Source organism: Streptomyces palmae (assembly GCF_004684805.1).
Classification (GTDB): domain Bacteria; phylum Actinomycetota; class Actinomycetes; order Streptomycetales; family Streptomycetaceae; genus Streptomyces; species Streptomyces palmae.
Window position 1 is genome coordinate 1 of the sequence record NZ_SRID01000003.1, and the last position, 57,671, is coordinate 57,671.

General features: G+C 72.1%; 34 protein-coding genes and 1 pseudogene (1 of these 35 running past the window's edge). 19 read left to right on the forward strand and 16 right to left on the reverse strand.

Features of this window, described 5'->3' with window-relative positions:
• Positions 1–59: 59 nt before the first annotated feature.
• Positions 60–2,081 (reverse strand): FAD/NAD(P)-binding protein, encoded by a 2,022-nt coding sequence (locus E4099_RS00810; RefSeq protein ID WP_135336917.1) that lies wholly within the window; start codon positions 2,079–2,081, stop codon positions 60–62.
• A gap of 271 nt (positions 2,082–2,352) precedes the next feature.
• On the opposite strand from E4099_RS00810, the gene E4099_RS00815 reads away from it, so the two are divergent.
• Together E4099_RS00815 and E4099_RS00820 are read left to right on the forward strand one after the other, a co-directional pair.
• Positions 2,353–3,981 carry a class I adenylate-forming enzyme family protein gene (locus E4099_RS00815; RefSeq protein WP_135336918.1) on the forward strand — a complete coding sequence of 543 codons (1,629 nt, stop codon included), beginning with the start codon at positions 2,353–2,355 and terminating at the stop codon, positions 3,979–3,981.
• 189 nt (positions 3,982–4,170) lie between these two features.
• Positions 4,171–5,505, forward strand: a complete 1,335-nt coding sequence (locus tag E4099_RS00820; protein WP_135336919.1) for a protoporphyrinogen/coproporphyrinogen oxidase — start codon at positions 4,171–4,173, stop codon at positions 5,503–5,505.
• A 167-nt stretch (positions 5,506–5,672) separates the two neighbouring features.
• Here the strand turns inward: E4099_RS00820 and E4099_RS00825 are convergent.
• From E4099_RS00825 to E4099_RS00840, 4 genes and pseudogenes are all read right to left on the reverse strand, one after another.
• A pseudogene (locus E4099_RS00825) lies at positions 5,673–6,236 on the reverse strand (Rossmann-fold NAD(P)-binding domain-containing protein); the annotation flags it as partial.
• A gap of 75 nt (positions 6,237–6,311) precedes the next feature.
• Positions 6,312–8,579 carry an MMPL family transporter gene (locus E4099_RS00830; RefSeq protein ID WP_167828246.1) on the reverse strand — a complete coding sequence of 756 codons (2,268 nt, stop codon included), beginning with the start codon at positions 8,577–8,579 and terminating at the stop codon, positions 6,312–6,314.
• 213 nt (positions 8,580–8,792) lie between these two features.
• The gene (locus E4099_RS00835; protein WP_135336921.1) at positions 8,793–9,743 is read right to left on the reverse strand and encodes a UbiA family prenyltransferase; all 951 of its coding nucleotides are present in this window, start codon (positions 9,741–9,743) and stop codon (positions 8,793–8,795) included.
• Between the two features lie 75 nt (positions 9,744–9,818).
• Entirely contained in the window at positions 9,819–10,658 is an 840-nt protein-coding gene (locus E4099_RS00840; protein WP_167828247.1) for a methyltransferase domain-containing protein, read from the reverse strand.
• Between the two features lie 186 nt (positions 10,659–10,844).
• Here E4099_RS00840 and E4099_RS00845 point away from each other — a divergent pair, with 186 nt between their 5' ends.
• From E4099_RS00845 to E4099_RS00895, 11 genes are all read left to right on the forward strand, one after another.
• On the forward strand, positions 10,845–11,942 hold the full coding sequence (locus E4099_RS00845) for a Gfo/Idh/MocA family oxidoreductase (RefSeq protein WP_167828248.1): 1,098 nt from the start codon (positions 10,845–10,847) through the stop codon (positions 11,940–11,942).
• Positions 11,932–12,855, forward strand: coding sequence for a sugar phosphate isomerase/epimerase family protein (locus E4099_RS00850; protein WP_135336924.1), 924 nt, complete (start codon positions 11,932–11,934; stop codon positions 12,853–12,855). The genes E4099_RS00845 and E4099_RS00850 overlap by 11 nt, the downstream gene beginning before the upstream one ends.
• On the forward strand, positions 12,852–14,324 hold the full coding sequence (locus E4099_RS00855) for a M20/M25/M40 family metallo-hydrolase (RefSeq protein WP_135336925.1): 1,473 nt from the start codon (positions 12,852–12,854) through the stop codon (positions 14,322–14,324). Before E4099_RS00850 ends, E4099_RS00855 begins: the two co-directional genes overlap by 4 nt.
• Positions 14,321–15,481: an Ldh family oxidoreductase gene (locus E4099_RS00860; RefSeq protein ID WP_135336926.1), complete on the forward strand. Its 1,161-nt coding sequence runs from the start codon at positions 14,321–14,323 to the stop codon at positions 15,479–15,481. The genes E4099_RS00855 and E4099_RS00860 overlap by 4 nt, the downstream gene beginning before the upstream one ends.
• Positions 15,478–16,476 (forward strand): Gfo/Idh/MocA family protein, encoded by a 999-nt coding sequence (locus E4099_RS00865; RefSeq protein ID WP_209446491.1) that lies wholly within the window; start codon positions 15,478–15,480, stop codon positions 16,474–16,476. Before E4099_RS00860 ends, E4099_RS00865 begins: the two co-directional genes overlap by 4 nt.
• The gene (locus E4099_RS00870; RefSeq protein WP_135336927.1) at positions 16,473–16,871 is read left to right on the forward strand and encodes a DUF6917 domain-containing protein; all 399 of its coding nucleotides are present in this window, start codon (positions 16,473–16,475) and stop codon (positions 16,869–16,871) included. Before E4099_RS00865 ends, E4099_RS00870 begins: the two co-directional genes overlap by 4 nt.
• The gene (gene dxs, locus E4099_RS00875) at positions 16,864–18,774 is read left to right on the forward strand and encodes a 1-deoxy-D-xylulose-5-phosphate synthase (RefSeq protein WP_135336928.1); all 1,911 of its coding nucleotides are present in this window, start codon (positions 16,864–16,866) and stop codon (positions 18,772–18,774) included. The genes E4099_RS00870 and dxs overlap by 8 nt, the downstream gene beginning before the upstream one ends.
• On the forward strand, positions 18,771–19,925 hold the full coding sequence (ispG, locus tag E4099_RS00880; RefSeq protein ID WP_135336929.1) for a flavodoxin-dependent (E)-4-hydroxy-3-methylbut-2-enyl-diphosphate synthase: 1,155 nt from the start codon (positions 18,771–18,773) through the stop codon (positions 19,923–19,925). Before dxs ends, ispG begins: the two co-directional genes overlap by 4 nt.
• A gap of 245 nt (positions 19,926–20,170) precedes the next feature.
• On the forward strand, positions 20,171–21,358 hold the full coding sequence (locus E4099_RS00885) for a DegT/DnrJ/EryC1/StrS family aminotransferase (protein ID WP_135336930.1): 1,188 nt from the start codon (positions 20,171–20,173) through the stop codon (positions 21,356–21,358).
• A 2-nt stretch (positions 21,359–21,360) separates the two neighbouring features.
• Positions 21,361–22,476 (forward strand): DegT/DnrJ/EryC1/StrS family aminotransferase, encoded by a 1,116-nt coding sequence (locus tag E4099_RS00890; protein WP_135336931.1) that lies wholly within the window; start codon positions 21,361–21,363, stop codon positions 22,474–22,476.
• 100 nt (positions 22,477–22,576) lie between these two features.
• Positions 22,577–23,839 (forward strand): nucleotide sugar dehydrogenase, encoded by a 1,263-nt coding sequence (locus tag E4099_RS00895; RefSeq protein WP_135336932.1) that lies wholly within the window; start codon positions 22,577–22,579, stop codon positions 23,837–23,839.
• Between the two features lie 208 nt (positions 23,840–24,047).
• Here E4099_RS00895 and E4099_RS00900 read toward each other — a convergent pair whose 3' ends face one another.
• The 5 genes from E4099_RS00900 to E4099_RS00920 all read right to left on the reverse strand — a co-directional run bounded on the left by E4099_RS00900 (position 24,048) and on the right by E4099_RS00920 (position 33,871).
• Positions 24,048–24,992: an AfsR/SARP family transcriptional regulator gene (locus E4099_RS00900; protein WP_135336933.1), complete on the reverse strand. Its 945-nt coding sequence runs from the start codon at positions 24,990–24,992 to the stop codon at positions 24,048–24,050.
• A gap of 229 nt (positions 24,993–25,221) precedes the next feature.
• The gene (locus E4099_RS00905; protein WP_135336934.1) at positions 25,222–25,920 is read right to left on the reverse strand and encodes a hemerythrin domain-containing protein; all 699 of its coding nucleotides are present in this window, start codon (positions 25,918–25,920) and stop codon (positions 25,222–25,224) included.
• 426 nt (positions 25,921–26,346) lie between these two features.
• Entirely contained in the window at positions 26,347–31,104 is a 4,758-nt protein-coding gene (locus tag E4099_RS00910) for a DNA repair ATPase (RefSeq protein WP_135336953.1), read from the reverse strand.
• 74 nt (positions 31,105–31,178) lie between these two features.
• Positions 31,179–33,239, reverse strand: coding sequence for an SPFH domain-containing protein (locus tag E4099_RS00915; protein ID WP_135336935.1), 2,061 nt, complete (start codon positions 33,237–33,239; stop codon positions 31,179–31,181).
• Positions 33,240–33,286: 47 nt separating this feature from the next.
• Positions 33,287–33,871 carry a hypothetical protein gene (locus E4099_RS00920; RefSeq protein ID WP_135336936.1) on the reverse strand — a complete coding sequence of 195 codons (585 nt, stop codon included), beginning with the start codon at positions 33,869–33,871 and terminating at the stop codon, positions 33,287–33,289.
• 134 nt (positions 33,872–34,005) lie between these two features.
• Between E4099_RS00920 and E4099_RS33880 the strand changes: the two genes are divergently transcribed.
• Entirely contained in the window at positions 34,006–34,410 is a 405-nt protein-coding gene (locus tag E4099_RS33880) for a hypothetical protein (protein WP_245244459.1), read from the forward strand.
• A gap of 210 nt (positions 34,411–34,620) precedes the next feature.
• On the opposite strand, the gene ltrA is transcribed toward E4099_RS33880, so the two are convergent.
• Entirely contained in the window at positions 34,621–36,384 is a 1,764-nt protein-coding gene (gene ltrA, locus E4099_RS00930; RefSeq protein ID WP_135336937.1) for a group II intron reverse transcriptase/maturase, read from the reverse strand.
• 786 nt (positions 36,385–37,170) lie between these two features.
• On the opposite strand from ltrA, the gene E4099_RS00935 reads away from it, so the two are divergent.
• Positions 37,171–37,656 carry an effector-associated constant component EACC1 gene (locus E4099_RS00935; protein WP_135336938.1) on the forward strand — a complete coding sequence of 162 codons (486 nt, stop codon included), beginning with the start codon at positions 37,171–37,173 and terminating at the stop codon, positions 37,654–37,656.
• A gap of 19 nt (positions 37,657–37,675) precedes the next feature.
• Positions 37,676–40,318: a caspase, EACC1-associated type gene (locus E4099_RS00940; protein ID WP_167828249.1), complete on the forward strand. Its 2,643-nt coding sequence runs from the start codon at positions 37,676–37,678 to the stop codon at positions 40,316–40,318.
• A gap of 186 nt (positions 40,319–40,504) precedes the next feature.
• On the opposite strand, the gene E4099_RS00945 is transcribed toward E4099_RS00940, so the two are convergent.
• A complete protein-coding gene (locus tag E4099_RS00945) occupies positions 40,505–41,611 on the reverse strand; it encodes a PucR family transcriptional regulator (protein ID WP_135336940.1) in 1,107 nt (368 codons plus the stop codon).
• A 260-nt stretch (positions 41,612–41,871) separates the two neighbouring features.
• Between E4099_RS00945 and E4099_RS00950 the strand changes: the two genes are divergently transcribed.
• From E4099_RS00950 to E4099_RS33485, 3 genes are all read left to right on the forward strand, one after another.
• Positions 41,872–42,381, forward strand: coding sequence for a DUF2231 domain-containing protein (locus tag E4099_RS00950; protein WP_135336941.1), 510 nt, complete (start codon positions 41,872–41,874; stop codon positions 42,379–42,381).
• 194 nt (positions 42,382–42,575) lie between these two features.
• Positions 42,576–42,749: a hypothetical protein gene (locus E4099_RS32760; protein WP_167828250.1), complete on the forward strand. Its 174-nt coding sequence runs from the start codon at positions 42,576–42,578 to the stop codon at positions 42,747–42,749.
• Between the two features lies 1 nt (position 42,750).
• Positions 42,751–43,749: a peptidoglycan-binding protein gene (locus E4099_RS33485; protein WP_135336942.1), complete on the forward strand. Its 999-nt coding sequence runs from the start codon at positions 42,751–42,753 to the stop codon at positions 43,747–43,749.
• A 228-nt stretch (positions 43,750–43,977) separates the two neighbouring features.
• On the opposite strand, the gene E4099_RS00960 is transcribed toward E4099_RS33485, so the two are convergent.
• The 4 genes in view from E4099_RS00960 to E4099_RS00975 are tightly spaced (at most 54 nt apart) and all read right to left on the reverse strand, a layout consistent with a single transcriptional unit that may run on beyond the window.
• Entirely contained in the window at positions 43,978–44,769 is a 792-nt protein-coding gene (locus tag E4099_RS00960) for an alpha/beta hydrolase (RefSeq protein WP_135336943.1), read from the reverse strand.
• A 10-nt stretch (positions 44,770–44,779) separates the two neighbouring features.
• Entirely contained in the window at positions 44,780–45,562 is a 783-nt protein-coding gene (locus E4099_RS00965) for an alpha/beta fold hydrolase (protein ID WP_209446492.1), read from the reverse strand.
• Positions 45,563–45,616: 54 nt separating this feature from the next.
• Positions 45,617–46,927, reverse strand: a complete 1,311-nt coding sequence (locus E4099_RS00970) for a hypothetical protein (RefSeq protein ID WP_135336945.1) — start codon at positions 46,925–46,927, stop codon at positions 45,617–45,619.
• On the reverse strand, positions 46,924–57,671 hold the 3' portion of the coding sequence (locus E4099_RS00975) for a polyketide synthase (protein WP_245244460.1). The gene runs 1,399 nt beyond the window's last position; the window shows 10,748 of its 12,147 coding nt (coding positions 1,400–12,147); its start codon lies beyond the right edge, outside the window — the gene reads right to left on this strand; the stop codon is at positions 46,924–46,926. The genes E4099_RS00970 and E4099_RS00975 overlap by 4 nt, the downstream gene beginning before the upstream one ends.

Below are 57,671 nucleotides of genomic sequence, written 5' to 3' on the forward strand. Positions count from 1 at the left end.
GGGTCCCGCCGAGCGGGACGGAGTCGGCCGGCTGGTGGGTGGTCGGGCCTGACCGGAGGTCACCGGTCCCCCGGGGCGGTGCGGGTGAGCGCCGACCCCGGGCGGGGCCGCGGTGCCCCGGCTCGCCGGGGGCCGCCGGGCGGCACGGGGGTGCCGGGCAGGTCGAGGACCGCGCGGGCGATGGCGTCGGAGTCGCCGAGGGTGACCGAGTCGACGCCCGGCCGGATCCCCGCGGCGGTCACCCAGTGCACCGCCTCGGTCGGCACGCCGAAGGCGAAGCGGGCCGGGTGCGGCCGGCCCGCGGCGTCCACCACCCGGTAGGGGCGCGGGGTGACGGCGAGCCCGCCGGTGAGATGGCCGCCGCCCCCGCCGGACGGTATCCGGTACGGGCGGCACTGCCCGGTGCCCAGCAGATGGCGCAGCAGCGGATCGGCGGTGCGCCGCAGGTCGGTCTCGGGCAGCCGCGCCTCGACCAGGGCCCTGGCCCGTACCCGGGAGCCGGGCACCGCCGGGGACTCGGCGGTGAACAGTCCCGTCTCCGGATCCGCCCAGGCCCGCGTGCCGGGGCCGAGGACCCGCACCACCCCGGCCTCCAGCAGCGCGATCAGCTGCTCGATCCGGGCGGCGGGCGGGCCGATGGAGAGATAGGCGTTGAGCGGGGTGTACCAGCCGTCCAGGTCCTCGCGGTGCGAGTCGCCGTCCAGCCCGCAGTGGTCCACCAGTTGACGTATCTCGTTGCGCAGGTCCCGCAGCACGTCGAGCGCGGCCTTGAGCGGGCCGCTGACGTTTCCCGCGCGGGCCGCGGCGAGGTCCTTGCGCAGGTGGTCCACCAGCCAGTCGTGGAAGTCCTCCGGGTCCGTGAACCGCCGGTCGCGGTAGGGGCGCTGGACCAGCTCCCAGTCCCAGCGGTCGGCCGGCGCCACCCCGAGCCGGGTGAGCAGCCGGTCCTCCTCGCCCCCGTCTCCGCCATCCGGCTCGCAGACCGGGTAGAGCTCGCGCAGCTCCCGGGCCCGTTCCGGTTCCCCGCGCGCGGTGAGCAGCGCGGCGTAGTACGCCGTCTCCACTTCCTTGGCGACCAGCGGCCACAGCACCTCGCGGAAGTCGATCCCGGTGCCGGCCGCCGCCGCCCGGTCGCGCACCTTGGCGATGAAGTCGGGGGTGAGCAGCAGCGGCTGATGCCGTCCGGAGACGCCCTTCTCGTTCTCGCCGCGCGAGTGGTACGGCACCCCGCGCCGGGAGCCGGCGAAGAGCCGCGGTTCCCGGCCGGACGGCAGGTACACCAGCCGGCCGCCGCGGCGTTCGTACCGTCCACCGCGCCCCTCGGTGAACAGCGCCATGTGGTCGAAGAAGTTGAGACCCAGGCCGCGCAGCAGCACCGGCTCGTCCGGGCCGACCGCGGCGAGCCGGTCAACGGTGTCGGCGGGGTTGGAGGGGCCCTGGTGGATCAGGCCGCGCTCCGCCGCGAAGGACGCCAGGTCCCGGTCGGTGGGCGATGCCTCCAGGTCGAGATGGCCCTGGGCGAGCACCACCGCGTGCAGCGCGGTCAGCGGGGTGCCGTCGGCCAGGGTCACCGTCTGGGTGCCGTCCGCCGCGTCGTCGAGAGCCACCGCCGCCTGCCGGTGGACGCGCAGCGTCATGGTGCCCGGGGCTCGGGCGACCACCCGGCCGAAGGCCCATTCCAGGTAGCGGCCGTACAGGGCGCGGGTGGGATAGGAGTCCGGGCCCAGCGCGAGCGCCTCCGCCCGCACCCAGGGCTCCACCTCCGCCTCCTCCTGGGATTCGAACCCGGCGACGGACCGGGCCCACTCGTACAGGCTCGGCCCGGCCTCCAGCGGCCCGGCCATCGCCACGCTGTCGTCGGTGAAGACCGTCACCTGGCAGGCGACCGTGTTCATCAGCAGATGGTGGGACTGTCCGGTGCGCCAGACCCGGCCGGCGCCCGCCGCGTACGGGTCGACCACATGGACGGTGATCGCGCGGTGCTCCGCGGCCTGCCGGGCATTGGCGCACAGGCGCTCCAACACCGAAAGGCCGCGGGGTCCAGCCCCGACCAGGCAGATATCGAGGCGCGTGGCGCTCATGGCAGGTCTCCATCCCCGTACAGCCGTTGACTTCCCCGAGTATGACTCGCGATCGAGATCAGGACAGGATCGGGAGTTCGATCGTGCTCCGGGCCTACGGACCGCCGGAAGCGGCTGATTCTTGCTATCCGCCGCACCGGGATTGCCATGCGGATTGCTATGGCCGCCGGCCGCGCCGGTTTTTAGCGTGGACCTCATTCAGCGATGAGCCTCATGGCATGCGGGCCATTGTCGGCTCCTGAATGTCAATTCGGTGATGGGGAAGGCTGAAATGATATTTCGTAAGCACCCGGAGCATTTGGGAGTGCTGTTCGACTGGCATGCGGAATCCGCCCGGCAGACCGTCGCCCACCTCGACCGGCCCTTCGACATCGCTCCGGACGGCGGTGTGCGGTACACCGGCGACCAGCTGGCCGCGCTCGTCCGGGACTTCTCCGCCCGGCTGTACGCCGCGGGCGCGCGGCGCGGCGACCGGGTGGCCATCGTCAAGGACAACCACCTCGACCTGGTGATCGCCGCCGCCGCGGCCTGCCGCATAGGCGCCCTGCCGGCCACCATCTCCGCCGTCAACAAGCCCGAGGCGCACCGGAAGATGATCGAGCGGCTCACCCCCTCGGTGCTGGTGGTCTCGCCGGGCCCGCTCGCCCGTGCGGCGGCGGCCGGGGTCGAGTTGGCCGGTCCGGACACCCGCGTGCTGCTCCTGGGCGAACCGGGCGAGTTGGGTGACGAGGCGCCGAAGGAGGCCCTCACCCTCGCCGACCTGGACGGCGCGAAGGCCCCGCCGGTGCACATCGGGGGCCGCCACGAGCCGATGCTGGTGATGCACAGCTCGGGGACCACCGGTACGCCGAAGCTCGTCGTCCACTCGGCCGCCACCCTGCTCCACGGCGTCGCCAAGATGGAACGCATCCGCTTCCCGGTGCTGGCGAGCAAGCACCGGGACGTGGCGGCGAGTTCCATCTCCTTCGCCCACGGCCGCTCGGTCTCCTGGCTGACCGGGCAGTTCGTGCTGGCCCCGGAGAAGATCGTGGTCATCTCCCGCCACGACCTGGAGACCGCGGCCCGGATGATCGACCGGTTCCGGCCGACCACCCTGGAGGCGTGCCCCAACGTCTTCCAGCGGTGGGAGGAGATCGCCCTGGACCGGCCGGAGCTGTTCGCCCGGGTCCGGCTCTACGTGGGCACCTTCGACGCGGTGCACCCGCGCACCGTCCGCACCTTCCTCAACGCCTCCGGCCGCCGCTTCCCGACCTGGCTCCAGGGCTGGGGCCAGAGCGAGGTGGGGCCCATGTGCTTCACCCTCTTCACCCGGGGCCGGATGCGCAGGATCTCCGAGGACTCCTCGGTCACCAGCGACATCGGCTGGCCCTCGCCCGGCCTCACCCAGGTCAAGCTGGTCGACATCGAGACCGGCAAGCCGGTGGGCCGGGGCCGGCCGGGCCTGCTGCTCGCCGCCACCAAGGCCCGCTGCCTGGACTACCTCGGCGAGTCCGACCGGCACCAGGAGAAGGTCCTGGGCAAGTGGTGGAACACCGGCGACGTGGGCGAGCGCGGCAGGTTCGGCCGGCTGAAGCTGGTCGACCGCGAGGTGGACATCATCCCGGGCACCAGCGGCATCGAGTTGGAGAGCATCCTGCTCGACCGGCTGCCGCGGGCCAGTGATGTGACGGTGCTGGGGGTGCCGGGCCGGCCGCCCGTACCGGTGCTGTGCATGAACGACAACCGGCTCGACCCTCAGGAGTGGGCGGCGGCGACCCGGGGCCTGCCGCAGCTGGACGAGCCGCGCCTGGTCCCCTTCGACGAGGTGCCGCGCACCGCCACCTGGAAGGTGCGCCGCCTGGACCTGCGGGAGCAGGTGCTGGGCAGCAAGGAGGCCATCGGCAGCGGTCGTTGGACCTGATCGGCCCCGCGCACGCCGCCGACCGGAGGCTCCCGGGGCCCGCACGGAACCGCGCGGCCCCGGGAGCGTCCGAGTCGACCGACCGCCCACTGCGCCCCCGGTCGCGGACCACCCGGCGCCGGTGGACCCAGCACGCCCGATGCACCCAGCACACGCAGGAACACGAGGAAGGCCGAGAAGGGGAGAGCAGTGACCGACATCGACATCGCCGTGATCGGCGCCGGGATCGCCGGACTGACCACCGCATACCGGCTGGCCCGGGAGGGCCACCGGGTCGAGGTGTTCGAGTCCGAGGACGAGCCCGGCGGAAGGATGCGCTCCGCCCGGATCGACGGCTACACCATCGACCGCGGCGCGGAGACCCTGAGCCCCTACGGCTACCCCGCCACCTGGGAGTTCATCGAGGAACTCGGGCTGGAGCGGCGCGGCATGCTGCACCGCATCCAGCACCCGGTCGGGCTGTGGCGGCAGGGCCGGACCCACCCGTGGGTGGGCCACCCCAAGTCCGTACTGCAGGGCGCCGGACTCAGCTGGCGCGGCCGGGCGCAGCTGGTGCGGATGCTGCTGACCGGCCGCGGCCGGGGCGCGGTCGACCCGGACCGGCCGGAGGACTCGGTGTACGGCGGCATGACGCTCGCCGAGTTCGGCAGGCGGCACGGCGACGAGCTGGTGGACCGGTGCCTGGGTCCGGTGGCCTCCGCGGCCTTCGGGTGGCTCCCCGAACGGAGCGCGGCGGCCCCCATGCTGGCGCTGATGCAGGGCACCCGGGGCATCTACCGCTGGCACACCTACCGGGACGGCCAGGACACCATGGCCCGGGTGCTCGCCGAGCGGCTCAAGGTCCATCTGTCGACCTCGGTGCGGTGCGTGGAGCGGGACGGCAAGGGGGTCAGGCTGAGCTTCGCCGACGGCACCTCGGTGACCGCCCGGGCCGCCGTGCTGGCGGTGCCGGCACCGGAGGCCGCCGGGCTCCACCCGGGCGCGCCGGAGGAGGAGCGGGCGTTCCTCCAGGCGTCCACCTTCACCACCATGATCCGGGTCAGCGTCATGCTGGACCGCCCGCTGGAGCCCCGGCGCACCTCGGGGCAGCCGCACCTGTACGCGTTCGTGATGGCCGCCGGCGAGGACTCACTGCTCTCCGGGGGTACCGCCGAGCACAACAAGTGCCCCGAACGCGTCCCCGCCGGGCGCGGCCTGGTCACCCTGCTGGTCTCGCCGCGGCGCGCCGCCGAGGTCTACGACCTCCCCGACGAGCAGGTGCTGGAGCGGGTCCTGGACGAGAGCGAGCGATTCATCGACGGGATACGCGGGGCGTACGTGGGGCACCAGGTCACCCGCTGGCGCCACGGGCTGCCGGAGGCGCCGCCGGAGGCGCTGGCGCTGCGCGGCCGGTTCGTGGACCGGGCGGCGCAGCCCATCGAGTACGCGGGCGACTGGCTCTACCTTCGGCCCAGCAGCGAGGCGGCGATCGCCTCCTCCAAGCTCGCGGTCGACCGGGTCCACGGCTGGCTCGCGGACAGCTGAGGGGCTGCCCCGCACACGGCACGCACGGACGGCGGCGGGTCCCGGTACCCGCCGGTGGGCGCCGGCGGCCGGTCCGGGCCCGGATACGACGTCGGCCTTCACGACCCCTGGGGGTGGTGGAGGCCGGCGTCGTCCTCGTGTCCGGCCGAGCGGTCAGGGGCGGGGCCTCACCCCAGGGCCGCCACGAGCGCGCGTTCGGTCTCCGCGGAGAGTCCCGCCCGGCGGGTCCGGTGGAGGCCCTGCTCGCGCTCCCAGCGCAGGGTGTCGGCGAGGAGCTCGGCGCGGGAGCGGTGGCGCAGGCCCGCCGCGGTGGCGGCCGATCCGTCGCGCGCCGACCAGCCCTCCCAGCCCGGATCGACCACCCACAGGGGCAGCGAGTCCTGGCCCATGTACTGGGTCACCCCGTGCGCGAGGAGCTTCTCGGCGGCGACCGCGACGACCGGTCCGGTGTGGCCGCCGACGTCGCGCGACAGCTCGATCCACTCGGCGAGCGGCACCATCGGGCCGACCGCGTTGAAGGTGCCGGTGACGCGTCGCTCCGCGGTGTCGAGGAGCCAGCTCGCCAGGTCGCGTACGTCGATGGCCTGCGTCGGCAGCTCGGGGGTGTCGGGGACGAGCAGCGGCGCCCGGGGGTCGCGGGCGGCGCGGGCGACCCAGTAGCCGGAGCGGTCGCTGCGGTCACCGGGCCCGCCGATGAGCCCCGCGCGTGCGACCAGCAGCCGGTCGGCCATCAGGGTGGCCCGGGAAAAGGGGGTGGCCGCCCGGGCGGGGGACCCGGGCGGCCACAGGGGAGATGGTTCGTGGGGTCAGGTACGGCCGGTCAGGTGCTCCTGCCGCTCCCCGACCGCGGCCGAGGACCGGGCCCCCGGACCGGCCGGCTCGGTGCCGGACTCGCTGATGCCGTAGCGGTTGTGGAGGCGGCGCAGCGGACCCGGGGCCCACCAGCAGACCTTGCCGAGCAGCCGCATCGCCGCCGGGAGCAGGATGCCTCGGATGAGGGTGGCGTCCAGCAGGATCGCCAGCGGTACGCCGAGGCCCAGGGCCTTCATGTAGCTGATCCCGGAGGTGATCATCACGATGAAGACCAGGGAGAGGATGACGGCCGCGTAGGTGACCACCTTGCCGACCCGCTCCAGGCCGGTCGCCACCGCGAGTTGGTTGTCCCCGGTGCGGTCGTACTCCTCCTTGACGCGGGAGAGGATGAAGACCGCGTAGTCCATGGAGAGGCCGAAGGCGAGGGTGGCGATGAGGATCGGGGTGGTCCAGGTGATCGCGCCGGTGTTGATGAAGTCGCCGACCAGCCACTGGAGATGGCCGTCCTGGAAGACGAAGACCAGCGAACCGAAGGTGGCGCTCAGGCTGAGCACGCTCAGCAGCATCGCCATCAGCGGCAGCAGCAGGCTTCCGGTGAGCAGGAAGAGCAGGATGTAGGTGCCCAGGCCCAGGATGGTGAGCAGGTAGGGCAGCTTCTCGCCCACCAGGTCGAAGGTGTCGACGGAGATGGCCGGCTGGCCGCCGACGGTGACCGAGAACGGCGCGTCGGTCTCACGTACCCGGTCGACCAGGGCCTCACCGTCGTCGGAGAGCCCGTCCACCGCGGGCACCACCGACAGATAGGTGGACTTCTCGCTGGCGAACTGCTTGGCGAGCGGGCCGGCCGGGGCGATCTGCTTGCCCTTGACGTAGGTGCCGGTCAGGGCGTCCACCCGGGCCACGTCGGAGAGGGCGGAGAGCTTGGCCGCGTACGAGGCGATCTCCTGCTGGTGCTCGGCGGGGGCGCCGATGTTCCGCGCCACCACCGGCATGGCCTGCGCCTCGCGGTTGTTGAAGTTCTCCGCCACCACCTTGGCCACCTGCGCGGACTGGGCGGACTTGGGCAGCATCTGCTCGTCCGCCAGCCGCATGTTGAGGTCGACCACGGGGGAGGCGAGGAAGGCCATCAGCACCAGCACGCCGGCGGCGAGCGGCACCGGGCGGCGCATCACCACGGTCGCCAGGCGGTGCCAGAAGCCCTCGCCCTCGGCCGCCTCGGCCTTCGGCTTGCGGCGGATGAGCCGCAGCTTGTCGATGCGCGGCCCGGCCCAGGCGAGCAGGGCCGGCACGATGAGCAGGGTGGCGACGGCGGCGGCGAGGGTGGTCACGGTGCCGCCGACGGCGATCGACTGGAACATGCCGAACGGCATGACCAGGAGGGAGAGGAACGCCACCGCGAGGGTGACGGCGGAGAAGGAGACGGTCCGGCCGACGGTGCGCATGGTCGCCCGGATGGCGTCGTCCCGCGCGATGTCGCCCTTGGCCAGCTCCTCGCGGTAGCGGGTGATGAAGAGCAGGCTGTAGTCGATGGCGAGGCCGAGGCCGAGGAAGGTGGTGATGTTGACGAGCAGGTTGTTCGCCTCGAACACGAAGGTGAGGGCGAACATCAGGCCGAACACCAGCAGCATGGTGGCGAGCGCCACCGCGAGCGGCAGGGAGGCGGCGACCAGCGAGCCGAAGATGACCACCAGCACGATCAGGACGAGCGGGAACACCAGGCTCTCGGCGCGCGAGGCGTCCTTGGCGGCCGTCTCGGTGTTCTCGTAGTTCATCAGGGCCAGGCCGCCCAGCTTGATGTCGAGGCCGTCGACCTTCCCGGTGTAGGTGTCCTTGAGGTCCTTCACCCGGTCGTTGACCTCGTCGAAGTCGCCCAGGACGGTGCCGGTCACCATCGCCTGGTCACCGGAGGAGCTGCGCATGGTGGGCGTCTTGCCGAGCGACCAGTAGGAGGCGACGCCCGCGACGTACTTGTTGTCCTCCAGCTCCTGGGTGAGCTTCAGACCGGCCTGGGTGACGGCCGGGTCGTCGACGCCCCGGGAGTCCTTGACCACGAGGGTCAGGTTGGGCCGGCCCTGGCCGAAGTCCTTCTCCAGTACGGACTGGGTGCGGCCCGACTCGGTGTCGTCGTTCTCGTACCCGCCCATGGTCAGCCGGTCGGTCAGACCCATCGACGCGCCGCCCACACACAGGACGATGATCAGCACGGCGAGCAGGATCTTCTTCGGCCTGGGAAGGATCAGATTGGCTAATCTGTCGAGCATTGCGGGGTCTCCTGTCGGCGACGCGCGCGGCGGTGCGCCGCACACGACGGTCGGGTTCGAGTGTTGACGAGCCGTGTGGAACAGTCTGTACCGGAAACTGGGTGTGGTGCAAGCCGTTCCACACTTCTGGCGTGCCATCAGGCGACCGGCGCGGGCCCGGTCCTGCGCCCCGCGCGGCCGTACGGCGCCGGCGGCGCTGCCTCGCGCGCCTGGTCAGACGTGCAGCGCCAGCGCGTTGGCGAGCATCAGGACCGGTACGCCCCAGCGGTGCAGCCGTATGCCGAGCAGCCGCGCCACCAGCACATCGCGCCGCAGCAGCCCGGCCCGTATCTGCGCCACCCGGCCCGCCAGCAGCGGAAGGAGCAGCAGCGCGAACCACGCCGGGACGGCGCCGGCGGCGATGGCCACCGCGATCGCCGCGGGCTCCAGCAGATGGAAGGCCACCACGATCCGCCGGTAACCGGCCTCCGTGCTGAGGGTGGCGAGGTTGCGGCGGCCGGCCAGCCGGTCACCCTCGACGTCGTTCATGTTGGAGTAGGCGGACACCAGCAGGCTCCACAGCCCGAACAGCACCGTCTCCAGCACGATCAGGCCGGTCACCTCGCCGGTCAGCAGGGCGTACGGAAGGAGCACCGCGAGCCCCGGGCTGAGCAGGATCAACTCCTGGCCGCCGTGGTAGCTGAACTTCAGCCCGTACGAGTACTGCGCGTTGGTGACCAGCACCAGCAGCATCGCCACCGCCGTCCACGGGCCATTGTGCGGAGCCACCGCGAGGGTGACGGACCACAGCACCGCCCCCCACACCGCCGCGCCCCAGCCGAACAACTCGGCCTGACGCACCGAGAGCGCCCCGCTCAGCAGCGGCTTGCGGCTCAGATCCCGCAACGCGCCGTTCTCCGGCGTGTAGTTGCGCGCGTCGCTGCCGTCCCGGATGCCGGTGACGTCGTCCAGGGCGACGGTGGCGGCGACCACACCGACGTAGCCGGCTGTGTAGAGGAGGAGGACAGCGAAGGTCCTGCCCTCCCACAGCGCCGCGCCCGGGAGCGCGCACCACACCAGGAAGGCGCTCAGGTAGTAGTCGTAGAAGGAGAGTTTGCCCAGTCTGACGTAGGCCCTCAGCCGGCCTCGGACGTCGGGCGGCGACGCCGTACTCACTGCGGACATGCGGAAGCTGCCTTTCGGTGATCAAGGGCTGGGGGAGCGGGGACACCGGCGCGGCCGGCCGGGACGGCGGGTGGCTCAGCGCGGCCTGCGGCCGACGGTCGAGATCAGCACCTGGGTCAGCCAGCGGTTGCCCGGGTCGGCCATCTCCCGCAGCGCCTCCTCGATCCGCGCCTCCTCCAGCAGCCCCTCGGCGAGCAGCCGGGGCCGCAGCGACTCCAGCCAGAGCATGTAGTGCCGCGCCTGGCGGGAGCCGCCGTGCACCATCACCGCCCGGCCCTCCGCCGAGACCTCCTCCAGGCCCTGCGCCAGCACGGCCTCCAGGTCGAAGTGGCCGCCGCGCGGCTCATGCCCGGAGCGCCGCATCAGCCCGTACCCGGCCGCCTTCACATCCGCCAGGAAGTCCTCCGCGACCGCACTGCGGAACAGCGGCAGCGAGTCGGTGTCCTCCAGGAACAGCACCCCGCCGGGCTTGACCGCGCGCACCAGGCGGGCGATGGCGCCGGCCCGGTCCTCCAGGTGCTGGACGACCATCCGGGCGTGCACCACGTCGAAGGCGGCGGCCGGCAGCTCCTCGTGGCGGAGGTCCAGGGTGACGGCCTCGACGTTCGGAGTCCCGCGCAGCCAGTCGAGCCGCGAGGTCTCCAGATCGACGGCCATCACCCGGCCCCGGGGGCCGACCCGGTCCGCCAGCCATCCGGTGATCGACCCGGAGCCGGCACCGACCTCCAGCGCCGACCAGCCCTCGGTCACCCCGATACGCTCCAGGCGTTCTATCGTGCCCGGGTCCCAGATCGCCTCATTGGTGCGCAGCCGCTCGGATTCCCGGTCCCAGGTCTGGTCGAATACGTATTCCTTGGGCTTTTCGGCCTCCGGGATTCCGACTCCGTTCCGGGTGGCGTTTTCCACCATGCTCATCGAGCACCCCTTCCACGTTGTCCCATGTCCTCGACCACCCACGCTAGGAACCGGTCCGGCGCCCCTGCCATGGCAATTGAGTGCGGGAGGAGGGGGCAGACGCAGGCAGTTATCTGCTACGGACCGCCCGGTCGAGGCGGGCGTAGCGTGGGCGCTCCACTCCGTGAATTCACCGAGGAGTTCCCGATGTTGCACACACTGCTGGTCGGGCTCGGCCGCTCCGGGCGAGAACTCCATCTGCCCGTGCTCCGCAGGCTTCGCCAGTCGGACCGCGAGGCGGGCGCGGGGGCCCTGTTCGCACCGGCCTCCCCCCTGGGCTACGACATCGCACCGCTGTCCGACGGCACGTCGGTGCCCGGACTGCTCACCGTGCCGTCGCCGGAGGCCGCCCGCACCCACCTCGACCCCGACACCACCGTCGTCCACGTCTGCACCCCGCCGACCGAGCGGGTGGAGGTCATCGCCGCCTTCGCCGAACTCGGCTTCCGCCGCTACCTGGTGGAGAAGCCGATCGGCACCGGCGCCGCGACCGTCGACGCGCTGCGGGACCTGCGCGACCGGTACGGGCTGCGGCTCGCGGTGGTCGCCCCGTGGCTGCACAGCGGCCTCACCGAGCGGCTGGAGCGGATCGTCACCTCCCGCGGCCTCGGTGGACTGCGCCGGATCACCATCCACCAGCGCAAGCCCCGGCTGCGCCGGTCCCTCGCCACACCCAGCCACCCCACCGCCTTCGACGTGGAACTCCCGCACTCGGTGGGAGTGGCGCTGCGGCTGGCCGGTGCGGCCCAGGTGGAGCGGGCGTCGTGGACCGACGCCCGGACCGACACCACCGTCATCCCGCGGATGGGCACCGCCGAACTCACCCTCCGCCACCACGGCGGGGCGGTGAGCCGTATCGCCACCGACCTCGCCTCACCCTTACGGGAGCGGAGCATCGTCCTGGACTTCGAGGCCGGCACCGCGGTCGGCCACTACCCGGTCAGCGGCGAGGACCCGTACGCGCACCTGCGGATCGCCCCCACCGGACGCCCCGAACGCCACGAGGTCTTCCCCGACGAGGCGCTGGACGCCTGTCTGCACCAGGTCTACCGGCGGTTCGCCGAGGGCGCCGACTTCACCGACGACTTCGAACTCCAGGCGCGGGTGGTCGACGTACTGGAGCGGGCCAAGCACCGCGCCGCCACCGCGGATCCAGCGGACCCCGCGAACAGCACGGCCGGCACGGCCGACGGATCCACGGCCGCCACCACCGCGACCGGAGAGGAACACCGCCATGTCGCCTGAAACCCAAGCCCCGCGGCCCGACGGACCCGGGCCCCTCCGCCTTCCCCCCGGCATCCGGCTGAGCGGCATCGGCGACGAGGCCGGAGCCCCGCTCGCCACCCAGATCGCCGCCCTCACCGCCCTCGGCTGGGACACCGTGGAGCTGCGGACCGTCGACGGCACCGCGCTGGCCGACCTCGACGAGGCCGCCTTCGAGCGGACCGCCGCGGAACTCGCCGCCGCCGGACTCGGCGTCACCTGCGTCGACTCCCGGATCGCCAACTGGGCGCGCCCGATCACCGGGGACTTCGAGCTCGACCTGCGCGAGCTGGAGATCCTCGCCACCCGCTGCGCTCGGCTGGGCACCGACCGGATCCGCGTGATGTCCTACCCCAACGACGGCCTGCCTCAGGACCGCTGGCGGGCCGAGGTGCTCGCCCGGATGACCGAACTCGCCGCCCGCGCCGAGGACGCCGGTCTGGTGCTGCTCCACGAGAACTGCGCCGGCTGGGCGGGCACCCGCGCCGACCGGATGCTGGAACTCCTCGACCGGGTCGCCAGCCCGGCGCTGAAACTCCTCTACGACGTCGGCAACGGAGTGGCGTACGGCTACGACGCCTACGACCTGCTGCCCGAGATCGCCCCGCACATCGCACATGTGCACATCAAGGACGCCACGGGCACCGCCGAGGACGTGCGCTACACCCTCCCCGGGCACGGCGTCTGCCGGGTCTCCGACGCCCTGCGGCTGCTGCTCGACCACGGCTACACCGGGGTGTGGTCGATCGAGCCGCATATCAACGTACGCCCGCACGAGTCGATCGCCCTGTCCGGCGACGAGGTGCTGGGCGCCTTCATCGCCTACGGCCAGGAGCTGGAGCGGCTCGCCGACCGGCTGGCCACGGCTGCCGAGGGCCGCGAGGTGGCGGTATGACAGCCCCCCGCCCCACCCTCGGCGCGCCACCCGGCACCGCGCCCGGCGGCCGGGACGGCGCCCGCGCCGCGGGGCGGGTGGCGCTGCTGCCCGCCGAGCGCCGACTCCTGCTGGACCTCATCGAGCTGCGCACCGCGGGACCGCTGGAGACCGGCGCCGAGGGGCCCCGCCCCCAGCTGTGGGAGGCGCAGCGCGCCTTCGCCGAGGCCGCCGCCGCGATCGGCTTCGGCACGGTGCACCACGCCGCCCCCGACCCCCGCGTGCTGGACCGCGAGGGGGTGCCGGAAACCGTCCGCGAGGCGGCGGCCACGATGCCGGACTTCCTCGCCTGCCAGCCCAGCATGGTGCTGCGGCTGGGCCCCGCCCTGCCGACCGAACGCACCGTGATGTTCAACGTCCACCTCGACACGGTGGCGGGCTGGGAGCCCCCGGCCTACCGGGACGGCCGCTTCCACGGCCGCGGCGCCATCGACGCCAAGGGCCCGGCCGTCGCGCTCCTGGCCGGGCTGCGGCAGGCGGTCGCCACCGTGCCCGGCCTGGGCGAGACCACCGGTGTCCTGGTGCAGCTGGTCTCCGGGGAGGAGGGCGGCGCGATGGGGGTCTTCGGCACCCGCCCCCTGGTGGAGGCCGGCCACACCGGGCGGATCAACATCTTCTGCGAGCCCACCCGTTCCCGGCTGGTGCCCCGGTCCACCGCCGCCGCCACCGCGCAGATCTCCGTCGCGGGCACCGACTCCATCGACGACATGCCCGGCGGCGGGCACAACGCCACGGTGCTGCTGGGCTTCCTCGCCCAGCACCTCGCCGAGCGGCTGCCCGGGCGGGTCGACGGCGGCCGGGTCTGCGTGGCCGGACTGCACACCGGGGACCTGCACAACAAGGTGTACGGCAGCGGCCGGCTGCTGCTCAACCTCGCCTACGGCACCACCGCCGCCGGGAGCGCTCTCCAGGCGGAGTTGGAGCGCGAGCTGCACGCCGGCCTCGCCGCCTTCACCGAACGCTTCGCCGACCAGGCGGACTTCGCCCGGACCGCCACCGAGGCCGACCGCGTCACCGCCCTGCGGTGGCTCAAGCGCGGACTGCCCGCCCTCGACGACCAGGACCCCTGGGCCGAGCGGCTGCTGGGCCGCACCGCGGGGCTGCCCTACGCCCCGCCCACCGACCCGGCGTGCACCTGCGACGCCATCTGGATGCACGGGGTGCCCGGCGCCTACACCGCGGTCCTCGGCCCCGGCGACCTGGACGCCAACAACGCCCACGCCGACGGGGAGTACGCCGACATCGAGGACCTCGAAGGGTTCGCCACCTCGGTCGCCGCCTTGCTGCGGCACTTCACCCGCGAGGCCGCCGGCCACGCCGAGCGGCACTCCGGCCCGTACACCGCGCACGATGCCGGCACCCGCGGCGCCCAGCCCACCGAACCGCACCCCACACCGCGTCTCGCCCAGTCCATGGACGGATCATCATGACGACCACCCTTCCCACACCAGCCACCCACGACGCCGCCGAAGCCCCCGTGCGGGTTTCCCACGACCGACTGCTCACCTTCGCCACCGGGGTGTTCACCGCCCGCGGCCTGCCGCCGCACCGCGCACACCGCGCCGCCGAGGCCCTGATCTACGGGGACCTGGCCGGCATGCGCTCGCACGGCCTGGCCAACCTCACCCGGCTCTACCTGCCGCTGCTCGACCAGAAGCGCGCGGTGCCCGACGCCGAGCCGGAGGTGCTCGCCGACCGGGGCGCCTCGGTGCTCCTCGACGCCCACCAGGCGCTGGGCCTGTGGCAGGCGGGCGAGGCCCTCGACCTCGCCGCCGAGCGGGCGGCCGAGTACGGGGTGGGGCTGGTGTCGGTCCGCAACGCCACCCACTTCGGCTGCGCCGGACACCACACCCTGAGGATCGCCGAGCGCGACATGGTGGGCATCCTCGCCTCCAACTGCGGCGGGCAGCGGATAGCCAGGCCGCCGGGCGGGCGGTGCGCGATGCTCGGCACCAACCCGATGAGCATCGCCGCCCCCGCGGGCCCCGGACTGGCGCCGTTCGTCCTCGACATGAGCACCACCGCGGTCCCCACCGGGAAGATCCGCGAGGCCGAACGGGCCGGCCGGACCATCCCCGAGGGATGGATGGAGGACGCCGAGGGGCACCCGGTCACCGACCCCGGCGCGCTCGACCGGGGAGAGGGCTTCCCGCTCTGGCTCGGCGGACGCCCGGAGACCGGCGCCTACAAGGGGTACGGCCTCGCGCTGCTCGTCGAGGTGCTCGCCGCCCTGGTGCCGGGCGCCGGTCTCGGCCCCGCCGCCGAGGCGCACGCCGGCACCGGCGGGCCGACCGGACGCGACGACGACATCGGCTTCCTGGCCCTGGTCGTGGCACCCGGGGCACTCCGCCCCCTCGACGGCTTCCTCGGCCAGGCCGGCGGGATGTTCCAGGCCCTACTCGACTGCCCACCGCAGCGCGAGGGGGTGCCGGTCGCCTACCCCGGCACCCGCGAGGCCGCCCTGATCGCCGAGGGACACCGGGCCGGCGTGGCACTCACCCCGGCCCTCTACAACGAGGTCCGCACCGTCGCCGAGACCCTGGGCATCCCGGCGCCGGCACCGCGGACCGGGGGAGAAGACCTGTGACCGGACACCACAGCACCCTGCGGATCGGCATCGTCGGCCTCGGCGTCATCTCACGCTTCTACGTGGCCGCCTTCGAGGAGGTCGACGGCGTGGAACTGGCCGCCGTCTGCGACCTGCGCCCCGACGCCCTCGCCCCGTTCCAGGGGCGCGCGGCCTGCTACACCGACCACCGGACGATGATCGCCGAGGCGGAGCTGGACGCGGTGGTCGTCAACGTACCCAACGACGTGCACGCCCAGGTCTGCGGCGACCTGCTCGCCGCCGGCCTCCCGGTCTGCGTGGAGAAGCCGCTGGCCACCCGGGTCGAGGACGGCCGGGCGCTGGTCCGCGCCGCGCGCAACGCCGACCTGGTCCTGTTCACCTCCTTCCACCGCCGCTACAACGACAACGCCCTCGCCCTGCTGGAGCGGGTGCGGGAGCACGGATCCCCCATCGAGTCGCTCACCGTGCGCTACCTGGAGACGATCGAGGAGCACGCCGGCACCGACCACTGGTACCTGGACCCCGAGCGCTGCGGCGGCGGCTGCGTCGCCGACAACGGCCCCAACGCCTTCGACACCGTGCGCCAGTTCATCGGCCCCACTCAGGTGACGGCCGCGGCCGTGGTCCGGGACCGGGACGGCATCGACCGGCAGGCCACCGTCCAACTGCGCTCGGCCGCCGGCGCCACCGCACAGGTCCTGCTCGACTGGTCCTACCCGGGCGAACGGAAGGACATCGAGGTCACCCTCGCCGACGGCACCCACCTGGCCGCCGACATGCTCGGCGGCCACCAGGGCTTCAAGCAGTCGCTCTGGCACGAGTACGCCGGGGTGCTGCGCGAGTTCGCCGACGCCGTACGGTCCGGCGAGGACCGCGCCGCCGGCGGGATCGCCGCCCTGGAACTGGTCGCCGACGTCTACCGGCGGGAGGCCGAGGCCCGCCCCGGGTACGGCGCGGACTCCGCCCGAACCCAGCCGCGCCAGGCGGCGCCGACCACCGGAGCCCGGTCGTGAACCCGGCGGAGGACGGCGCCAAGCGCCCGGTCTTCGGCAGCCTGGTGAAGGTCCTCGTCCACCGCCGGGAGGACCGCGGCATGGTGCTGGAGGAGTACGCCAGCCGCTGCGTGCGCCGGGAGGAGATCCACGAGCTGGTCACCACCGACCAGCACGACCCCACCCCCGGCGCCGTCGTCGACCGGGTCGGCTTCCTCGGCTTCGTGGAGATCGAGTCCGGCGGCGTCATCGACCGCGGCGACGAGGTACGGATCGACGGGCAGCTCGTCGGCACCGTCCTGGGCTTCGACGCCTGCCACTTCCCCAACCACTACAACGTGCTGATCGCCGTCGACCGCACGACCACCGGCCCGGACCTCGGGCTCAAGCCGACCATGGGGGTGTGCTTTGGCTAGGCCGCTGCTCGAGAACGTCACCGGGCCCGAGAGCATACGGAACCTCAACGTCGCCCAACTCGACCAGCTCGCCGTGGAGATCCGCGACTTCCTGGTCGAAGCGGTGACCCGCACCGGCGGCCACCTCGGCCCCAACCTCGGCGTGGTCGAACTGACCCTCGCCCTCCACCGGGCCTTCGACTCCCCGCGGGACCGCCTGCTGTGGGACACCGGCCACCAGGCGTACGTCCACAAACTGCTCACCGGGCGGAAGGACTTCTCCCGGCTGCGCAGCCGCGGCGGGCTCTCCGGATACCCCAGCCGGCAGGAGTCCGAGCACGACATCATCGAGAACAGCCACGCCTCCACCGCGCTCAGCTACGCCGACGGCATCGCCAAGGCCCACCGGCTACGCGGCCGCACCGACCGCCATGTCGTCGCGGTGATCGGCGACGGCGCCCTCACCGGCGGCATGGCCTGGGAGGCGCTCAACAACATCGCCGCCGCCAAGGACCTGCCGCTGGTCATCGTGGTCAACGACAACGGCCGCTCCTACGCCCCCACCAGGGGAGGGCTCGCCGACCACCTCACCACCCTGCGCACCACCCGCGGCTACGAGCGGTTCCTCCAGTGGGGCAAGGACCGGCTGCGCGACCGCCCCATCGGCGGCCCGATCTACGAGGCGCTGCACGGCGCCAAGAAGGGGCTGAAGGACTTCGTCGCCCCGCAGGGCCTCTTCGAGGACCTGGGCCTGAAGTACGTCGGACCCGTCGACGGGCACGATGTGCAGGCGATGGAGACCGCGCTGCGCCGCGCCAAGTCCTTCGGCGGGCCGGTCATCGTCCACTGCATCACCCGCAAGGGCCACGGCCACGCCCCCGCCGAGGCCCATGAGCTGGACCGCTTCCACGCCATCGGCGCGGTGAAGAGCGGCGCCGCCGCCCCCGCCGGACCCTCCTGGACCTCGGTCTTCGCCAAGGAGATCGTCTCGGTGGGGGCCGAGCGCCCGGACGTGGTGGCGATCACCGCCGCGATGCTCCAACCGGTCGGCCTCGACGGCTTCGCCGACGCCTACCCCGACCGGGTCTTCGACGTAGGGATCGCCGAGCAGCACGCGGTGACCTCGGCAGCCGGCCTCGCCATGGGCGGCCTCCACCCGGTGGTCGCGGTGTACGCCACCTTCCTGAACCGCGCCTTCGACCAGGTCCTGATGGACGTCGCCCTGCACCGCTGCCCGGTCACCTTCGTCCTGGACCGGGCGGGCGCCACCGGGAACGACGGGCCCAGCCACAACGGCATGTGGGACCTGTCCTTCCTCCAGGTCGTCCCCGGCCTGCGGATCGCCGTGCCGCGCGACGCCGGCCGGCTGCGCCGCCAACTGCGGGAGGCGCTGAAGGTCTCCGACGCGCCGACCGTGGTCCGCTTCCCCAAGGGCACCGTCGCGCGGGACGTGGAGCCGGTCGCCACCATCGCCGGAATGGACGTCCTGGCCCGCCCCGCGCCCGGTACCTCCCCCGAGGTGCTGCTCGTCTCGATCGGGGCGATGGCGGACGTCGCCCTCGCCACCGCCGAGCGGCTCGCCGCCGAGGGGGTCGGCACCACCGTGGTGGACCCCTGCTGGGTCAAGCCCGTCAACCCGGCCCTGGTGCGGCTCGCGGCGGAACACCAACTGGTCGTCACCGTCGAGGACAACGGCCGGGTCGGCGGCGTCGGTACCGCCATCGCCCAGGCGGTCCGGGACGCGGGCGTGAACACCCCGGTCCAGGTGCACGGCCTGGCCCAGAAGTTCTTCGACCACGGGAGCCGCGCCGAAGTCCTCGCCGAATCCGGCCTCACCGCCGCCGACCTGGCCCTCGCCATCAGCATGGAGAACAGCGGTACGCCGGCGCCCACCGGCGTACCCCGACTGAAGGATGTCTCGTGACCGCCGTTTCCCTGGGAACACCGTCCGTCCCGGCGCGGCTGGCCCCGCGTCGCGCCAGCCGCCAGATCCATGTGGGACCGGTCGCCGTCGGGGGCGACGCGCCGATCTCGGTGCAGTCCATGACGACCACCCTGACCGCCGACGTCAACGCCACCCTGCAGCAGATCGCGGAGCTGACCGCGGCCGGCTGCCAGATCGTACGGGTCGCCTGCCCCTCCCAGGACGACGCCGAAGCGCTGCCGCAGATCGCGAAGAAGTCCAAGATCCCGGTGATCGCGGATATCCATTTCCAGCCCAAGTACGTCTTCGCCGCGATCGACGCCGGATGCGCGGCGGTGCGGGTCAACCCCGGGAACATCCGGGCGTTCGACGACAAGGTGAAGGAAATCGCCAAGGCCGCTTCCGACGCCGGCGTCCCGATCCGTATCGGGGTGAATGCCGGATCGCTCGACAAGCGGCTGCTGGAGAAATACGGAAAGGCGACACCGGAGGCGCTGGTGGAATCGGCGCTGTGGGAGTGCTCGCTCTTCGAGGAACACGGTTTCCGGGACATCAAGATCTCGGTGAAGCACAACGACCCGGTGGTGATGGTGAACGCCTACCGGCAGCTCGCCGCCCAGTGCGACTACCCGCTCCACCTCGGGGTCACCGAGGCCGGCCCGGCCTTCCAGGGCACCATCAAGTCGGCGGTCGCCTTCGGGGCGCTGCTCAGCGAGGGGATCGGCGACACCATCCGGGTCTCGCTGTCCGCGCCGCCGGCCGAGGAGGTCAAGGTCGGCGCCCAGATCCTGGAGTCGCTCAACCTGCGGCAGCGGCGCCTGGAGATCGTCTCCTGCCCGTCCTGCGGACGCGCCCAGGTGGATGTGTACAAGCTGGCCGACCAGGTCACCGCGGGGCTGGAGGGCATGGAGGTGCCGCTGCGGGTGGCGGTGATGGGCTGTGTGGTCAACGGTCCCGGTGAGGCGCGCGAGGCCGACCTGGGCGTGGCCTCGGGCAACGGCAAGGGGCAGATCTTCGTCAAGGGCGAAGTGATCAAGACCGTCCCGGAATCCCGGATCGTGGAGACCCTCATCGACGAGGCGATGAAGATCGCGGAGGAGATGGAGCGCAACGGGGTCGCCTCCGGATCCCCGGTCGTCACGGCCGCCTAGCGGACCCGACAGGCCCCTCCCGGAGCCGGCCGCACCGACCCCGGGAAGGGCCTGCGCAGCCGAAACCGCCCCTGGCGCGACGCATGTCGGGCCAGGGGCCGCGCCGTATCCGGCCGCACCCGGCCGGAAGGCGGTGCGCACCGCCGCATGACCCGTGACTGCCAGTCGGGTCCGGTCGTTCCGCGTCGACCCGGCAATTTCTTGTCCGTAGCGGCGGAACAGCGCTCTTTCGTAGCGTCATCGCCATGCCGACCACGCCAACCGAGAAATCCAGCCCGCCCGTTCCGTTCTTCGACCAGTCGCAATCCTTCAAGGAACTCTGGCCGCTCCTCGACCGGCACATCGACGACGTATTCGACCGCGGGAAGTTCTCACACGGCCGGAAAGTCGCGGAACTGGAACGGGCCATCGCCGAATACACCGGCGCCCGGCACGCCGTGGCCGTCAACAGCGGCACCGACGCCCTGGTCATCCTGCTGCGCGCGGCCGGCATCGGCCCCGGCGACGAGGTGATCGTCCCCACCTTCACCTTCTTCGCCTCCGCCTCCGCGGTGAGCATGACGGGCGCCACCCCGGTCTTCGCCGACATCACCGCGGACGGCGACTACGGCATGGACGCGGCCAGTGCCGAGGCGGCGATCAGCGAACGCACCCGCGCCATCATGCCGGTCCACCTCTTCAGCCAGCCCGCCGACATGGCCGCCCTCACCGCGCTCGCCGAACGCCGCGGACTGACCGTGCTGGAGGACAGCGCCGAAGGCATCGGGATGCGCTGGGACGGCACCCACGCCGGGCTCCTGGGGGCCGGCGGGGTCCTCTCCTTCTTCCCCACCAAGACCCTGGGCGCGCTCGGTGACGCCGGGATGATCCTCACCGACGACCCGAAGATCGCCGAACAGGCCGGTGTGCTGCGCCACCACGGTCGGATGGGCAAGACCATCGACCACATCGCGGGGATCTCCAACCTCTCCGGGATCTCCGGCACCAACAGCAAGATGGACGACGTCCAGGCGGCCGTGCTCATGGCCAAGTTGAGCCGCCTCGACCAGGACATCGCCCGCCGCCGGGAGCTGGCCGAGGCCTACACCGAGCGGCTCACCGGCGCCGACGGCGTCACCGCGGTGCCCCGGCTGGTGGCCCGCGAGGTCCCCGTCGACCCGGTCTTCTACGTCTACCTCATCGAGGTGGAGCGGCGTGACGAGCTCGTCGCCCACCTCGCCGCCCGCGGGATCGGCACCGAGACGTACTACCCCAGGCCGCTGCACCTCCAGCCCGTCTACGCCGACCGCCCCGGCCATCGGCCCGGCGCCTTCCCGCACGCCGAGGCCGCCTGCGAGCGCACCCTCGCGCTCCCGCTCTACCCGGACCTCGACGAGGCCGGCGTCGACACCGTGTGCTCCGCGATCTCCGACTTCTACGCCGGGAGGCAGTGACGATGACCATCCCGTTCTTCCCCCCGGACCTCTTCGAGCAGGACCGGCGGGCCTTCAAGGAGCTGCTGTACGAGGTCGGCACCGACCCGGAGCAGAAGTTCATCCTGGGCCGGCGCACCGCCGAGCTGGAGGACGAGCTGCGCGCCAGCACCGGCGCCGAGCACGTCATCGCCTGCTCCAGCGGCACCGGCGGCCTCAACCTCGCCGTCCAGGCGCTCGGTGTCGGCCCGGGCGACGAGGTGATCGTGCCCGCCTTCTGCTGCCAGCCGGTGGCGAGTTCGGTCGCCAACCTCGGTGCCACCCCGGTCTTCGCCGACGTCGACCCGCACACCATGGTCATCGACCCGGACTCCGTCGAGAAGCTGATCACCGAGCGCACCCGGGCCGTGATGCCCGCCCATGTGTTCTCGATCATGGCCGACATGCCGCGCATCAACAAGATCGCCCGAGCCCATGGCATCAAGGTCATCGAGGACGCGGCGGTGGCCGAGGGCGCGGTGCTGGACGGGGTCCCCTCCGGTCGCTGGGGCGACCTGGGCGTCTTCTCCTTCTTCCAGGTCAAGGCGTTCGGCACGGCCGGTGAGGGCGGCGTGGTCCTCACCGACGACCCCGAGCTGGCCCGTACCGTGCGCATGCTCCGCAACCACGGCCAGGACGGCGTCAACCGCTTCCTGCACCACCGGATCGGCCAGAACAGCCGGTTCGACGAGATCCTCGCCGCCTTCCAGCTCCACCGGCACGCAGGATTCGAGGACCGGCTGGAGCGGCGGGCGCGGATCGCCGACTACTACACCGAACGCTTCGCCCCGCTCGCCGACCGCGGCGTCCTCGCCCCGCCGGCCGGCCGCAACGGGCGCTGCTACTACGTCTACTCCCTGCTGGTCCGGCGCCGGGGCGACCTGCGCTCCTGGCTGATCGAGAAGGGCATCGGCAGCCACGTCTACTACCCGGTGCCGCTGCCCCGCCAGCCCGCCTTCGCCGCCTGGGCCCCGCAGGGCGCCGAGTGGCCCGGCGCCCAGTACGCCAGCGACCACAACCTCGCCATCCCGATCTGGCCGCACCTCAGCGACGAGCAGGTGACCTACATCGCCGACTCGGTCTGCGAGTTCTTCGACTGAGCCGCGCCCCGCACCGAGCGGCTCCGCCGAACCGCCGGCCAACCGACCCAGCACCAGCGCGTCCCGTCCCAGCACGTCGTTACGGGTTGAGGAGATCCGGATGACCACCAAACTTGTCGTCATAGGCCAGGGTTACGTCGGTCTGCCGCTGGCCGTCGCAGCAGCCGAGGAGGGATTCCACGTCGTCGGCTACGACATCGACGAACGGCGGGTGAAGAAGCTCGCGGTCGGCGAGTCCTATGTGGGGGACATCCCCGCGGAGCGGCTGCGCGCCATCCTGGACCGGGGGACGTACCGCCCCAGCATCGACCCCGATGACGTCGAGGGCTTCGACATCGCCGTCATCACCGTGCCCACCCCGCTCCACGAGGGTGTGCCGGACCTGTCCTTCATCGAGTCGGCCGGCGAGCTGCTCGCCTCCCGGCTGCGCCCCGGCGCCACCGTGATCCTGGAGTCGACCAGCTACCCGGGGACCACCGAGGAGGTGCTGGCGCCGCTGCTCCACAAGGGCTCGCTGCTGGAGCCCGGCACCGACTTCCACCTCGGCTACAGCCCCGAGCGCATCGACCCGGGCAACACCCGGTGGACCTTCGAGACCACCCCCAAGGTGGTCTCCGGGATCGACGACCGCTCGCTGGCGAAGGTACGGGGCTTCTACGAGCGGATCGTCGCGGAGGTGGTGGTCGCCCCCTCGCCGCGCGTCGCGGAACTGGCCAAGGTCATGGAGAACACCTTCCGGCACGTCAACATCGCGCTGGTCAACGAACTCGCCACACACGCCGAGGGGATCGGGGTCGACGTCTGGGACGCCCTGGACATCGCCTCCACCAAGCCCTTCGGCTTCATGCGCTTCACCCCGGGACCCGGCGTCGGCGGCCACTGCCTCCCGGTCGACCCGCTCTACCTCTCCTGGAAGGTGGAACGCACCCTCAGCAAGCGGTTCCGGCTGGTCGAACTCGCCGACGAGCTGAACAACCAGATGCCGGAGTACGTGGTCCGCCGGCTCACCCGGGGCCTGGACCGCCGCCGGCAGACGGTCACCGGCGCCCGCATCCTCATCCTGGGGCTGGCGTACAAGGCGAACACCGGTGACGTGCGGGAGTCCCCGGCGCTGCCGATCGCCCGGATGTTCATCGAGGCGGGCGCCACGGTACGGGCCGCCGACCCGCATGTCACCGAGAGCCCCGACATCCCGGGGCTGACCCGGGTCGACCTCACCGCGGAGGAACTGCGCGAGGCCCACGCGGTGCTGGTCGTCACCGACCACGACGCCTTCGACTACGACCTGGTGGCCGCCGAGGCGCGGTACGTCTTCGACTGCCGCCACCGGATCGCCGCCGCGGAGCACATCGAATCGCTGTGAGCGCGGCACGGGACGCGGTGGCCGCCGTGGCGCCGTACGGGCCGGCGGCCCCGCACCCGGTTCCGGCGCGGGACACCGCCGGCACCGGTGCGCCGCGAGCCGCGCTCAGGGTCGCGGTACACCGCCGCGCCCGGGCGGCAAAACCGGCCGCGGCGGACCGGCGGCGCGGCCGGGGCGCTACCGGCCGGGGTCGGCGGTCCCTCCCCGGCTAGCTTCCCCAGCTACTCCTGGGGGTGCCCCCAGGGTGCCCTCCGGGGGCGCTTCCGGGGTGTCCCCAGGAGGTGCCACCATCGCCGGCGAACATCCCCGGTCCGCCCTGGCACCGGGCGCCGGCCGCCTCGGCGCGGCTCGCCAGGTCCAGGACCGAATCGGGGCCCGCGGGGGTGTCGATCACCGGGTCGCAGGCGAGGACCGCCTGGTGGAGGCTGTGGATCCGGGGCGAGGGTTCCAGTCCCAACTCGTCGTGCATCACCCGCCGCAGCCGCTGCGCCACCTCCAGCGCCTGGGTGCGGCGCCCGGACCGGTAGAGCGTCACCATCAACTGTGCGTGCAGGTACTCCTGCGTCGGATACATGGTGGTGAGCGCGCTCAGCTCGCCGATGAGGTCATGGTGGCGGCCCAGCCGCAGATCGGCGTCGATCCGCTGCTCCTGGACGCTGATCCGGTCCTCCTCCAGACCGACCAGATGGGCCCGGAGCACCGGGCCGACCTGGACGTCGGAGAGGGCCGACCCCTGCCACATCCGCAGGGCGCGGCCGAGCAGCTCGGAGGCGGCGGCGTCGTCCTGGTGCAGTTGGACCCGGCCCTGGCGGACCAGCGCGGTGTAGGCGTTGACGTCCAGCTCGTCGCTCCGGACGACCAGCAGGTAGCCGCCGTCACGCGTCTCCAGCACGCGCCGGGCCGCCTGCAGACTGCCGATCTGCGGAATCCTCCCCAGCGCGCGGCGCAGCTGCAGGACGTAGGACTGGATCGTGGACAGGGCGGAGTTCGGCGGGGCGTCCTCCCACAGTTCCTCGATACAGGTGCGGGTGGAGACGACCTGGTTGGCATTGAGGAGGAGAAGGGCGAGCAACTGGCGTTGTTTGGGGGCTGTTGGCGTATAGGAACGCCCCTGCTCGCTGACCTGAAGAGGTCCAAGGACGGCGAATTCCATGGTGTACTCGTACACCTTCCAGGCAAGCGTGGTGAAAGTCTCCGGATGAGGCGCTGTATCGGCGGTCACAAGGCGAACAGGTGCCGAGATGGCGAGAGTCTAGGTCTACTCCTGACGGACCTTCAACTGGTTGAGTTAAGAAGCATTACTTCCGTTTACACCGTCCGCGGATCGGAACAGGGGCCCCGGGTGTGCGGCGGACGCACTCCCGCCGCACGGCGCGGGCGACTCAGGCGGTGACCGCGGGCCGCCAGCGGTGCCGCTGCTCGTAGCGCGGGCGCCACCGGGTGTGGAAGGCCAGCCGGCGCGCCACCGGCAGCAGCCGCAGGGCCTCCCGGTGGGTGGTGTCGGAGGCCCCGTCGAGCAGCCACGGGTAGAACTCCGCGGCCCAGTCGGCCCCCAGCTGCCGCCGCTGCTCGCGCTCGAAGAGCGCCCACTCCCGTGCCGAGACCGCCGACATCGCCAGCGGCAGCACCTCCGCCTCCTCGCGGTCGAGGTGGGCGAGGAGGAATACGCAGAAGTCCTCGGTGCTCCGCCGCAATTCACGGCCATCGGCCGCGGCGAGAGCGCGGTCCACCTGTTCGGTCAGGGGGTGGAGCCGGTTGTGGTCGTCCTCCATGGCATCCAGGGACCGGGTGTGCCGGGAATCGATCCGGGGATTGGCCCGGACCGCCGGCCACAGCACGATGTCCTCGGCCAATTGGTGCATGGTCAGATAACGCCTGAACGTCTCCCATCCGGCGCGGATTCCCGATAAGTCGTCCGTTTCCCCGCCGGTCGGGGTGCCGTTCCCGTCCGCCGCTCGCTCGGTCAGGTCCCATACGGCCGACATCAGCAGTGCCACATCCCGCCGGAGGGCGTCATGGAGGGCGGTGATCATCGTCAGGCGCGTTTGGAGGTGCGGGCGCGGTGTCGCGTTGGCACTCAAAGCTGGCTCCTCGCAGGGGTGGGTACACGGGACGGCGACCGTGCGGCATGCGGCGGCGAGCGGCGGTGCGGCGAGCGGCGATGGATCCAGGCTCGCGTGAAGAAGGTGCGGGGAGGATCAGAGAGAACGGCGAAGGTTCGGTGCAGATTGCTCCGAAACCCCGGGAAAAGTATCCGCCCTCTCACTCTCCGGTGCAAGTTGTTCCGAAGTTCGGGGCAGGGTGATCCGCCGCGCCGCGGTGCCCGCACGGCGGCGCGGCGACGGGTGCGGGGGAGGGCCCGGCCGCACCACCTCGGCGATCCGGGCGGCCGACCGCCCGGGAAGGGCCGCGTCGTCGCGCGGCGGAGGGCCCGGGCGGCCCGGCTCCCCGGCCGAGCGAGCCGGGCCGGCCCCTGGATCCCGGGCCCGCGTGCCGTTCGACCTGCGCTAGTTGTGGGTGAGCGAAGCCTTCACCTCGTGCCACCGTCGCGCCTGCTCGGGGCCGAGGGTCCCGCGCAGCTCGGCCAGTTTGAGGAGGTTGGCCTCGGCGTCCCGGGTGAGGGTCTGCGCCTCCCCGAGGTAGTGGTCGTCGATCAGGGCTTCCACCTCGGCGGTGTTCATCATGGGCAGGATGCGTTCGGCGAGCCTGTTGGTGTTGCGGTACGAGCCCTGGAGCCGGAAGGGCGGTTCGGTGCGCGAGGAGTCGTCCTGCGTGGCGGAGGCGATGTACGCCCGGTTGACGGCGAGCACGGTCTCCTGGACATGGAGCAGGGTGCTCAGGACGGACAGCACCTGCTCCAGTTCGGCGGGGGAGTACGGGTGGCCGAGCCGGTCGGCCCGTACCGAGTCCTCGCCCCGCGCCATGCGGACCAGGAGGGGGATGTCGGCTCGGTCGCGGGCGGCGAGGGGCGCCAGGACCGGGTTGGCGGTGAGGGCGTTCTCGATGTGGCTGAGGGCGAAGAGGTCCTCCTTGCCGTTGAGCACGTCGCCGAGGTTCCACACATCGGCCCGGTTGGCGAGCATGTCCGGGATCCGGAAGAGGCGGCCCGACTCGGTGTAGGGGTTGCCGGCCATGCACACCGCGAACCGCTTGCCCCGCAGGTCGTAGGTGCGCGCCTGGCCATCGCGGACGCCCTCCATACGCCGCCCGGCATCGCACAGCGGGATGAACTTCTGCAGCAGTTCGGGGGCGGTGTGCTGGATGTCGTCCAGGTGGAGGAGGACGTTGCCGCCCATCGCGAGGGCGAGGTTGATCTTCTCGACCTCGCGGCGGGCGGCGGCGTCGGGTGCGGCGGCCGGGTCCAGGGAGACGGTGCGAGGGCCGAGCGCCGGGCCGTCGACCCTGACGAAGAACAGTCCGAGGCGGGCGGCGACGTACTCCATGAGCGTGGTCTTGCCGTAGCCGGGCGGCGAGAGCAGCAGGAGCAGCCCCTGGTTGTCGGTGCGGCGGCCTTCCCCGGCCGCACCCATCTGCCGGGCGAGGTTGTCGCCGACGAGAGGCAGGTAGACCTCGTCGACGAGGAGGTTGCGGACGAAGGCGGACATGACCTGGGGCCGGTGGGCGTCGAGGTCCAGCCGTGCGCGTTCGGCGGCAAGCAGCTCCTCGCGCCGCCGTGTGCAGGCGCGGTGGGCGGGGACGCGGTGGCGGCGGAAGCGCGCGGTGCGGGCCAGGATCTCGTCGAGCCGCAGGTCCAGGCTGCCGTCCTCGGAGATGAGCGGATGCGTGCCCAGCAGTCCGCCGACCCGGGTGGTGAGCGGCCGGTCGACGCCGCGCCGTTCGATCGCCTCCCCGCACAGCTCGATCGCCAGGGCTTCGGGCAGGTCGAGGGCCGAGTACGGGGCGTCGGCGGCCGGTGCCGCCCGGACGTGCCCGCTCAGCCAGGCGTGCAGCAACTGGTGTCGGCCGCCCAGGTCGTCGAGCGCCCGCAGCTCCTCGGCCAGCTCCTTCACCGCTGCCGCGTGCTCGCCGCCCAGCGCGGCGCGGAACCCGGCGAGCAGTCGGCGGGCGGGCCCGCTGGTCGCGAACCGCGGGACCTCGGCGGCCGCCAGCTCCTCGAACAGGTAGGCGCCGATGTCGCGGCGGTCCTCTCCGGGCGCCGGCAGGTCCGGGACGGCGGCGTGCAGGAAGTCGGCGGCGCGGTCGGCGAGTTCGCCGACGAGGTCCTCGATCGCCGGTACGGGCCCGAAGGTTCCGCGGGCCCGGCCCAGGGAGCGGGCGCGCAGGGACCAGCGCGTACGGGCGCGGTCATCGGGGCCGTGGGCCCAGAAGATCTGGGCCGCCGCCCGGACCTCGGGGAGGTAGCGGAGCAGCCCGGCGTCCGAGCGCAGGCGCAGCAGCGCGCTGAGGATGGCGGCGGCGTCATGGTCGTGGACCCCGCGGTCGTACCCCTCGTCGTAGCGGGACTCGGCGGCCCGGCGGACCTCGCCGAGCAGTTCGGCCTGGTCCGCCCCGGTCAGCGCGTCCGGCGTCGGTCCGGGTTCGCCCGCCTCGGCCCGGGCCAGCAGGCTCGCCGCCAGGTGCTCGGCCCGGTAGACCTCGGGGGACTCGGAGACCAGCGGCTGGTCCCACAGCGCCCGGTGGGCGGCCAGGGCGGGGTCGGTCACCGGTGCGCGGTAGTCGGTCCCGGTGATCGTGAAGGCCAGGGTGCCGTCATGCGGGACCAGGGCCAGTTCGAGGGGCTGGGTGTTGACCGCGAAGCGGTGCCGCCCGAGCCGCACGGTGCCGTCGGTGTCGTACAGCTCGGAGCGGTCGCGCAGGGCCCGGTCGGCCTCCTGGCGCGCGGCCTTCAGCCTGCCGTCGAGTTCGTCGGCGCGTCCGGTCTCGCCCAGGTCCCTCAGCTCGGCGGCGGCGGCCCGGACCTTGGCGACCAGCGGGTCGGAGGCGAAGTAGGTGGCGCTCGCCTCCGGGGAGGACAGCGCTGCGGCGCGGCGGGAGACGGCGGCCATGACCCGCTGGGCCGAGTCGGCGATCCGCCGCGCGTGCCGGGCTCGGGTGTCGAGCTGCTGCTGCTTGCGGGCGGAGAACGCCGCGTGGATCTCCTCGCGCTGGGCGGCGGTCCGCTCCCTGCGGGCTTCGGTGGCGCCGAAGCGCGCCTCCAGGCTCTCCACCTGCAAAAGCAGCCGGCCCAGTTGCTCGTCGCACTCCTCGGGCGTGGCGGCCGCGGCCAGCGCGCCCGCCACCGACTGGCCGAGCAGGGCGAGTTCGGCGGCGAACTCGGCGCGGTCCTCCGCCTCCCGGAGTGCGCGGCGGCGGGCGTCCAGGGTGGCGCGGGCCCTGTTGACCGCGCCGAGGACCTCGCCGGCGCGGGCGAGGACCTGGGTGCGCACGGTCGCGTCGGTCAGCTCCAGCGAGGCGATGACCTCGGTGACGGCGCGGAGCCGGTCGGCGTGTCCGCTGATGCGCTCCCCGACCGGGGCGGCCTGTGCGACGGTGGTGATCCGGGCCGCCTCGTCGGCGAGCGCGGCGACGGCCTGGCCGATGCCGGCGAAGGCGTCCTCGCCGCTGAGGAAGGCCGCCGCGCGGCGCCCGGCCGCGGCGAGGTCCTCGGCCAGTTCCGCGGTGAGCGCCTCCAGCCGCGCCAGGTCCAGGTACCGGATCTCGCGCAGGGTCTCCAGGCGCCCCTGCTCCTGGCGCAGCTCGGCGAGCCGGTCCGCCCAGCCTTCGGCGTCATCGGGCTGTTCGCCGCGGATCCGGCGGACCAGCGCGGTGACGCGGGCGCCCGCCTCCGCCAGGGCGTCGGCGGCCTGCCGCCGCAGCGCGGTGACCCGCCGGAACTCCTCGATGACCTGGGCGGCGGTGGCCCGCAGCGTGTCCGCGGGCTCCGCGAGCGAACCCAGCGCGGGGTCGGTCAGCCAGGGGTAGCCGTCACCGACGCGGGTGGCGGCGGTGGTGATCGCCGTGAAGACGGCCTCGGTGGGCGTCAGGTCCTCGGCCATTCGCGCCAGGGAGAGGCAGTCGGAGATGCCGCGCACCAGCTCGGCGTCGCCGATCCGGGCGAGCGGACCGGTCGCGGCGGGCGGCACCGCCGCCTGGGTCTCGGAGACGTACGGGGTCGCCCACAACTGGAGTGGGTGCAGGCGGGCGGGGTCGGCGGAGGGCGCGCGGAGGACGGCGAGGGTGCCGTCGTCGAAGAGCGCCCAGCCGTCCGCGGCGATGGGGGCGGCGGCCTCCTCCCGGATGACGTCGTACGGCAGCAGCAGGCTTCGGCCCCGCGCGGGCGCGTGGAAGGCGTACAGCACGCTTCCGCCGTTGGGCGCCGCCAGGGTCCGGTCGAAGGCCAGGCCGGTGATGTCGGTGTCAAAGGTCCTGGCGGTGCCGGCGACCGGGTAGTAGCCACCGGGGAAGACGATGCCCTGGCCCTGGGGGAGGCGGCGGCAGCCGTGGCCGATGCCGTCGACGCGGCGCACCTGGCCGGTACGGGTGTCGCAGACCAGGTGCCGCCAGGCGGTCTCGTTGTAGGGGCGGACACGCAGCAGGAGGAGCGGGCCGATCCGGGCGTGGGCGACCTCCGCGTCGGCCAGGGACTGCCGGGCGTCCTCCACCGGTTCGCTGTGGACGCCCTCGCCGGTCTCGGTGTCGTCCTCGGTCTTGACGGTCAGCCGGCCGCCGACGGTGGAGACGTAGACGGCGTCGTCGATCCGGATGTGCGGGTGCCGGCCGCGCACATGGTCCTCGCGGGTGGCCGCGGTCCAGGTGAAGTCGTGTGCCGGCGCACTGGTGTGGTCCCGTTCGCCCTTGTCGTCGAGGTACGCCGGGGTGCCGTCGGCGGCGATCCGCCAGCGCAGCACGCGGATGTCGGTGAGCCGCTCGCCGGTCTGGAAGACGGCGAGCAGATACGGGCCGGTGCGGCGCAGCCGGAGCAGGCGAGCGGCGCGGTAGTAGCGGTGCAGGTCGGTGAAGTCCCGTCGGAACGCGGGGTCGTCCAGCAGTCCGGGCACGGCGTCGAGCCCCGCCCGCTCGATGCCGCCGTCCCCGCGCCGGTAGAGCGCGAAGACGTCCGCCACCTCGGTGACCGCGCCGGAGGCGGGGGCGAACCCGAACAGCAGCAGCCCGCCGATCTGCACGAGGTCCCGAGGGACGACCGGCGCTTCGGTGTGGAGACTGCCGGCGCCGGCCAGGCCCAGCTCGCCGCCCCCGAAGGTCTGCGTCCGCCGCGCGTCGAGGGCGCGCGCCCGCTCGGCCAATTCCCGGGCCGCGCCGACCATCCGGTCGCGCAGCACCTCGTACGTCCCTGCCTCGGGCCCGGCCTGCGCACCCCGCCCGGCCTGCTCCGCCACGCTCAGGCCTCCTTCGCGCCGCGCGCACCGTCCAGCGGCGCCGGGGCCGGCGCCGGGTCCGGTGCGACCGGGTCGGCCGGCCGGGTGCCGCCGAGGCCGGCGGCCCGTGCGGAGGCGAGCAGGCCCTCCAGCGCGCCCGCCGCCGGCCCCTCGGCCGCCCCCGGCCGGGTCAGTGCGCCCGCCAGTGCCAGGTCGCGGACACCGGCCGCGCCCAGACCCCCGACCATCGCGCCCAGATCCCTGGTGAAGGTGGAGGCGTCCTTGTCCAGCCAGGGACCGGCCATCGCCTGGACGGTCTCGGAGCGGTCGACGAAGGCGTCGACCCCCTTGCCGAGCGCGATGGAGTTCACCAGCCGGTCGAAGAAGACGCTCTCGCCGCCCACGATGTCGATCTTCGCGTTCTCCAGTCCGGTGGCCAGCACGGTGGCCTGGGCCTCGGCGACCTGCCGCTGGACGTCGATCCCGGCCAGCCGGATGTCCTTCTCCGCCTCCAGTCGGAGCCGGAACTCCTCGTGATCCCGACTGGTGGCGTCCAACGCGGCCATGGCCGCCGCCTTCTCGGTCAGCCCCTCGGCCTCCGCCTTCAGCTTCTCGCGCAGCCCGTCGGCCCCGGCGAGCGCCTTCTCCTTCTCCACCCCCGCCTCGGCGCGGCCGACCTTGGTGATGGCCTCGGCCATCCGCTCCTGGACCTCCGCCTCCGCGAGCCCGGCGGCGGCGGTCTCCGCGCGCTTGCCCTCGGCGAGCCGGACGGCGGACTGCGCGTCCAGGTCGGCGGCCTTGCGCCGCGCCTCGGCCAAGGTCAGCTCCCGCGCCGCCTGGTGGTGTGCGGCCTGCTCCGCGGCCTCGGCCGCCTTGATGTCCTTGACCAGGCGCTCCTGCGCCTCGGCCTCGGCGCGGATGATCAGGGCCTGGCGGTCGCGCTCGGCTTCCTCCACCGTGCGCAGCTTCTTGATCTCCTCCTCCTGCGCGGCGACGGTCCGCTCCACCGCGATGCGCTCGCGGACGACGTCGGCGATCTCCCGCTTCTCCGCCTCGACCTCCTTGTCCGCCGCGATGCGCCTCAGCTGGGTCTCCCGGTCCCGGGCGATGACCTCCAGCAGCCGGTCCTTCTCGATGCGCTCGTTCTCGATGGCGATGACGCGTTCGCGGTTCTTCTGCGCCACCGCGATCTCGCGCTCGCGGTTCTCGTTCTGGATGCCCAGCGCCTCCTCGGTCTTCAGGTGGGCGCTGTGCGCGCGCAGCCGCTCCTCGGCCTGGACACGCGCGGTCTCGGCCTCCTCCCTGGCGCGTACCGTCTCGATCTCCCGCTGCTGCCTGATCTCGGCGTCGGACTGCCTGCGCTGAAGCTCCAGGACCGCCTCCCGGGCCTCGACGTTCTGCCGGGTGATCTCCTTCTCCTCGGTGCGCTGGTACTCGTTGGTGCGCACATGCTCGATCGCCGTCAGCTCGGTGATCTTCCGGATCCCCTGGGCGTCGAGGATGTTGGCGGCGTCGAGCTGGTTGAGCGGGGTCTGCTCCAGGTAGTCGATGGCCGCGTCCTCCAGGCTGTACCCGTTGAGGTCGGTGCCGATGACCGCGATGATGCGGTCCCGGAACTCGTCCCGCTTGGTGTACAGGTCGGCGAAGTCCAGTTGCTTGCCGACCGTCTTCAGCGCCTCGGAGAACTTCGCGTTGAACAGCTCCTGGAGGGTGCGCGGGTCGCTGGCGCGGGCGGTGCCGATCGCCTGGGCGACCTTCACCACGTCCTCCGCGGTCTTGTTGACCCGTACGAAGAAGGCGATGCGGATGTCGGCGCGGATGTTGTCCTTGCAGATCAGGCCCTCCCGGCCGGTGCGGCCGATCTCGATGGTCTTCACCGAGATGTCCATGACCTCGGCCTTGTGCAGCACCGGCATCACCACCGCGCCGGTGAAGGTCACATCGACCTTCCGGTACTTGGACACGATCAGCGCCTGGCCCTGCGGCACCTTGCGGTACAGCCGGGTGACGGTCAGGAAGAGCACGAGCACGATGAGCAGGACGACGGCGACGAGCACGCCGATGCCTACGGCGATGGCATCCATGTGGCGATCCCTTGGTAGGACGGGATGTGAGAGAGGGAGAGGGGAGGTCAGCCGACCGGGCGGTAGGGGTCCAGCGCACTGTCGAAGCGCGCGACCCGGAAGAACTCCCCGTCGGCGTCGTAGTGGAAGATGAGCGCGCGCGAGCCCGCCATGAGCCCCGGCTCGTCCGTGCGGACCTGGACGATCGCGGAGGACCCGTCCTCGGCGGTGACCTCGGCCTGCCCGAAGTCGGGCCCGACCCGTCGGGTGCGGATCACACAGGTACGGCCCACGAAGTCCTCGCGCGAGGGGCTGCGTTCAGGCGGCAGCAGCAGCCGGCCGAGTCGCCGCTGGATCCCCATGCCGAGCCAGGCCGCGCCCAGCGCGGCGGGGAGCACGGCCATCCGCAGCCACGGCCGGTCGGTCAGGGAGGTGCCGAGCAGGCTCACGAACCAGGCAATGAGCACCCCGATCGAGACCAGTACCGCGACCGGGACACCGGCGGCCCCGGCGTCGACGCCATCTCCCCCGTCGAAGGCGTCTGCGCCGGCGCCGCCCAGCAGCACCAGTAGCCAGAATCCGGCCACGATCAGCAGCGCGAAACTGAACAGGACCGCCGGGAAACCCAGCGCCGAGCGTATGAAGTCGCCCATCGTTCCGCCCCCCGTTCCGCGCTTGGTGCGCCGCCATGGTGGCATCACAGGGGGGTGATCGACATTGCCGGTTTCCGGCAATCTTTATGCGTCCTTGACGTCCCGTTAATGGGCGCCGCGACACGACCACGCTGGTGCGCGAGCGGCTGAGCCGGGCCGCCGTGAACGCGGCGCTGCGCGACCTGGACCTGGCGCAGTCGGTGAAGAAGAAGCGGGTCGGCGTCTACCTGGCTGAACCCATGCTCGCTGTCTACCTCTCCGCCGAGGACGCCATCGCGGCCGTCAAGGCGATGCCGAAGAACGAGCGCCTGAACGGGTCCGGCTTCGTGGAGCGCTACCGGAAGGCCGTGGCGGGCGTGCGGCTGGGTGCTGGCGAGGGCCGGCTGGCGTGGCCCCGGCTGGGGCGCCGGTGCTGCCGCTGGAGCGGGCGCTGGACGCGGCCGAGCAGCCGGGGTGCGGCTGTGTGCTCGCTGTGCGGCGCGGCCGCGGAACTGGACCCCGTCCTCAAGGACTTCGAGCAGGGCTTCGGCGAGCAGTAACCGGTGGCGCCGGGACGGCGTTGAACACGGCACGCGTGCATGGACATCCGATCCCCACGGACACGCGAGCGAGCCCCGGACCGTCGCTGGTCCGGGTGTGGTCGGGTAGCCGGAGACCATTACTGATCCCCGGCCCCCTCAGAACCGGACGTGCGAGCTTTCCCCGCATCCGGCTCAAGCAAGCCCCTTGGGCTTCGCAGGTCAGCAGGGTTATGTGGCCCGTTTGCCGTCGCCAGCGTGGTGCTGGCGGTGGCATTCGGAGTGCACGAGGCGAAGGTTGTTCCGTTCGTCCGTGCCGCCGTCTCGTCGGTAGGTGAAGTGGTGCTTGTGGAGCATCTTCTTCGAGGCCGCGAACCAGTTGATCCACTCGCGTGGGCTATCCGGTTCGTACTCGGCTCCGACGATCAGCGCCTGCTTGCAGAGAGGACAGAGCCCCTGCTGCCGGACCGCCAGGAGAAGACTCGTCTTGTCCATCGGCGGTGGCGCTTTCCTGCGGCGGCGGTCCCGCCAATACTCGGTCAGCGCGGGATCGTCCGGGGACGCCCCGCCCTTGACGAGTTGGTGGCGGACGATGCCGGTCCAGGCGAATTTGATGAGGAAGGCGCCGCTGTCGCGGTCGCCGAACACCCACCGATCTCGCCGGGACGGGTGGAATCTGCCGAAGTACCGGGCCACGGCCCAGTACCTCGACTTGTTGCGGTGGCTTCGCCTGGCCCATTTGAAGGTCAGCCGCCACATATAGTGATCCAGCGACGAGAACGTCGTCGTGGATGCCACCGCCCGGTAGTAAGCCGCCCAACCGCGAACGATCGGGATCAGCCTGCGCAACACGGCCTCGGCATTGGCGCCGTGAAGGGCCTTCACCTCGGTCCGCAGTCGCGCCCGGAGCCTCTTGCAGGCCGCTGTGCTCGGGGTGATGATCAGTTTCTTCTGGGCCTTCCGGCGGACGTTGAAGCCGAGGAAGTCGAACCCCTTATCAAGGTGGACGACCTGGGTCTTCTCCTCGTTGAAGCGAAGACCCCTCGGCTCCAGCCACTCCTCCAGCTGGGCCCTGACCTGGTGCACCTGTTCCTCGTCGTGGCAGAGCACGACGAAGTCGTCGGCATACCTCACCAGCACCGGAGTGCCCGGCATCGCGCCGGGCTCGCGCCCGGCCCGCACCGTGTATTGGCACCCTGCGGCCTGCTCCAGTCCGTGCAGAGCAACGTTCAGCAACAGCGGGCTGATCACACCGCCTTGGGGAGTTCCCTCCTCGGTCGGTGCGAACCGGCCACGGTCGATCACACCCGCCTTCAGCCAGCCGCGGACCAGGTCCCTGGCGGGGAACTGTCCGAGCATGGTCATGAGGTGGCCGTGGTCGATGCGGTCGAATGCCGCCGGCAGGTCCGCGTCCAGGACCCACAGACGCTTCGGGTTCTTGCCCTTCACCGTCCAGAAGATCGCTTGGATCGCGTCCTGGCAGCTGCGGCCGGGCCGGAAGCCGTAAGACCTCGGCTCGAACCGCGCTTCCCACTCAGGCTCCAGCGCGTTCTTCACGCGGGCCTGGAGCACCCGGTCACGAATGACCGGGATGCCGAGCGGTCGCTGTTTCCCGTTGCTCTTCGGGATGAACACTCGCTTGACCGGCCTGGCCTTCCAGGGCTTCGACGACCGATGGACCTCAGCCGCCAAGGTGCCTCTCGCCTTCGGCGTGAGGGCCCGTTCCCCGTCAATGCCAGCGGTCATGCGACCACTGCTCTGCTGCGTCACCCGCTTCACGCTCACCAGCGTGTTGCTGCGGCTTCGCAGCATGAGCTTCTGCAAGCTGCGGACCTTCCTCAGGTCCCCATCCTGCGTCGCCTTGAAGATCCTCTGCCTCAGCCGCCGTACGTTCTCCTCGCACTCGGCCCAGTCGATGCCGTGCCAGTCGAGTGAGTCGTCCTCAGGTCCGTTCACCGCAGGCGAGGGTGACACGACAGGTGCCGTGATCTCCATGTTCGCCTCCGGTGTCTAACTTGTCCCTCGGTTCCGGCTTCCTTGCAGTGGTGACTTCAAAGGCTCACCTGATCCACGTGGGCGCCCTTTCGGGCCGGGCCATCAGGGCCCCTATCCGGCGAGTTATGCGAGGGACGGATGAAGGTCCCACCTCTCGGCTTCCTCTGGCCTTTCGGCCTGCCGGCCTTCGCTTCTTGGATCTTCCTTCTCCCGCTGGGGAGTTCAGCCTTCCTTGCGGTCGACCTACCAAGCCGAGGCTTGGACCCTGTCGGGGTTTCCACGTTCCGCACCAGTAAGACGCGGCTGGGGTGGGCGCCCCCTCTACCCCGGGACCAGCGGTGTCCTCCCCTCGGGCTCAGTTACCCGAAGGTCGCTTGGTGCCTTTCAGCACCGGGTCCTGTGACCGCCGCCAACACGCCATCGACGCGGTCTTAAAGTCACGAGGCATCATCGAGGGTTCACTTGCGTTCGCCCGTCCAGCCTTCCCCTCACCTGTTGCACCCCGATGGCCGGGACGCCCTTGGGCTTGAACACTCCGCTTCACACCTCGCCGTTACCAGCAACGCATGGGAGCGCGGGGACGGGCCCTGGACACTGACCCGAAGTTCAGCCGATCGATACCTCCTTCACGTGGCTGTCCTTACTTACCTGGAGCGACTTCGTGTCGCACACTGAGCTCTTCAGTTTGCCAGTTGAGCGCAGGAGTGCCGACCGTTGGGGCAACAATGGAACCCGACACGGGCGGCGGTCTGATGATGCCGTTTCGCCAGGACTGCAGGGGGGCGTGTGCGCGTACGCATCGGAGACAACGGATTCGCCAGGGAAAGTGTAGGCAGCGGTGGTGCGGACCTGACCAGCCGCTTCGCGGACTGGATCACCAGGGACCGGACCGTGGGCCGGTACGTCGCGGTGACCCGTGAACGCTCGGGCACGGCCGACGGCGGGATGTCGGGGGACCTCCTGGAGTGGATCGGCCTGACCTTGAGCACCGGTTTCTCCACCGCCAGCCTGATCTACTCCCACCTGAACTTCCGCGCCTCTCTTCCGCCGCGCCAGCGGGCCGGCGCGCGCATGGTGGTCGAGCACAACGGTGTGCGCGTGGTGATCGAGGATGGCGGGGCAGAGGACGTCGCCCGCCTCGCTCTTCTCTTGGGCACCGCGCCGGGGAGCGATGAAGGAACGTTGACCGACCACACGGGCCGGGCTAGCGGGGACAGTGCCGGGCAATGTACCGGCGGCGACAGCGAAGGGGCGGCAAGTGGTGCTTCCTGATCCGGGCAGGAGCCGTGCGGTGCTGGTCGGGATCGGTGACTACGCGCACGCCGACCTGGCAGCCATGCCGGCGGCGGTCACGGGCGCGGACCGCCTGGCCCGACTGCTCCGCGAGCCGTCGATCTGGGGACTCCCACACGAGTACGTCACCGTTCTTGGCACCGACACCACGCAGGAACGGATTCTGACGGCGGTCAGGGATGCCGCGCTGGCCACGGAAGACACGTTGGTGGTGTACTTCGCCGGGCATGGACTGCGGGATCCAGGGGAACGCCTCCACCTGGCATTGGTCGACGCCGACCCCGACTACCCCCAGATCGGCACCCTGCCCTACCGCCAACTCCGCGACCTGATCAGGCAAGCCGGCCACCGAGCCAAACACCGCGTCACCGTCCTGGACTGCTGCTACAGCGGCATCGCCGGCGGCATGTCCCACGCCACGGCCCCGACCCGCGACGACCTGGCCACCGCTCTCGACGAGCACGGCCACGCACATGCCACCGATGGGGACGACGGGGTGCGGCACGGGCCGGATGAGGACGGCTACGGGGACTGCGTTCTGACCTCGGCACCACCGCAGAGCCGTTCGTTCGTGCGTCCTGGAGCTTCGTTTCCCGAGTTCACGGGTGAGTTGATCGCCACGCTGGAAGCGGGCATCACCGGAGTCGGACCCGCGATCAGTCTGGAGCATGTTTGGCACAGGGTTCGCAACCGCATGCGCGACCGCGAAAGTCCAGAGCCACAGCTGTTCGCACAAAACAATGCTACTCGCCACATTCACTTCCTCAATCGCGCCCCCCACCGGGACGGGGAGCACGGTGCGGCTCCCGATCCGGATCCCGGCCCATCAGCCGCGCACCTCGCGGCGCGGGACGCTGCCGAACACGCCGCCCGCGCTCTGCCGGACGTTTTCCACAGCATGTCCGTGCTGGCTGAGATCGCGGCCGCAACAGTCAGCGTCGATCCCGGCAAGGCCAGGCAATTGGTCGACGAAGTCCTACAGGCCAGCCACGAAATCACTGACCCCGACCAGCGTGCTCGCCTTCTCACAAGTGCCGCCACCTGCCTGGCCTCTCTCGATCGACCAGGCGCACGGCACCTCGTGGACGAGGCCGAAGAATTCATTCTGGGCACAACAGACCCCGCCTCGCTGATTGGCGGGCTGGCCATCCTGGCAGACGCAGTGGCCGCCACGGACCGTGACCGGGCAACCTGGCTCCTGGAAAAGGCGGAGGAAACCGCACAGAACCTGCCTGACAAACAAGATCAGGCCATCGGGCTCAGCATTCTGTCGTACTCCAGGCTGTTAGACGACGCTCCGGAATGGCGGCGGCGCCTCAAGGACACCTCCGAACATCTCGAAAGAGCTGTCAAACAGGGCAAGCTGTTCGACGAAGCCTCACGTAAATCGCCGGAGGGCTCGCGTCGGGCCGACGAAGTGAGAGCCACCCCCGACACGCGGTGGAAAGTGGTGGAACTGGTCAAGATCGCGGAGAACCTGAACTGTTGGGAACACCCCCACCAGGCGGTGGAACTAATGGAGGAGGCCGAACAAACCGTCCGGAAGATCGGCCTTCACGAGAGGGACGAGAGGGGGGAGGCGCTGAGTGCACTCACCCGCGCCCTGCCCCTTTGTGTTCACCAGGCAGCCAGGACCATCCCCGACCGTGTCGGCGACCTTATTGCGAAGGTACGGCACGCCGTCAACGACCTCGCCGACCACGCGCAGGCCGACCGGCTGACGGACCTTGCCTGGACTCTGGCCAATATCGCACAAAGCCTGGCCGAAACAGACCCCCGTCGAGCGGTCGAGCTTATCCGCGAGGCGCAGTCCATCACGCCCCAGCCCCCCGGCGGGAGGGGCCCCTTCCTCCACCACGCTGTCGTACAGGCGCTTACCAGCGTCGGGCTCGGCCTCGCCCCCTTTGACGCCGAGCAGACGGTGGCCCTCGCACATGAAGCGAGGGACATCGCCCGCACACTTGACGACGACTTGGTTCGGGTGCACACGGAGGTCGCGGCCGTGCGAGCGCTGGCGCTGGCCGGGCAGCACCTGGCCAGAACCGGCCTGAACCGGGCGGAAGACCTCCTCCGTGAGTCCGAGTCCCTCGCCCGCCGCCTCCCCGAGTCGGAACGAGCACAGGCGATGGCGCCTGTCTCGCGGGCGCTGACCGAGGCTGGGAAAGCCATCGCGGGCACAGACCCCGACCGGATGGACACGTTCTTCCAGCAGTCCGAACGCCTCGCGCGTGACCTCTCAGAGGAGGACAGAAGTTACTGTCTGCCGCTGCTCGCCCACGCCCTGATTGACACCGGAAATGCTCAGGTCGACAGCGATCCGGACCGGGCGACGGTCTACGCTCGCGAAGCCGAACGCATCGTTCGCCAGACCCCCGAGGACGAGCAGCGACGTAACTTGCGGCTACTACAGCTCATGCGACTGCAAGCCGAAATCGTCGAACGCACACCAGCCTACGCCGACCGTGCCAGACGGACCGCGGAAAGAATCACCGACGACGTGTTCAAGGCGGTTGCCCTGAAGGACCTGGTCGTAGCGCTGGCCCCTGCCGATACCGAGCACGCCGAGCGCATCGCGCAGGACATCACCGACGCCAGATGGCAGGCGCACGCCCTGGCATCGATCGCGAAAGCTCGGCTGTGAGCCCGACATCCCCCGGGGCGACCTGAGCGAGCGCGAACCGCACCTCGGCGGCCCGGCGGGAACGAACCACTCCCGCGGGGACCGCGTCCGCCCGATCCCCGCCCGGCCGGAAGACCCCGCGGCTCCCGCGCGAAGCAGAGGACCGCGCTGCGGCTCTCGACGCTGCAGGACGGCCGGACAGGAGCTTCAAAGCGGCTTCTCCGGCCAGCCGAGTAGCCGGGCGCCCATGGCCGCCGTCTCCAGCGTGAAGCGCTGCAGCGCGTCGTCGGTGTCGTAGCCGGTCAGGGTCCTGATCCGCTCCAGGCGGTAGGAGAGGGTGCGCACGCTGATCTTCAGCCGGCGGGCCGCCTCGGCGTTGACGTAGCCGGCCGCCGCACAGGCCGTCAGGGTCTCCAACAGCGGCCCGGCTCCACCGCGCGACGCGGTGAGGGGGCCCAGCACGGTCTGGACCAGGTCGGCCATGGCCGCGCGGTCGCGCAGCAGCACCGGGAAGACCAGCAGGTCCGAGGCGCGCAGCACCGTCTCGGGGAGGTCGAGCCGGTTCGCGAGCTCCAGGGCGGCGAGGGCCTCCTCATAGGAGCGCACCACTCCGCCGGCCCCGGAGTGCTCCCGGCCGAACGCGACCCGCCGGGTGCCCGCCGAGCCGCCCTCCGGCGACCCGGTGTACGCGGCGAAGGCGTCCAGCACATTGCGCTCGCTGCTCGCGGCGATACACACCAGCCGCCCGTCCTTGGTGGTCAGCAGCACATCGTGGTCACCGAAGCGGGCGATCAGCTCGCGCTCCACGCGACGCACCACCGGATGCACATCGTCGTACGGCTCCTCGCCCTCGGCCACCGCGACCGCGTGCGAGCGCGCCAGCCGCAGACCGAACCGCTCGGCGCGCGCCACCAGCCTGCCCACGTCGCTGCGCCCGTACAGCAGGTCGTCGATGAACTCGCGGCGTGCCGTCTCCTCCTTCCGCATGGCCAGCCGCTGCGCCCGCTCGTGCCCCTCGCCGAGCGCGCCGATCGCCGCGTTCACGGCGGCCAGCAGGGAGTCGTCGGCGCGGGCGCGCTGAGCGGCGGTGGACGCTCGCACCAGTCCCGGCAGAGAGCCCCAGGTACGGCGGGTCTCGTCGAGGTAGAGGGCGGTCAGCTCCCGCAGGCCGTGGCCGGCCTCCGCGGCCCGCTCGCCCAGGGCCCGCAGGGCGTCCAGCTCGGCGCGGCGCAGCAGCCGTCCACTCAGGGAGACCTCGGTGAGCAGCTCCGTGTAGCCGTCCAGGAACTCCGGCGGTATGCCGCTGCCCTTCACATGTCCTCCCGCGTCCCTCGCCCGCCCGAACGCAGGTCAGGGTATGCGAACGCGTTCGAGTCGCGGGGATGGCGCCGCCCTTGGGGTCAGCGGACCCGCCGTCCGCCGGGCGACGCCGCGGGTGGTCCGGTGCGCCCGCAGGGACGACGCGGTACGGCCGGTCGGGTCATTCCGCGGTGGTTCCCCGGCACCGGCCTGAGAGGGAATTGAGAAATTGCCGTGCCAGGCTGACGCCCCCAGCCAGCTCAAGGAGTGCACAGATGAGTACGATCGACGGCTTGCCCGCCCATGTCCTGCTGGTCCACATGATTGTCGTGCTGGTGCCCCTCACCGCCGCGGCCCTGGTGGCGGCGGCACTGTCGCCGTCGGCCGCCCGGCGGCTGGGCCTGGTGCTCCCGCTGCTGGCCCTGGCCGTCCTGATCGCCGTACCGGTGACCACGGACGCGGGGGAATGGCTGGAACGGCACGTGGACGACAACGCCCTGGTGCGCCGGCACACCGAGCTGGGGGACACCCTGCTGCCGTGGGTGGTGGGCCTGTTCGTGATGGCGGCGGTCGTGTGGTGGCTGGGCAGGCGCGCCCAGGCGGAAGCCGGCGGGGCGGGCGGCTCGGCGCGGCTCGCCACGCCGGTGCGCCTGGTCGTCGCCCTGCTCTCGCTGGGCGTCGCGGTGGGGGCGGTCGCGGACGTCTACCGGATCGGTGAATCCGGGGCCAGGGCCGCCTGGCACGACTCCTTCTCGACGTCGGGGCCGGAGCGGGGGGACGACTGACCCGAGCGGGCCCGGCCTCCCCGCGCCCGCCTCCGCCCACCGCCGTGAGCGGCGCCCTCCCGCGGCCGTCGCGCGGGTGCGCCCTGCGTCAAGAAGTGTGCGCGCACCGCCAAGGACAGGTGCCGGCCGGTTCAGCAGACTCACCTGTACGAGGAGGTGCGGCAGTCGCCGCCCTCGCCACCCAGGGGGAGCGCATGACAGGAAGTGAACCGCAGGCGGCCGCGGCGGCGGCCCAGCCGGAGGCGGTGGAGCCGCGCGGCGGCGCCGGAGTGTTCGATGTCGACCCGGACCAGTCCGCCGTGAGCCAGGACCCGGGTGTCGCCGTGAAGGGCGACATCGACGCCTTCCCCGAGAACGGCGAGGTGTGACATGGGGTCCGTGGAGGGGATGCTCGCGCAGATGCGCAAGCTGCTGGGGACCGGCGAGAACCCGCCCGGCTCCAACCGCAACGCCATCACCAAGTGGTACGGCTTCAGTGGCCCGTGGTGCGACATGACCGTCAGTTACGCCGCCGCCCACTCGGACAACCTCAGCGCGGTCTGCGGCAAGTACGCCTACACCGTCGCACACGCCCAGGCGTTCCGGTCCAAGGGCCGCTGGCACTACGGGCTCGGCGGCGTCCGACCGGGCGACATCGTCTTCTTCGACTGGAGCGGCAGCCGGTCCATCGGCGCCATCGACCATGTCGGCGTGGTGGAGGCGGTGCACTCCAACGGCACCATCACCACCATAGAGGGCAACACCAGCAACCTCTGCCAGCGCCGCCGCCGCAACTCCAGCACGGTCGTGGGGTACGGCCGCCCGGCCTACGGCGACGCCAAGCCGCTGCCCCCGAACGACGGCATCCTGCGCCTGGGCTCCACGGGGCCCGCGGTGAGGACCCTCCAGCAGAACCTCAACACGGTCATGAAGACCACGCTGGTCGTCGACGGGGACTTCGGCCAGGCCACCGACGAGGCCGTACGCGCCTTCCAGAGGAAGTACGGCCTCGCGGTGGACGGCCAGTACGGCCCGTCGGCCGCGGCGGTGATGAAGTCCGCGCTCAAGGGCGGCACCAAGCCGCAGGTTCCGGCGCCGCGACCGCCGTCGGCCGGGAAGCTGGCCGTGGACGGCGCCTTCGGCCCGGCGACCTGCGCGGCGATGCAGCGGGCGCTGAACAGGCACGGGGCGAAGCTGTCGGTGGACGGCTCGTTCGGCCCGCTGACGAAGAAGGCGCTGCAGGGCTATCTGAAGGTGGCCGTGGACGGCGCCATCGGCCCGAACACGGTCAGGGCCCTGCAGAAGAAGGTCGGCGTGGGAGTCGACGGCCAGTGGGGCCCCGACACCACGCGCCACCTTCAGCAGGCCCTGAACGCGGGGACCTTCTGACGGCCGTGTGAGGGCCGCCGGCGCCCCCGGCCCGTGCCGCGCCGAAGACGGTGGGCACGGGCCGCGGGCGATCCCGGTGTCCGCTCGTCCCCGGTGCGCGAGGCCCCGGTGCGCGAGGCGCCGGGCGACAGTGGACACGGCTGCCGCCGGGTGGGCCCGGTCAGCGCCGGCGCGGGGGAACATCGGCCCGCCGGCCGGGGAGGCGCCCCGGCCGGCGGGCCTGGGGTGTCAGCGGTCGGAGGCGCCGTGGTCCGCGGTGAGGAAGTCGACCGCGCGGCGGACCACGGAGTCCTCGCGCAGCACCCGGGTGTGGCCCAGGTCCACGACCCTGACCAGCTCGGACGGTGCCGCCCAGGCCGCCACCAGGGCCTCGCTGTCCGCGATCGGCGACTCCGGGTCGTGCTCGTCGTGGACGACCAGCAGCCGGCTGGAGAAGCCCGTCGCCGCGAGGGTCGGCTCGATGGCGTCGAAGGACACCCCGAGCCATTCCTCCGCCCGGGCCCGGACGGTCCCGATGACCTCCGGCGACACCCGCATCACCTCGCCGGAGCGCCGCCACAGGCTTGTGTAGCTGCTGATGGGATTGACGAAGACGACCCTCTCCGGGGCGACCCCGTGCGTCATGGCGTGCGTGGTGGCCGCGGCGCCCAGCGAGTGGGCGACGACCGCGTGGAAGGGGCCGAACCGCTCCTGCGCCGCCTCGATGGCCTTGGCGAAGTGGATGACGGAGGACTCCGCTCCCTCCGACTCCCCGTGGCCGGGCAGGTCGGCCACGACCACCGTGCATCCCGCCCGGGCGAGCGCGTCGGCCAGTACGGCCAGGTGCCCGGCGTTGCCCGACCAGCCGTGGACCAGCAGGACCCGCCGTTCCCCCTCGCCCCAGACGCGGTGGACCACCTTGCCGCCGTCGACCACCTCGACCTCGCGGGCGGCCCGGTCGAGGGTCTCCCGGGTCGCGTTCGGAGGCTGGGTCCGCATCGGGGTGAAGGCCAGCCGCCGCAGTTTCTCTGTCATGTCCATTGAGCGCCCCTCATTCCGTGTTCCGCAGATGTGCGGAGATCATCTTCCGCACCGCGGGTGACTCCACGATGTCGAAATGGCCGGCGCCCTCCACGAGTTCCAGCTCCGACCGCCGCCAGCTCGCGTGCAGCTCCTCGGCGTGCCCCGGCGGCACGAAGTCGTCGGCCGACCCGTGGATGACCAGTCCGGGCACGTCGAGCGTCCGGGCGGCCTCCAGCGCCGAGTACTCGGACCAGACCGTCTCGCCGAAGCCGTCCTCGATGCGCTCGACCAGCCCCTGGACCCGTTCGCTGTCCAGCCCCTCCAGCTCGGCGAACTTCTCGACCAGGAACATCGTGGAGGGCGGGGAGGAGATCGACACCACGGTCCGAGCGCCCACCTCGCCGTGCCAGGCGGTGAGGGCCCACAGCCCGCCCATGGAGTGGCAGACCACCGCGTGGAGATCGGTGAGCCGGCCGTACAGTCCGCGCAGCACGGCGCGGATCTCGGTGGGATCACCCGCCGTGCCCAGGGCCTCGCCGTGGGCCGGCACGTCGAACAGCACCACGCGATAGCCCTGGGCGAGGAGGTCCTCGGCGATGGCCACCATGCTTCCCAGGTTGGTGTGCAGGCCGTGGACGAGGAGAACGGTCGGTCCCTTGCCGCTCTGGAAGTACTTGTAGAACCGGCCGTTCACCTTGAGGGTGTGCGACTGGCACCGATTGAGGAACGCCTTCGCGAACGGATCGTGGGGAAGCTTCACGACCGCGTAGAACTTCTCGAAGAGGTCGTCCACGGATGGGGCTTGGCTCACGATGCGGTCCTCAATCGGTGTCGGTGACGTGCCAGGTGCGTTTCCTCGGTGCCCTCAGCCGCTCAGCGCGTCCAGGCACTGCCTCGCGCGGTCCGGGAGGACGTACTCCCCGTCCTTGGCGATGCGGTCGTACAGGTTCTCGACCCGCTCGTAGTGGGCGTCGAGGTTCTGGTCCAGCAGGTGGTACTCGGACTTGTTGTAGATGCCGAACTGGAGGTCCGTCATCAGTCCGAAGGGGTCGATGTCCGCCGCGCGCCGGGTGCCGCCGAACACGAGCCGCAGGAACTCGTCGACGCTCTCGTAACCGAGGGTGGCCAGGAGGAACTCGATCGACGCCCACTTGCGCTTGACCTGGTAGGCACGCTCGTCCGGGTCGACGATGAAGTCCAGACCGGAGTCCATGCCCCGCGGGTAGTGCACCTTGTTGAAGCACCGCAGGTCGATGGTGAGGCGGTCCTTGGTGGTGAGGGGCAGGGTGCCGTCGGCGTGCGCGCGGTAGTTGTCGAAGACCAGCGCGTCGCCCACCCGGCTGTCGCAGTAGTAGCCGGGGGAGGGGGTGTCCGCGTAGGTCTTCGCCCAGTACATCGCCATGATGAAGTCCCGCACGGTGGGCAGGTCGATCTCGGACAGCTTCCCCTCCAGGAAGAGGTAGAGCGCCTTGTCGACCGCGGCCTTCTCCTCGCCCTCCAGGCCGTACTCGAGCATCTTCCCGTACACGTACTGCAGGTTCGGAGCCTCCAGCTCGGCCTCCTCGAAGATCACGAAGGGCTGCCGGTCCAGCGGCGTCGGCGTCAGCGCGGTGTGGAAGCTGCGGTACTCGGTGGGGAACCCGAGCTGCTTCTTCACCAGCGAGGGGATCTGCAGGGCGATCGAGCTGGCCGCGTGGGTGCCGTACGGCCGCTTGTTCGCCGGCACGATGAAGGCGTTCACCACCGCCGTCTCGACCTCGGGGAAGTGCTCCTGGACGATGTCCTGGTTCAGGTCGTAGAAGCGCTTGGCCGAGGGCACGAACAGCACGCAGTTCTCGAACATGGTGGAGACCGGGAAATAGGCTCCGAACGAGGCGTCGTTGAAGCTCTCCTGGATCATCGCCTGGCACCGCAGCTGGCGCGCCAGGTTCTCCGCGAGGTCGTCGTCCAGGTTCATCCGGACGACCTCGGTGGGGTGTGCCTCGGGCCGGAAGCAGCTGGGGTTCAGTGCCCGGTGCGGAGGCAGCCGGGACTCCATCTCCTCCTTGTCCGCCTGGTACTTGTCCAGCACCGGCGCCAGTTGCTCGGCGTGCGCGGCCGCGGAACTGTGCAGGAAGGTGCCGGTCTTCTGGTAGGTGCCGGTGACCGTGGTCTCGTCCACTGTTGCGTCACTCATCGCTTCTCGATCTCCGCTCGGTCCGAAGAGGCTGGCGTGCGGTCAGCCGCGTACGTCGTGTTGATGCGGTCCACGTAGTTCCGGACGAACTCCTCGTCGACCGGCGGGGACGGGTGGTGCTCCGCGCCCAGGACGGCGCCGCCCACCGGCAGGCTCGCGAACATGTCCGCCAGCCCCTCGGCCGTGAGGCCGTCCACCAGGGCGGCGATCCGGGCCAGCGGGCCCGTCGGGTGGGCGGCGGCGAAGTCCAGCGCCTGCTGCCGCCACGCGTCGAAGGGCACGATCTTCGCCCCGCCGCCGGCGGCGCCGACCATCTCGAAGAAGTGGTCGAAGGCCGGGGCGTCGGAGTTGACGAAGTCGTAGTCCCGGCCGATGTGCTCCGGATCGCCGGTCACCATCGCGGCGATCGTCCGGCACAGGTAGTCGACCGGCAGCACCGCCGTGAGGTCGGCGTCCAGTGAGGGGAAGCTCCCCATCGCGAGGCAGCCGGTGATCAGGTTGTGCAGGAAGTCACCGCGGTCCAGCCGGAAGTGCCCGGTGCCGGTCGAGGCGCCCACGAACGGCAGGCGGTACGTCGACGCCCTGGCGCCGCGCCAGCGGGCGGCCGCGACCATCTGCTCCGCCTGCCACTTGGAGGTCAGATAGCCGTACTCGCGGTCGTCCTCGCTGACCTCGTACCCCAGGTACTTGGGCAGCGTGGCGAAGGTGGAGACGAAGTGGACCGCCTTGCCGCGACCGCGCGAGGCCAGGCGCAGCGCCTCGTGGGTGCCGACCACGTTGGGACCGATGTAGTCCTCCAGCGGCCGCATCCAGTCCACCAGCGCGCCGGAGTGACAGACGGCGTCCACCTGGTCCGCCAGCTGGTCGAAGACCTCCTCGTCCAGACCGAACAGCGGCCGGGTCAGATCGCCCACCACCGGGTTGAGCAGCGGCGCGTACTCCTCCTTCCACAGGCCGTAGCCCTCCAGCGTGCCGACCAGCCGCTCCATGGCCCCGCGGGCGTCGTCCGCCCGCACCAGGCAGTACGCGACCACCTCGGACGCGAGCAGCTCGTGCAGCAGGAAGGCCCCGACGAACCCGGTGGCGCCGGTCACGAAGACAGCCTCCGGACGCGACGGCTCCGCGGCCGCGTTGTCGAAGCGCAGGTCGGGGTGGAGGCAGCCCTTCCGGGCGGTCGCCAGGTCGGGATCGGCGGCACCGGCCTCGTCCGCCCCGGGGGTCGCCGCCTCGGCGGCGGGCCCCGCCGGTGCGTCCAGCCCCGCCTCGCGCAGCTTGACCAGCAGGAACTCACCGAGCGACAGCAGGCTCGGGTGATCGAAGGCGATCTTGGCGGGCAGCGCCAGGCCGGTCAGGTCGGCCAGCTGGTTGCGCATCAGCACCGCGGTGAGCGAGTCGATGCCGATGTCCTGCAGCGGCAGGTTGACGTCCACGTCCTCCGGTGAGGCGAAGCCCAGGGTCTTCGCCACCTCCTGGCGGACCATGTCCAGCACCACGGCCGCGTGCTCCTCGGGGGCGGCCTCGCTCAGCAGCTTGCGCAGGTCCGTACCGCCGCCGCCCCGGGCACGCCCGCCGGAGTTGCCGCTGAGCAGCGCGCGGAACAGCGGTGGGATGCCGCCGCGGCTCTCGTAGTAGTGCTGGACGCGGTTCAGGTCCAGCGCGGCGGCCATGGTCAGCGCGCGGCTGCTGCGGACCGCGAGTTCGACCAGCTCCAGGCCCTCCTCGGGCGCGAGCCGGTCCAGGCCCAGCTGGGCGAAGCGGGCGCGGTCCACCTCGCTGAGCCCGGCGGCCATGCCCTCGCCCTCCCAGGGGCCGAACGCCACCGAGGCGGCCGGCAGGCCCTTGGCCCGGCGCAGATGGGCCAGCGCGTCCAGGAACGCGTTGGCGGCCGCGTAGTTGCCCTGGCCGGGGGCGCCCATGACGCTCGCGATGGAGGAGAACATCATGAAGAAGTCCAGCTCCAGGTCCTGCGTCAGCTGATGGAGATGCCACACGCCGTCCACCTTGGGCCGCAGCACCCTCTCGAACCGCTCCGGCGTCAGGGCCGTCAGCGCGCCGTCGTCCAGCACACCGGCCGCGTGCACCACACCGCGCAGCGGCCGCTCCTCGTCGAACTGGGCCATCACCGCGGTGACCTCGTCCAGGTCGGCCGCGTCGCAGGCCACCACGGTGGCCGTGGCGCCCAGCTCCGCCAGCTCGGCCACCAGCGACCGCGCCCCGGGTGTGTCCATCCCGCGACGGGAGGTCAGCACCAGATCGCGTACGCCGTGGGTGCCCGCCAGCCACCGGGCCACCCGCCTGCCCAGATCGCCGACGCCGCCCGAGACCAGCACCGCGCCGTCCGACCGGACGAACGGCCGCTGCTCCGACGGGACCAGCACCACCTTGCCCACATGCCGCGCCTGGGCGATGAAGCGCAACGCGTCGGAGGTGCGGGCCATGGGGAACGCGCGCACCGGCAGCGGCGCGAGGCTGCCCTCGGTGAACAGTTCGGCGAGGGAGACCAGCATCCGCTGGATCAGGTCGGGCCCGGCCTCGGGCAGGTTGTAGACCGTGTAGGTCACGCCCGGGTGGCTCTCGTCGATGGCGGACTGCTCGCGCACATCGATCTTGCCCATCTCCAGGAACCGGCCGCCGCGCCCCAGCAGGCCCAGGCTCGCGTCGATGAACTCCGTCGCCAGGGAGTTCAGCACGACGTCGAAGGGCTTGCCCGAGGCGCCGCCGTCGGCCCCGCCACCGCCGAAGTGCTCGACGAAGTCCAGGTCGCGCGAGGACGCGAGATGGGCGTCGTCCAGCCCCAGCTCCCGCAGCGCCGGCCACTTCGGCCGGCTGGCGGTGCCGTAGACCTCCGCGCCGTGGAGCCGCGCCAGCTGCACGGCCGCCATGCCCACACCGCCGGCCGCGGCGTGCACCAGCACTCGCTCGCCCGGCCGCAGCGAGCCCAGTTCGTGCAGGCCGTACCAGGCGGTGAGGAAGGTCATCGGGATGGTGGCGGCCTCCTCGAAGCTGAGCCGCTCCGGCATCCGCACCACCTGGCGGGCGTCCGTGACGACCTCGGAGGCGAAGGAGCCGCGGGCCAGGCCCAGCACGGGGTCGCCGACCCTCACATGCTCCACGCTGCCGCCGACCTCGGTGACCACGCCGGCGAACTCCAGGCCGAAGGCGGGGATCTCCACCATGCCGAGGGCGTTGAGCACGTCGAGGAAGTTCACTCCGGCGGCCTTCACCTCGGCCCGTATCTCGCCCGGCGCCACGGTCCGCCCCGGCAGGGTCTTGACCGTCAGCGGTTCGTCCAGGCGGCCCTTGGCGGTGATCTCCAGCTGCCACCGCTCCCCGGCGGGAATCTCCAGGTCGCCGGCGGAGCCCGCGCGCAGCAGCTGCGGCACGAGCACCTCGCCGTGGCGCAGGGCGCACTCCGGCTCGGACTCCAGCATCAACGCCGCGGGCAGCGCGGCGCGGTCCGCCTCCTCCTCGCCCAGGTCGATCAGGCGCAGGCTCAGCTCGGGGTGCTCGTTGCGGGCGGTGCGCATCAGACCCCACAGCGGACCGGCGCCCGGGTTGGCGACCAGGTCGTCCGCGCCGGTGCCCACCGCGTGGCGGGTGACCCACACCAGCGGCGTACGGAACTCCGTCGCGACCGTCTGCTGGAGCTGCTCCAGCGCCTTCGCGGTGAAGGCGTGCGCCTGGGACGGGACGTCCGCCGCGGAGTCCCACAGGCACACCAGGCCGTCCAGGTCCTCGGCGTCCTCCAGCTCCTGGACCTTGATCAGCTGAATGCCGGCCCGCGCCAGGGTGGTCCTGACCTCCTTGGCCCAGGCCACGTCCCCGGCGGGGGTCATCAGGCCCCAGGAGCCGCCCATCTCGACGTTCCCGGTGTCGATCTGGCGCCAGTCGACGTCGAACTGGAAGCGGTCCACGCCCGCCGCGGCCAGTCGGCGCAGCACCGCCCGGTCCACCCGGCGCGCATGGAGCCGGTGGAGCCGGCCGACGCACGCGCCGTCTGAGTCGTGGATGTCGAGCGAGGCCCAGAACTCACCGTCGCCCAGCTCGAAGTCGGCGACCCGGACCCAGATCTCCGACAGGCCCCTGACCCGCAGCGACAGGCGCTCGGCCTCGAACGGCACGAACAGGTCGTCGCCGGTCTTCTTCAGCAGCCGCTGGGTCAGCAGCAGCGAGTGCATGGCCGAGTCGAGCAGGGCCGGGTGGAGGACGTACCCGGCGGCGGACTGCTCCGCCCCCTCCGGCAGCGCGGCCCTCGCCCACACCTCCCCGTCGAGGTGCCAGGCCTCCTTGATGCCCTGGAAGGTCGGGCCGTAGCCGTAGCCGAGGGCGTCCAGGTCGCGGTAGAGAGCGGACGCGTCGAGCTGCTCGGCGCCCTTGGGCGGGACGGCCACGGTGCGGCCGGCCTCGGCCTCGGCGGGCACGATGCGGCCCTCGGCGTGCAGCTGCCAGGCGCCGTCCTCCCCCTCGGGCGAGCTGTACACCTGGACGGGACGGCCCGCGCCGGCCGCCGCGCCCACCGTGACCTGTAGCCGGACCGGGACCCCGGAGGCGAGCACCAGGGGCGCGGCGATGACCACGTCCGACAGGTCCCACTCGCCGTCCTGCGCGGCGTCCCCCGCGGCCCGCATGGCCTCGAAGAACGCCGTACCCGGCATGAGGACCGCGTCCATCACCCGGTGCTCCTGCACCCAGACCGGCTGGTCCGCCGCCACCACGTTGGTGAACAGCGACATCTCGGTGCCGGCGACCTCCACACCGCCGCCCAGGAGGGCGTGGTCGGTGGCGTTCAGGCCGGCGCCGACCTCGCGGGTCAGCGGCGGCTCGAACCAGAAGCGCTCCCGCTGGAAGGCGTAGGTCGGCAGCGCGACCCGCTGGCCCCCGAAGGGCGCGAAGTAGCCCTGCCAGTCGACCGCCACCCCCCGCACATGGAGTTCCGCCAGGCTCTTGAGGACGACCGAGGCGCCGTCCTGGCCCGCGACGCAGGAGGGCACCCAGGACACCGGACCCTCGTCGGCCAGGCAGTCCGCGCCCATACCGGACAGCACGGGCTGCGGACCGAGCTCCAGGAAGGTGTTCGCACCCTCCCGGCGCAGGCTGCGCATGCCCTCGCTGAAGCGGACCGCGTGGCGTGCCTGGCGGACCCAGTACTCGGGCCGCTCCATCTCGCCCGGTGCGGCCGGCTCGCCGGTGAGGCTGCTGACCAGGGGAATCGTCGGCGGGTGGAACCGGACGGTGTCCGCCACCGCCCGGAACTCGGCGAGCATGCCGTCCATGTGGTGGGAGTGGAAGGCGTGCGACACCGTCAGCCGCTTGGCCTTGCGGCCCCGCGCCGTGAAGTGGGCCGTGATCGCCTCGATCGCGTCCTCGTCCCCGGAGACGACGGTCTGGGTGGGCGTGTTGAGCCCGGCGACGTCCGCCTTGCCGGTCAGCCCCAGGGTGTCCAGGGCCGCCGCGGCCTCCTCGCCGCCGACCTCCAGCGAGACCATGGCGCCGCGGCTCGGCAGGGCCTGCATCAACCGGCCGCGCGCCGCGACCAGCCGGCAGGCGTCGGGCAGGTCCAGCATTCCGGCCACATGGGCCGCGGCCAGCTCACCGATGCTGTGGCCGAGCAGCAGCTCGGGCCGTACGCCCCAGCTCTCCCACAGCCGCCACAGCGCCACTTCCAGGGCGAACAGCGCGGGTTGGGTGTAGTCGGTCCGGTGCAGCAGGGACGATTCCTCGCTGCCGTCTTCGGCCCACACCACCTGGAGCAGGGGCTTGTCCAGCTCGGTGAAGTGGGCGGCGATCGCGTCCAGCGCCTCCCGGAAGACGGGGTAGACCTCGTAGAGCTCCCGGCCCATGCCCGCCAGCTGACTGCCCTGGCCGGTGAAGAGGAGGGCCAGCCGGGGATCCTCGGTGTGGTTTCCGGTGCGTACGGACTCGGCGGGCAGTTCCCCGGTGCGGGCGAAGGAGGCCAGCCTGTCGAGGAGTTCGCCCTTGTCCTTGGCCGTCAGGACCAGCCGCCGGCGGAAGTGGGTGCGGGTGGTCGCCAGGGAGCGGGCCACGTCGCCGAGGCGGTCCTGGATGTTCATGCCCATGTGCAGGTGGAGGTTCTCCACCTGCCGACGCAGGGCGGTGTCGGTGTAGCCGGACACCAGGAAGGGGAGCGCGGGCGGCAGCGGGGCCGGCGCGGCCTCCTCGCCGTCCCGGGGGCTGAACCGCGGCGGCTCCTCGACGATGACATGGGCGTTGGTGCCGCCGATGCCGAAGGAGCTGACGCCCGCGCGGCGCGGTACGTCCTTCGCCGGCCAGGGACGCTGCTCGCGGACCAGCGCCATCCTGGCGCCCGCCCAGTCCACGGCCGGGGTGGGCTCGGTGACGTGCAGGGTGCGGGGCAGCGCGTCGTGCTGCATGGCCAGGACGACCTTCATCACGCCGGCCAGACCGGCGGCGGCCTGGGTGTGGCCCAGGTTGGACTTGGCCGAACCGACCCACAGCGGCGCCTCGTCCCCGTGGCTGCCGCCGAAGACCTCCGCCAGCGCGGTGCCCTCGATGGGGTCGCCCAGCTTGGTGCCGGTGCCGTGCGCCTCCAGGTAGTCGATGTCGCCCGGCTGCAGCCCCGAGGCGGACAGGGCCGCGCGGATGACCCGCTGCTGGGCCGGGCCGCTGGGGGTGGTCAGGCTGGCGCTGTGGCCGTCGTGGTTGACGGCGGTCCCGCGCAGCACGGCCAGCACGGGGTCGCCGTCCCGCTGGGCGTCGGACAGCCGCTTGAGGATGACCGCCGCGGAGCCCTCGCTCCAGCCGGTGCCGTCGGTGTCGGAGGAGAACGACCGGCACCGGCCGTCCGCCGACATGCCCCGCAGCCTGCTGAACTCGACGTGCAGCTCGGGGGTGAGCATCAGGCTCACCCCGGCCGACACCGCCAGATCGCACTCGCCGCTGCGCAGCGCGTTGCAGGCCAGATGGGTGGTGACCAGCGAGGACGAGCAGGCGGTGTCCAGGGTGAGGGTCGGACCCTCCAGACCGAACACATAGGACACCCGGCCGGACATGGTGCCGCCCGCGGAACCCGGACCCACATAGCCGTCCAGGTCGGACAGCGCGCCGGCCATGGTCAGGCCGTACTCGTGGTAGGCCGAGCTCTTGCCGACGCCGATGAACGCGCCGGTCAGGCTGCCGCGCAGCTGCTCCATGGTGTAGCCGGCGCGCTCGAAGGCCTCCCAGGTGGTCTCCAGGACCATGCGCTGCATGGGGTCCAGGGAGCGGGCCTCGCGGGGCGAGATGCCGAAGAAGGGCGCGTCGAACAGGTCGATGGGGGTGACGAACCCGCCGCTGCTGCAGTACGACTTGCCGAGCGCGTCCGGGTCGGGGTCGTAGAGGGCCTCGGCGTCCCAGCGGTCCTTGGGCACCTCGACGATCCCGTCGCCGCCGCGCTCCAGCAGCTCCCAGTACTCCTCGGGGGTGTTGGCGTCGCCGGGGAGCCGGCAGGCCATGCCGATGATGGCGATCGGCTCGTCGTCCACGGCCCGGCGGCGGGCGGGGACGACCTCCTGGCCGGTCTTGGTGTCGCCGGCCAGGTACGCGGCCAGGGTCTTGATGGTGAAGTGCTCGAAGAGCTTGGCCCCGAAGAGCGGGCGCCCCAGGAGTTGTTCCAGCCTCGTCTGGACCCGGACGACCCGCAGCGAGTTGCCGCCGATCTCGAAGAAGTTCTCGTTGACGCCGATCCGGTCGTGGCCGAGCACCTCCGACCAGATGGCCATGATGTCCCGCTCCAGCTCGTTGGCGGGCCTGGCGGTGGCGTCGACCTCCACCACGGGGTCCGGCAGCGCGCTGTGGTCGATCTTGCCGTTCGGCGTCAGCGGAAGCTCGTCCAGCTCCACGATGAAGGCGGGCACCATGTAGTCCGGCAGCCGCTCCGCCAGCCAGGGGCGCAGTACGCGGTGGAGCGGGGTGGCGGGCGGTTCGCCCACCGCGGGCACGTTGGCGTACCCGGTGAGCGCGCCCCGGTCCATCGGCTCGGCGGGGCGCAGCCTGAGGTCCGGGGGGCCCGGGGTCTGACCGGGCTGCCAGAACAGGGCGTCGCACCGCCAGGTGTCGCCCGAGCGGCTGGGCATCAGGGCGAGCTCCAGACCGGCCTCGCGGGCCAGGTCGGCGAGGGCGCCGGGGTCGATCCAGGACGTGGGCGCCTGCGGGGCCCCGTCCAGCGCCGCCCAGACCCGGCCGCACACCTCGCCCAGCCGGCCGTTGGGGATGTCGTTCACCCGCAGCGGCTGGTCGGCCAGGGTGCCCAGCCGGGCCCGCAGCGCGTCCAGGTCCAGGCCGTCGTGGAGCCAGCTCTGCTCGGCGGCCGGGGTGCGGGGCCGCGCGCCCTCGCCGATGTGCAGCGTGACGTCGTAGCGGTAGCGCGTCATCTCGTTGGCGTAGGAGCCCTCGCGCAGGGTGATGTCCACCCGGGTGATCTGCGGGAAGAGGCTCGGCAGATCGGCGAAGTAGTCGCGGCTGAGCACCAGTTCGCGCTCCGAGCGCACGCCGCGCTCGGTGAGGCGGGCCAGCTCCTCGGCGGAGGTCCGGTCGCCCTGGCGGAACTGCGCCACGTCCGCGTGGAAGACCTCCAGCAGCGACAGGTCGCGTACGTCGCCGAGGAACACCCGGCCGTCGGTGACCGCCTTGGTCGCCCACTCCAGGACCGAGGTCAGGTAGTCGACGCTCGGGAAGTACTGGGCCACCGAGTTGATGACCACGGTGTCGAAGGCGCCCTCGGCCACCTCGGGCAGCTCGTGTGCCGCGCGCTGCTCGCAGACCACCTGGGGCAGGGCGGACAGGTGCCGGCGGGTGATCTCCACGGCCCGGGCGGAGGCGTCCACGGCGTGGTACGTGCGGCAGTGCGGCGCGAGGCTGAACAGCATCAGGCCGCTGCCGGAGCCGATCTCGAACACGTCCCGCGGCGCGTACGAGAGGATGCGCCGCACGGATCCGCGCTGCCAGTCGCGCATCTCCCCGGTGGAGAACGGCAGGCCGTCGTAGCTGTTGCGCCAGCCCGCCAGGTTGAAGGTGGCGTCCTCGGCGCCGTCCTCGTAGGCCCGGTCCCAGGCGGCGGCCCACTCGGCCAGGGCCGTGCCCTGGTCCGCCTGTGCCCGGTCCGGATCCGCGGCCCGCGCCGACTCGCGCACGCAGTAGGCCACCAGCTGCTCGTCGCGGCCGACCACCGTGGCGCGGCGGACGTCCTCGTGGCGGCCGAGGACGGCCTCGACGTCGGCCGGCTCGATGCGGTGGCCGCGCAGCTTGACCTGGCGGTCGTTGCGCCCCAGCAGACTCAGCTTGCCGGGTTCCACGAAGCGGGCCAGGTCGCCGGTCCGGTAGAGGGTGCCGGGATGGAAGGGGTTGTCCGGGAAGCGCAGCCGGGTCTGCTCGGGGTCGTTGCGGTAGCCGCGCGCCACCCCGGCGCCCCCGACACACAGCTCACCGGGGAAGCCGAGCGGCACCGGCGACAGGTTCTCGTCGAGGACGTAGACCTGGGTGCCGGCGATCGGGCCGCCGATGAGGATGCCCTCGTCGTCGGCGGACCGCACCTCCCAGGCCGTCGACCACACGGTGGTCTCGGTGGGGCCGTACATGTTCCACACCGAGGCCCCGGTGGCCACCAGCCGGTCGGCCAGGTGCGCGGGGAGTGCCTCGCCGCCGCAGAGGATCTTCGTCAGGCTGGGGGTGCCCTGCCAGCCCCCCTCCAGCAGCAGCTGCCAGGTGGCGGGGGTGCCCTGCATCATGGTGACGGCGTGGCGCTCCATCAGCTCGCCCAGGGCCTTGGCGTCCATGACCTCGTGGGCCTGGGCGATGACCGTGGTCCCGCCGCAGAGCAGGGGCAGGAACAGCTCCAGCACCGCGATGTCGAAGGACACGGTGGTGACGGCCAGCAGCCGGTCCGAGGCCTCGCACCCGGGCTGTGCGCGCATCGAGGTCAGGAAGTTGCACAGCGCCCCGTGGCTGATCTCGACGCCCTTGGGGCGGCCGGTGGAGCCGGAGGTGTAGATGACGTACGCCAGGTCCTCGGCGTCCACCTCGACCGAGGGGGCGGACGGCCCGCCGTCCGGACCCGCCTCGACGCTCAGGCAGCGGTCCTGCCAGGCGGCCAGGGCGGAGGGCGCGGCGGCGGGGGTGACGACCAGCCGGGGCTCGGCGTCCTCGATCATCTGGCGGACGCGCTCCGCCGGGAACTTCGGGTCGACGGGCACATAGGCGGCGCCCGTCTTCATGGCCGCCAGCAGGGCCACCACCAGGTCGATCGAGCGGTCCAGCGCCACGCCGACCAGGTCTCCGCGGCCCACCCCGCGCTCGATCAGGGCGTGGGCGAGGCGGTTGGCGCGGGCGTCGAGCTCGGCGTAGGTCAGGCTGGTGCCCGCGCAGACCAGCGCCGTGTCCTCGGCATGGCCTCGCGCGGTCCGCTCGAAGAGCCGGTGCAGGCTCTCGCCCGGCGCGGCGTCCTCGGCCGGGACCTCGAACCCGTCGATCAGGGTGGCGCGTTCCTCGGCGGTGAGGACGTCCACGGCTGCCGGCAGCCGGTCCGCGTCGGAGGCCAGCCGCTCGCACCAGGCGCTGAACTGCTCCGCCAGACGGGCGGCGTCCCGGGCCCGCAGACGGGTGGCGTCGTAGTGGAAGGCGACGGTGCCGTCCTCCTGGAGGTGCACTTCCAGCCTCGGGCGAAGGCCCGCCGCCTCGGGGTCCCGAGCGCCCCAGGAGACCAGTACGTCCGGCATCGGCGCGCCGCCGC

What these genes read in the sequence shown, in the direction of transcription:
- E4099_RS00810 (WP_135336917.1), bottom strand. Translation starts at nt 2,081, where the DNA reads ATGAGCGCCACGCGCCTCGATATCTGCCTGGTCGGGGCTGGACCCCGC.
- E4099_RS00815 (WP_135336918.1), top strand. Translation starts at nt 2,353, where the DNA reads ATGATATTTCGTAAGCACCCGGAGCATTTGGGAGTGCTGTTCGACTGG.
- E4099_RS00830 (WP_167828246.1), bottom strand. Translation starts at nt 8,579, where the DNA reads ATGCTCGACAGATTAGCCAATCTGATCCTTCCCAGGCCGAAGAAGATC.
- E4099_RS00835 (WP_135336921.1), bottom strand. Translation starts at nt 9,743, where the DNA reads ATGTCCGCAGTGAGTACGGCGTCGCCGCCCGACGTCCGAGGCCGGCTG.
- E4099_RS00840 (WP_167828247.1), bottom strand. Translation starts at nt 10,658, where the DNA reads ATGAGCATGGTGGAAAACGCCACCCGGAACGGAGTCGGAATCCCGGAG.
- E4099_RS00845 (WP_167828248.1), top strand. Translation starts at nt 10,845, where the DNA reads ATGTTGCACACACTGCTGGTCGGGCTCGGCCGCTCCGGGCGAGAACTC.
- E4099_RS00850 (WP_135336924.1), top strand. Translation starts at nt 11,932, where the DNA reads ATGTCGCCTGAAACCCAAGCCCCGCGGCCCGACGGACCCGGGCCCCTC.
- E4099_RS00855 (WP_135336925.1), top strand. Translation starts at nt 12,852, where the DNA reads ATGACAGCCCCCCGCCCCACCCTCGGCGCGCCACCCGGCACCGCGCCC.
- E4099_RS00860 (WP_135336926.1), top strand. Translation starts at nt 14,321, where the DNA reads ATGACGACCACCCTTCCCACACCAGCCACCCACGACGCCGCCGAAGCC.
- E4099_RS00885 (WP_135336930.1), top strand. Translation starts at nt 20,171, where the DNA reads ATGCCGACCACGCCAACCGAGAAATCCAGCCCGCCCGTTCCGTTCTTC.
- E4099_RS00890 (WP_135336931.1), top strand. Translation starts at nt 21,361, where the DNA reads ATGACCATCCCGTTCTTCCCCCCGGACCTCTTCGAGCAGGACCGGCGG.
- E4099_RS00895 (WP_135336932.1), top strand. Translation starts at nt 22,577, where the DNA reads ATGACCACCAAACTTGTCGTCATAGGCCAGGGTTACGTCGGTCTGCCG.
- E4099_RS00900 (WP_135336933.1), bottom strand. Translation starts at nt 24,992, where the DNA reads ATGGAATTCGCCGTCCTTGGACCTCTTCAGGTCAGCGAGCAGGGGCGT.
- E4099_RS00910 (WP_135336953.1), bottom strand. Translation starts at nt 31,104, where the DNA reads ATGGTCGGCGCGGCCCGGGAATTGGCCGAGCGGGCGCGCGCCCTCGAC.
- E4099_RS00915 (WP_135336935.1), bottom strand. Translation starts at nt 33,239, where the DNA reads ATGGATGCCATCGCCGTAGGCATCGGCGTGCTCGTCGCCGTCGTCCTG.
- E4099_RS00920 (WP_135336936.1), bottom strand. Translation starts at nt 33,871, where the DNA reads ATGGGCGACTTCATACGCTCGGCGCTGGGTTTCCCGGCGGTCCTGTTC.
- ltrA (WP_135336937.1), bottom strand. Translation starts at nt 36,384, where the DNA reads ATGGAGATCACGGCACCTGTCGTGTCACCCTCGCCTGCGGTGAACGGA.
- E4099_RS00950 (WP_135336941.1), top strand. Translation starts at nt 41,872, where the DNA reads ATGAGTACGATCGACGGCTTGCCCGCCCATGTCCTGCTGGTCCACATG.
- E4099_RS32760 (WP_167828250.1), top strand. Translation starts at nt 42,576, where the DNA reads ATGACAGGAAGTGAACCGCAGGCGGCCGCGGCGGCGGCCCAGCCGGAG.
- E4099_RS33485 (WP_135336942.1), top strand. Translation starts at nt 42,751, where the DNA reads ATGGGGTCCGTGGAGGGGATGCTCGCGCAGATGCGCAAGCTGCTGGGG.
- E4099_RS00960 (WP_135336943.1), bottom strand. Translation starts at nt 44,769, where the DNA reads ATGGACATGACAGAGAAACTGCGGCGGCTGGCCTTCACCCCGATGCGG.
- E4099_RS00970 (WP_135336945.1), bottom strand. Translation starts at nt 46,927, where the DNA reads ATGAGTGACGCAACAGTGGACGAGACCACGGTCACCGGCACCTACCAG.